Genomic DNA, 42,694 nt, shown 5'->3' with positions numbered 1-42,694 from the left:
TTGACCACCGTCTCATCATGCTGCACCAGCCAGTCAAGAACAAAGTTCCCACCAATAAAACCGGCACCGCCTGAGACCAATATCGTCATCGAAAACCCGTTCTTGCACCTAGCCGCATAATAAGATTGTCATCGGAGCGCCTGCCGAAACGCAACGGATGACGGTCAGTAAATGATGCCACGACAGCGACACCGGACAAATTCCGAAGGAGCCGTATCGATCCTCGCGGCGGATAATTATCGCAGTCGCTAATGGCCTTCAACCTTTTGAAACCAAATCACGCAACCTGCGATCACAAATGCGCAATAAATTCCACAACGAAAACAAAACTTGTACTCCAGCAAGCGTGAGCAGCTAGGGAATACTAGAATGAAGCCTCCGGGCTTCTGAATTACGACCGATTATCTACAAAATACCACTGCTCCGGATACAAACGCACCATTGGTTCCATCACGGCATTCAAATGGACTACGTCTTGAACAATAGGCCCCGCAGCTTCCCTCACTTCAGGCAATCTGAACGGCGTCAGACCCCTTAGCACAAAATTCGCCCTTTCCTCTCGAACAATATAGAGCGGCCATATCAGCGCATTCGTCTTGCGCGCCATGCGCGCCACAACCGCATAATTTCCTTCGAGATGCGCCGGTCGGCCAAAGAAGGGCGCGCGGATATGCCCGTTGAAACCCTCATCACAGAACATCAGTAGATTGCCACCGCTCTCCAGGATTCGTAGCGCTGGTCGTACAAAACTGCGACCGGGCTTCAGTATGCCAAGCCCTGCCCCCTTACGGAGCCGGTTGACAATGAAATGGCGGGAGCGGCGTTTGGGTGGGTCGTAATTCATGGTCACGTCAAGCCCCATATCGAGAAGGCAGTGCCAGAGCACTTCCCAGTTGCTGATATGGGGCGCGATGAAGATCACGGGCCCTTCGCTGCAGCGTTCGACTAGTCCTTCGGTGCCGATCTTGCGGACATGCCGACGGGCCAGTCTCGGCACGACGGAATATTCCGCCATCTGTCGGCCTTGGGAATCGGCGTAAGCCGTGAGAAGTTTCCCAAGCTCTGCATCGTTGAGCTCGGGCCTGATCATCTTGAGGTTGGCAGCTGCGCGCGCATAGGCGCCTTTGTGGAAACGCGGCGCCAGGAAGCGGCCAAGCCAGCCACCCAGGTCGGAACAGACTCTCGCCGGCAGCAGCATGAAGGCAAAGTATAGGAAGAGATCGATACCGTTATCGATGTTCTCGTAAAGCCAGTAGCGCAGAAATGCCTTGCGCCGATCACCGCCGGCGAGAAAATCGGCAAAAGGCGGAGCCTTTGGAGGTTCGTAGGTCCACGCCTTGCGCTTGGTTGCGGCGCCCCCTTTCTCTGTCTCGTCCCCGGTTGACATTCCTAGCGCCTGTGTAACGTCACGGGCATGCCGTCGCGGGGGCGGAGTGTCAGGCGGCATTGCGGCTGGACCTTGTGCCCTTCCTTGATGCGCACACGAAAACGCTGGGCAAGGATTGCCAGGCAGAGGATCGCTTCGGTCAGACCGAACTGCAGCCCGGGGCATACGCGCGGGCCGGCGGCAAAGGGAATATAGCTGTAAGGCGCCGGGCGCGCATCACCGAGGAAGCGCTCAGGGTGAAACCTGTGCGGCTCGGGAAAAAGCGAATCCGTGCGATGCAGTATCCACGGCACGATCATCACCAGCGCCGCCTTGCGCACCTTGATATCACCGATCTGATCCGCCTCGGCCGCTTGCCGTGCGAGGATCGGCACTGGCGGATAGAGACGCAGCGTCTCCTCGATGACCGCTCGGCACCAGTTGAGGTTCGCAACATCGTCGATTGACGGGACACGATCACCACAGACAGCGTCGATCTCCGCATGAACGGCCTCTTCCACCCATGGGGCGCCCGCAAGCAGGTACCAGGCCCAAGTCAAAGTCGCAGCGGTGGTTTCGTGGCCGGCCATGAAGATCGTGGCGGCCTCATTTCTGAGCGCCACGACGTCAAGCTTCAGCTCGGGATTGCGCTGTTGCCGACGGATCAGGAGCTCGACCATGGAACTGTTGTCGCCCTTGCCGGCGAGGTGGTCTTCGATCACCTGATCGATGATCCGGTGAATGCGTTTGACCGATCTGCGCAGGCTTGGCGTCTTGATGATCGGCAAGCCCTCGTCGAAGCCGAGGAAATAGCCGAGATTGATGGAATCGACCAGCGACTGGTAGCTCGCGAAACCTTCCGTGACGGCATTGGCGCTTTCTTCGCCGAGATCATTGCCGAAGATGCTGCGGGAGATGATCTCCGCTGTCAGCCCTGCCATCTCGAACAGAGCATTGACCTCCGCACCCTCCCCTAGGCTCTGCCAGCGCTCGGCAAGCTCGCTCGAGGTGTTTTGCATAATTGCGCCGAAGGCCGGAACACGGTTCTTGTGGACGATATCCGAGACTAGCGGCCGTCGCTGTTTCCAGGTTTCCTTGTCGGAGATGAACAATCCGTCGCCCAGCAGATATTCCAAAGCGCGTCGCATCTGCGGCGTCTTGCGCTCGAAGTTCTCGTGACGCTTGGCAACCACGTAGCGGATGGCATCGGGCGAATTGACGATGATGAGCTGGCGGCCGAGAAGCTTGAACTCCGCCACATGCTCGCGGTAATCGGCGCGACGCCAGATCGACAGGAAATCGCTGCGCGCCTGCAGCATCAGCTTCAGCGGCTGGCCGGGCTTGCCGCTGTAATAAGCGGCATGAGCCGGCTCGAAATATCGCGACGACTGGTCGGCGCGTTCGACGATTTCGGTTTTCTGATCAAGCCAGGCCAGCATAGCGGTGCAGAACTTTCGCGCCTTGCGGCCGGTAACGATGTGACGACGACCGGACATTCACTGCTCGGTCGCGCCCACTATATTCATTTCGCAACTGCAGAAAAGCCCCCTGCTCCATCGAAGCAGAGACCCTTCCCTTTCGTCGAAATCAGATCGCTACGGCTCGAGATCTTCCAGCATGAACAGCTCATCCAACGTCTGGCGGCGGCGGATCAAGCGATGGTCTTCGCCATCGATCAGGATCTCGGGCGCGTAAAGGCGGCTGTTATAGTTCGACGACATCGTCGCCCCGTAGGCACCGGCGCCATGGAAGACGAGATAGTCGCCGACATGGGCCTCCGGCAGATCGCGCGTCTCCACCGTGCCATTATCCGTCTGCGTGAAAACATCGCCGGATTCGCAGAGCGGGCCGGCGACAACCGTGGGCAAAATTGCCCCTGCGGCGGTGCGAGGCGTCTTGCCCGGGATCACGGAAATATGGTGATAGCTGCCATACATGGCCGGTCTGGCAAGATCGCTAAAACCGGCATCGACAAGCACGAAGCGGTTGCGACCCATCATCTTGACGGCCCTGACTTCGGCAAGCAGCACGCCGGAATCGGCCGTCAGGAAGCGGCCTGGCTCGATTTCCAGCCGGATCGGGTGGCCGAAATGCGCCTCGATTTCGCGCCGGGCCTTATCCCAGAGCGAAAAATAATGAGCGGGATCGATCTCCTCTTCGCCTTCCCGGTACGGAACGGAAAGACCGCCACCGGCGGAGATGGCCTCGATATCGACATTCAATTCACGGCAAAACCCGATCATCGCACCGCAAACGCGCTGCAGGTGCCCATAATCGACGCCGGAGCCTATGTGCATGTGCAGTCCGACGAGCTTCAGCGAATATTGCCGCGTCAGCGCCACGGCCTCCTGCAGTTGCTCGAACCAGATGCCGTGCTTGCTGGTCTCGCCGCCGGTATTGGTCTTCTTGCTGTGGCCATGCCCGAAGCCGGGATTGATGCGCAGCCACACCCGATGGCCCGGTGAACGCTCTCCCAGCTGATGCAGCATATCGATGGAGCCGATGTTCACCTCGACCTTGTCGGCGATAACGCGTTCCAACGTCGGCCGGTCGAAGACATCGGCCGTGAACACGAGCTCCGCCTCCCCTTGCGCGCCGCCGGCAGAAAACCCCGCCCGCATCGCGCGATCGATCTCTCCAAGCGAGACTGCGTCGACCCGCACGCCTGCGTCACGCATTTCCCTCAGTATATGAATGTTCGAACAGGCCTTTTGCGCATAGCGAATGACATCGAAAGCTGCGAGTTGCGCGATGCGGCGACGGATCGAGGCGGCATCGTAGATCCAGAGCGGCGTTCCATATTCGGCGGCAAGCGCGCTCAGCGTTTCATTGGAGGGGGTGGTCATCTTGTCTCAATCGGTCAGGGCGGGAATAGATCAACAATAAAAATAGTATGGGCGGAGCGGCAGTACCACTCCGCCCGCGTTGCTTTGTCAAGCGATCGGTACTGACCTAGCGTTTCGACGCCACAAGCGCCTGCTCGATATCGGCAATGATATCCCTGGCCGAATGCAATCCGACATTCAGCCTGATCGTGCGGTCGCTGACGCCGAAACGGGCGAAGACGTTGGTCTCCGGCGAGATACTGAGCGCTGCCTTTGCCGGCACGACAAGGCTCTCCGGGCCGCCCCAGCTCACGCCAATGCGGATAAGACGCAATGCGTCGACGAAATCGGCGATATCGATACGGTCTGAAACCTCGAAGGAAAACAGGCCGCCGAAACCGCTGAAGGTGCGCTTGCCGGCGTGGTCGCCAAGTGCCGGATGCATGACATTGGTCACATCTTCATGGGCCTTGAGCCAGGACGCCACCTCCAGCCCGGCTTCATGGTGATGGCGCATGCGGAATGGCAGGGTTTCCAGATTACGCAGGACCAGCCATGCCTCGAAAGGTGCGAGCTTCGCACCCGTATAGGGATAGATTTCGCTATTGATCCGGTCGATATGCGCCTTGGAGCCGGTGACCAGACCGGCAACGGTGTCGCTCTGGCCGCCGAGATACTTCGAAGCCGCGTGGATGACGATATCGATGCCGACGGAAAGAGGCTTCTGATAGAGCGGCGTTGCCCAGGAATTATCGACCATCGTGACGACACCGTGACGCCGGGCAGCTTCGGCGATTGCGGTCAGATCCTGCAACTCGAAAACCATGGAGGTCGGATTTTCGAGATAGGCGAGCTTGGCGCCGGGAAGGGCAGCAAGCATCGCCTCGGTGTCCGTGCCGTCGATGTAATCGACGACGATACCGAAGCGCTTCAGCACCTTTTCGAAGAAGCGGAAGGCATCGCTGTAGACGTGCCGCACGGTGACGATACGATCACCCGGTCCGACGAAAGCGAGAACCGCGGCGGCGATCGCACCCATGCCGCTCGAAAAGGCGCGCGCCTCTTCCGCACCCTCCATTTCGGCGATCCTGCGTTCCAGAAGCCGTACGGTCGGATTGTCGCCGCGAGAGTAGATCGGCTTTTTCGAACGGCCGGCGAAGACGTCCTCAAGCTCCTTGTAGTTGTCGAACAGGAAGAGCGACGTCTGGTAGATCGGCGGCACGGCGGCATCGAACGGATCGTCGCGTGGCGGCATCAGCGCATCCGGAACGGCGTGGCGGTAGGCATCGAATCTCGGCGTCTCGTTCATGACGTTCCTCTTGGGTCAGGGGTGAAGTGTCGATTGGCCCGCAAGGCGGGCTGGCGCGTCGGTTGGCAAAATGGCGAGCCATTCGCGCCATCCGACGAAGCCGCCGAGGATGGCGGCAAGGATGGCGGCGCTGGCGGCGGCAATGGAGACGCCGGCAAAACCCATCCAAAGCGGCAGCAAGAGCAGAAGCGGGATCAACAAATAGCCCTGCGGCGCAAGCCCCACGAGGGCGGAGAGCCCGGCTTTGCCCCGCGATTGCAGCATGACGAGCAGCACGGATTGAAAGGCGGCAAGCGGAAAGATCGGAAAGAGTGCCCGCAGCCACGCGACTGCCTCGTCGACCACCTCGGCGCTATCCGTGAACAGGCGCGCGATCGGCTCGGCGGCCAAAAACAGCAGGATGGAATAGAGCAGCGCGACGGGTATTGTCACGGCCAGCATGAACCGGACGGCCGCCTTCAATCGCTCCGCATCGCCGGCGCCGAAGGCATGGCTGACGACGCTTTGCGCCCCAAGGCAAAAGCCGAACAACGGAAGCTGACCCAATGTCATCAAGCGAATGGCGATCGCCGTTGCGGCAACACCCGCGTCGCCGCCGTGGACCGCGGCCTGCCGCATCAGGACCAGAAAGCCAAGCCCGGTGACGATGCTCGTCGCCGCCGCGGGAATGCCGATCCGGGCGATCGGCCGAAGCAATTGCCAGCATACCGCCCCGCGGGCCACGTTGACGGCCCCCCAGTGGCGCAGGAAGTAAGCGGCATAGCATGCAAGGGCTGCAATCGACGAAACGATGGTCGCCAAAGCCGCTCCGGACGCGCCGAGCTTGAAAAGAAAGATGAAGACGGGATCGAGAACCGCATTCAGCGCAAAACTCGCGATCAGCACGATCATCGAGAAACGTGAATTGCCTTCAGCGATTGCGATGAAATCGCAGATCGCCTGCAGAAGGCCGAGCGTCACCCCGAATGCCAGCAGCCGGCCGTAATCGAGCCCCGGAGCAAGGAGGCTGTCGCTCGCGCCGAGTGCCCCGACAAAATCCGGCAGGCCGAGATAGATCAGGATCGACAGGAGGATGCCAAGCGGCATCGTCGCGGCAAGCGCTGTCGTCGCAACCGACGACGCAGCTTTAAGATCTCGTTCGCCGAGATGGCGCGCCAGCAGCGTGGCAAGCCCGATACCCAGCCCCTGGCCGGCCGCAGCGACAAGCAGAAACAGCGGCATGACCAGACTGATGCCGGCCAGCACGTCTGGCCCGAGTGCGCCAAGAAAGACCGCATTGATCGCATGATGTCCGGCGCTGGCGGCCAATCCCGCCACGGCCGGGAGCGCGACAGCCAGAACGAGCCGCGGGATGCGCGGATCGTTCATATCCACGACCGTCGTCATCACACGGCTCGCGGCAGCGAACCAAGAACAGGCTGCCCATCCTCCATGGAAAGACCCGTGAGGTCCGGCATCAGCAGCCGATCCATGAAGAAGCGTTCGCGAAGGAGCATGACCAGCAGCGCCTTTTTGTGCGGAAACTGAATGTGCTTGACCTTGGCAAAGCCGGAGCGATCGAGGTTGCGGATCTGCTGGGCATGATGATGGATGGGCTCGCCGACGATGCGGCGGGTGCGTGGATCAGCCAGAAACATGTAGTGCATCAGGGACGGCAACCAGGCACTGACGAAGGCCTTTCCGCGGAAGTCGTCCTCACCGATCGCCACATGCCAGCCGCGATCATAGCCATCCGCATCGTAATGCGGGCCGATCCGGTCTTCCTTCGCCCAATAAAGCTCGAAGTAACCGAAGGGCACACCGCCGAAGGTCCCGATCAGCGGCAGCGTGCGCGGATCGGCAAGACGGCCGGCGATGAAATCGCGATGGTAGGAAAGATCGCCAGCGTCCTCCCATATGGCGGCGACCCTTTGATCGTTCATCCAGCGATGGAAATGCGGGAGATCAGCGTCGACGTCGGCGACATGGAAGCCGAGCTGCGTGTTCAGCCAGGGAATGAAGCGGCTGTAGACGCGACCGGCAGGCTTCGGCGGCCGTTGCGGATGAAGGACGCCGCTTGTCAGCACCGGGACTTCCGGATAGGCATTTGGCGTAGCTCCCAGCCAGGCTCTTGCCTGCTGGAAGAAGGACTCAGGCCGCACGATCAGGCGATCACCGCTGCGCTCGATTGCGCCGCATTCAAGCAGCCGCCTTGCAAGATCATTGTCCGCAAGCTCGATCTCGAAGCAGGTCAATTGTGGATTGCATGCCAGAACGGCCTCCGACACAGCGTTGACGATATCCTCGCCGGAAATTGCCGGAACTGCGACGGACATTCTATCGAATGTCAGGAGATTATTGGCTGGACCCGACAGATAGCCGGATGCCACCTGCGCCCCATGATGCTCGACACGGAAGCTTTGCGGCGCAGGTCCAGCCGAGACGGTCAGCGGCTGGCCGCAGATGAGCGCGCCGCTCGCAAAACCTGATGCCGGCAGGCGCAGATCAAAAGATTTCTTCACCATCCTATCGTCCCTGATCGCCAGAGAAGCGTCCATATTTCATCTCCACATGTCCAGAACCACGCCGGCTGAAATCGGCAAGCCGAGCACAACGCTAATTCCGCAGTGACGAACGACATCACCAAAAATTCAAAATATTTTCCGGAAAATATTTTTTGAAAATCGCCTGAATTTTTCAAAACTCCGTTCGTCATGCAGCTACGTCGACGTAATTTTCGGAGTATCTGAGTTTATCGACGCCAGAAAGTCAGAGAAATCAATCGATTAAACTTAATATCTTCAATGGATATTGAGGTGTGTACATTATTGTATTTCGATTGATCAGATATGTATTTCAGTACATTCAGGGAGAATGGCGAAGAAATGACTGCCCATGATCGGAATGCCACGGCAGCAAACGACTCGGATTACATCGCCAAATGCTCGCTATCGCCAGCACAGTCACGCATCTGGCTCTTGTCGGAGACGGGTAACGAAGTCGTCTACGGGCGACAAATACTCGCCATCACCTTTCCTTCCGTCGCTCTTGCTGCAGCACGTAGGGCACTCTCAAGGCTTTCGCAGCAGCATCCCCTCATCACCTCGGAATTCGAAGCGCGTGCAGGCGGCGCCGTCCAGCAGATCCTGAAAAACGACCGCTTCGTCGAGATCGTTGAGACAGAGTTGGTCGCTGGCGACGATCTGAGCGAGGCTTTGGCGAGGGCCACTTCGGCGGAACGAGCCCGCGCGATCGATCTCGCCGATGGCAATCCGGCCCGCTTCATCATTCTAACGCAAAACGGAGAGGCGTTCGGCGCCGTGTTCTCCCTTCACGCGATCCTCGCCGATGCCGTAACGCTCGATCTGCTTGCGACGGATTTCCTTCGCGACATCGACGGTCATGACGCGGCGGATATCGCGGAGGAGGCTCTGCCGGACGCCTTATCGTGGATGATTGCGAACGGCTCTCCGCGCAATCCGACACCGGAGCTAGTCGATTTCTGGTTCCAACGGCTGACGGCTCAGGAGAACATCGCATCGCTCCCGCCGCAGACATCGGCGGCGAAGGGCATTGTCGACGAGGCCTGGTTCGAACAGGTGATCGAAGTGCCGGTAGGGGCGGCTGCGGATACCTCCCGCGACATGCTTGCCGCGCTTGGGATCACGCTGCGGCGTCATTCCGGATACAGTACGCAAAGGATCGGCCTGGTCACCCGGCCGCAAAGGCAGAAGCTTGCTGCCCGCAGCGAGGATGTACTGATCCTGACGACCGATCTCAATGGCGCGATGACTCTTGGCGATGCCCGCGCGACCTTCCTTGAGGAGATCGAGGCGGCCACCCGCCAATCCCTGCCCTTCGAGGCCCTTGCAGACGCTTTGATCAAACGGGACGAACTCTTCGATACGACCGGTCTCGTCAAGACGCTTCTCGATGTGCGCCCATCCCTCCGCGTTGCGGAAGCCACTTCCAACGGGGCGACGGTCCGAGGCTTGGTCGAGCCACCGGCACGTCGCGATGCCGATCTGGTCGTCACCGTTTCGCCGGCAACTGCCGGCAAGTTGCGCATCGGCATCGGCTTCGATCCGCAAAAGCATGATCGAAAGCAAGTGGGCCGCTTCGCAGACGATCTCGCCATCGCACTTGCGCAGCTTGACGCCGATCCTGGCACGCAGATCAAGCACATTCCCTTCGTCTCCGCGGAAGAGCTGGACAGGCTTTCCGCGCCCTATCCCGATGCGCCGGAACCGGATGATGGCACGCCGATCCACGAGGTCATTTCCGCGCAGGCGCGCCGGCGGCCGAATGCATTTGCCGTGGCGCAGGGCGAGAAATCGGTGACCCATGGCGAGCTTGAACTCGCCGCCAATCGGCTGGCGCATCATCTGATCGCGCTCGGCATAGGGCCGGAGAAACGCGTTGCCATCGCGCTCGAAAAATCGATCGACGCGATCGTCGCCATTCTGGCGGTCCTGAAGGCGGGCGGCGCGTTCACGCCTGTCGAACCGGATCACCCCGAAGCACGCAATCGGCACATCCTGACGGCGCCGGGGCTCTCGCTCGTCATCTCCCGGACGAAACACATCGCCAACCTGCCGGGCGATATCGCAACGCCCTACCTCGATCTCGATAAGACCGACCTATCCTCCGAGAGAGTCGACGCACTGGCAACGTCGATTGCCCCGCAACAGCTCGCCTATGTGATCTACACCTCCGGTTCGACAGGCGTGCCGAAGGGTGTTGCGGTCGAGCACGGACCTTTGGCGCATCATTGCAAGGCGACCTTGCGCATCTACGAGATGAGCGAGGAATCCTGCGAATACCCCGTTCTTCCGTTTACGTCCGACGGCGGTCATGAACGCTGGATGGTGCCGCTGATGGCAGGCGGTGGCGTGGTGCTGACACAGGACAAGCTCGCGACACCGGAAGACGCTTTTGCAATGATGAAGCGCCACGGCGTCAACAATGCCAGCCTGCCCACCAGCTATGTGCGCGGCCTTGCCGAATATGCCGGCGAAAATAGCGAAATACCGCGGCTACGGCTCTATTCCTTCGGCGGCGAGGCCTTGTCACAGGCGGTGTTCGACATGATCACCGAAAACCTGAAGGCGCAGTTGCTGATCAACGGCTACGGCCCGACCGAAACGATCATGACGCCGATGATCTGGAAGATCCCGGCGGGAACCCGCTTCGAGGGGACGGTCGCGCCGATCGGCCGCGGCGTGGGCGATCGGCGCATCTATGTGCTCGATGCCGACCTTGCGCCCGTTCCGGTCGGCGTGATCGGCGAAATCTACATCGGCGGCAGCGGCCTTGCGCGCGGCTATCTCGGCCAGCCCGAGTTGACCGCGGACCGCTTCATTCCCGACCCCTTCTCGCAAGGCGGCAGGCTCTACAAGTCGGGCGATCTCGGCCGCTGGCGGGAAGACGGCATCGTCGAGTTCGCCGGCCGTGTCGATCACCAGATCAAGTTGCGCGGCTTCCGCATCGAGCCCGGCGAGATCGAAGCCGTGCTGCGCTCGGATCAGCGGGTCGCGGAAGCCGTCATCCTACTGCACAATGACGGCGGCCGTAGCTCTCTCGTCGCCTATGTGGTGCCGCGCGAGGGCGCAATATTGAGCGTGACCGAGTTGCGCCGCGCCGCCATGACGGCGCTGCCCGACTACATGGTGCCGCAGACCATCATGCTGATCGACAAGCTGCCGATGGGGCCGAACAGCAAGCTCGATCGCGCCGCCCTGCCCGCACCGCGCATCGAGCGCGACATGGCGGCTCCCGCCAACGACAAGGAAAAGGCGATCCTCGACGTCTGGAAGGACATACTGGATATCGGCGATATCGGCGTCACGGAGAATTTCTTCGATATTGGCGGGCAGTCGCTCATGGCCGTGCGCATCGTCTCGCGCCTGAAGATGCGCCATCCCGAATGGCCGCTGTCGATCGCTGACATGTTCAACCATCCGACAGTGCGCGACCTCGCGCTGGCGATCGACGGAACTCCTGACGAGGCGGGCGTCGACGTCGTCTATCTCCGACGCAACGGCGACCGGCCGGTGCTCTATTGCTTCCCTGGCCTTCTCGTCAGCACGCGCGAATATATGCGCCTCGTCGACTATCTCGGCCCGGAACAGCCGGCGACCGGCTTCATCTGCTATTCGCTGACCGAGACCAAGACGCTGAGCACCCGCGTCGAAGATATCACCGCTCGTTACGCCGAGGCCGTCCGCAAAAAGGCCAACGGCCGCCCTTGCGCCTTCCTCGGCTGGTCGTGGGGCGGGCTGCTCGCCTATGAGGCCGCCCGACAGCTCGGCAACGATATCGATCTGCGGATGATCGGCATGGTCGACGTCTGCGACATGGACGAGGAATTCACGGTCGGCATCATGCCGCGCTTCGAGGACGGTATCCGGGAGCGCACTCATGCCGCCGTGCAGAGCTGGCTTGCAACCACACCGATGCGCGAGGATTGGAAGAGGCTTTTTGCCGCCATGAACGAGGAGGTCTACGAACAGTTCCTCCACCATGTCGTCAAGCACAACGTCAAACTGCCGACAGATGGTCCGGATATCGGCTCGGAAGAACACACCTTCTGGATTCTCATCGACAATGCGATGATCTTCCGCAACTACCGCTTGGAGCAGTCCGATTTCCGCATCCACGCCTTTGCGGCCGAGGATTCCCTGACACGCGCCCTCAACGTCATCGATTGGCGGCGCTATTCGCCAAACGCCACGGCATCGGAGATCGTCACCGGCACCAACCATCTGACGATCATCGGCAAGACGCCCTTCCACCAGCGCTTCGCCCGACGGCTCGATCATGCCTTTGCGCCGGGACCGCTGTCCATCGGCACCGTCAAGTAACCCCCTCTTCGACATCATTCTGGAGCTGCATCATGACATCGCACGTGCTCGACCTCGCCGGGGCCGGAATTGGACCGTTCAACCTCAGCCTTGCTGCTCAACTCGATTCCATACCGCAACTTTCGGTGCGCTTCTTCGAACGGCGCCCGTCCTTCGCATGGCATCCGGGAATGATGCTGCCGGGCGCGGAAATGCAGACATCGATCCTCAAGGATCTGGTGACGGCCACCAACCCGACAAGCCCCTGGAGTTTCCTCTCCTATCTTGTTGCCCATAAACGCTTTTATCAGTTTCTGAACGCGGAATATGAGGCAGTACCGCGCAAGGAATTTGCCGATTATCTCGGATGGGTCGCCCGCGGACTGACTTCGCTTCGCTTCGGCGCCAGCGTTCGTGAGGTCCACGCCAATGACGGCTTCTTCTCGATTGCCAGCGATGACGGCGCGATCAGCGCCCGCAATCTTTCCGTCGGTGTCGGCAAAATACCGGCCCGGCCCGCCTGGGCCGAACAACTGCCGAAATCCATGACCTTTCATAGCAGCGAGGCGACGCAGCGGCTCGTGGGCGTCAAGGCTCCGCGCGTTGCCGTCATCGGTGGCGGCCAAAGCGGTGCCGAGATCGTCGATGCGCTTCTGGATCTGGATACCGTTTCGAGCATCCATTGGATCAGCCGCAGGCCGAATTTCGAACCGCTCGATGCCACACCATTTACCAACGAGCTCTTCACACCGAGCTATATGGAGCGCTTCCACGGGCTGCCCGAAGAACTGCGCCTCACCCATACGCGCCGGCAGGTGCTGGCAAGCGACGGCGTTTCCGCCTCGACCTTGAAGAAGCTCTATCGCCGGCTCTACGAGCGCAAGCTTGAAGCGCGGGGTGCTCCCGATCACGGCATATCGCTTCGCCCCTTCCGTAACGTCATTGCCGCCGAGCAGGATGGCCCGGAAATCACGCTGACGATGCGCAACGGTTTTGACGACAGCATCGAGACGCTGACCGTCGACATGATCGTGCTTGCCACCGGCTATCGCTTCGTGCTTCCTGACTTCCTGCATTCGCTCGAAAACCGTATCGAGCTCAGCTCCATCGGCGAGCCGGTGCTGGAAACCGACTTCTCGCTCGCATGGGACGGCCCGAGGGAGAACCGCATTTTCGTCCTCAACGCCGGGCGCCACAGCCACGGCATTGCCGAACCGCAGCTCAGCCTTGCCGCATGGCGCAGCGCTGTGATTGCCAACGCCCTGCTCGGTCACCAGCATTTCGATCTCGATCAACTCGATCCCATCGTACAATGGGAAACGCACGCACCGTCCTCGGAACTTGCCTCCCACCTGGGACAGGCGGCGGAATAGAGTGGATTTTCTCCGAACAGGGGAAGACGTCGCGCAGGTCGAGCTTCATTGCCTGTACCTGCACGACGGATTTGATCTCCCGGACCGGCTGTTAAGCGAAGCGGAAAGACACCGTGCGTCGGCCTTTCGATCGGCCGACGCACGGTGTCTTTTCGTTGCCGGGCGTATCCTGTGTCGAAGCATCATCGCCAATCTGCTTGGCTGTACGCCGCAAGCACTTTCTCTGGCAATTACCCCCTCCGGCAGGCCTTACCTACGCGATTATCCCGATATCGACTTCAATCTCTCGCATACGAAAGACCGCGTGGCGCTCGCAATCTGTCGCGGCGGCCGCATCGGTATCGATATCGAACGCATAGATGCCTTTTCGGAGGAAGAGACCCGCGAGATCATGCCCATGATCCTTTCCGAACAAGAGCTCAACCAAGTCCATCGATTTGACACGAGACATCGCCACGATGTCTTTCTCGCCTGCTGGGTTCAGAAAGAGGCTGCACTGAAGTGCCTTAGCCAAGGTTTTCTAGCCGACCCGCAAAGCGTGATGCTGGCACCTGGAAATGCAACCTTTAGCGGCACATGGCAGCTTTCAGGTGAGCCGATCTTCATCCGCTCCGGCCGAATTGGCGGCGGTGAAAGCGCGGATTTTCAATGGGCCGTCGCGACATCGAAGGCAGCGACAACGCCATTGTGGCGGCATCACAAAAACGGGATTTTCTACTAGATCCTCTGGGAAATTTAAATAAAATCAGGTGGATAATCCGTGATTTAGAAGTTGCTTCACTTTTCCCTTCTTCTATCTTGACTATTATTATCATGTTTTATAGGGTCCCTTTCAAAAAGAGGGGCACATCGAAATGCAACTTTGGATTTCAGCGAGAGCCCGACATGATTGCCAACCATTCGCAGTCGACTTCCAATGAGCAACTCCAAACAGCACTTCACGCCTATCCGAAGCTCCTCTCCGTCGCGCGCAGGATTACAGGCTGCATGAGCCTGGCCGAGGACGTCGTGCAGGAAGTTCTCCTGCAGCTGGTCTCCAAGCCGCTCAAGGAAGATATAGCGGCGCCAGCGCCCTATGTGATGCGCATGGTTCGCAATCTGGCGACGGATTATATGCGCCGCCTGCAATATGAGCGCGGCCTATTCGTCGAAGAGGAAATCGGCGGCAACACCTCGACCTACGGAAGCCCCGAGGAACATCTTCACGAGGCTGAGGCCTACAAGGCATTTCGCTGCACAGTCGAAGCCATGCCCGCCAGAACCCGAAAGTTCTACGAGGAGCATTATTTCGACGACGTTCCCCAGAAAATCATCGCCAGGGAGGCGGGCGTATCCTGCGCCCTGGTTTGCGGCCTTTTGAGAGAGGCGCATTCGCGCTGCCTCGCCGCAATCTCACTCGAAAGCGACCGTGAATGCGCTGCTCGCGGCGATCACAGACGGAACCGATCGACACGGGTACGGGAGATAAGGGCGGGATGATGGGCAACAGCCATCATCCGCGCGACCATCGCCGGAAAGAGGAAGAACAGATGCAGGAAGCCGTCGAGATAACCCAAGCAAAGGGTAGGATCTGTCGCGACATCATGTCCGAACTGTCGGATTGGTTCACCGATCGCGATGTCATCGAGGCCTGTGCGAAGGCCGTCGAGACCCTCCCCATGTTCGCCTGTGTTGAGGCCGATACCATTGCCGGCTTCGTGGCGCTGCGTGCGCATCCGCCGGCGGCGATGGAGATCCTGGTCATTGCGACCCGCCGCCGATACCATCGTAGCGGCATCGGCAAAAGCTTGCTGTCCGCGGCCGAGGCATTTGCACGATCTTCCGATTGCAAGCTCCTGACGGTAAAGACGCTCGCGCCGCGCGGCAGGAACGAACCGCAATATGAAAAGACGCGCGCCTTCTACGACAGAAACGGCTTCATCCGCGCCGAAACATTCCCGACGCTCTGGCGGGAAAGCGATCCATGTCTCTTCTTCGTCAAGCCATTGACCTCGATCAACTAACCCGGCCGCTCCACCGGCAACAAGCATCTCAGGAAGCCGTATGCTTCAGCAGGAACCATGATGAAAGACGATAGGACTATTCGAAACGGCCAGCATCACACCACGGTCTTCGCAACGGAGGGCCTGCGTTTCGAGGTCGACGGCAAAACCATCCTCCATCCTCTCGATATCAGCTTCAATGCGGGGGAGATTTCCGGTCTGATCGGTCATAACGGCTCCGGCAAATCCACGCTGATCAAGTTGCTTGCCCGACAGATTCAGCCGACAGGCGGCCGCATCCTCTATGATGGGGTTGCCGCCGGTTCCTATGATATGCGCGCCTTTGCGCGTGCAGTCGCCTACCTGCCGCAGGACACCAGCTCAGCCGCGGGAATGACGGTCGAGGAACTCGTTGCCTGCGGGCGCTACCCCTGGCACGGCGCACTCGGCCGCTTTACCGATCTCGACCGGGAAAAGGTGGAGACCGCGATGAAGCTGACCCATGTCGATACCCTGGCGGGCCGCATGGTGGACACGCTGTCAGGCGGCGAGCGCCAGCGTGTCTGGATCGCCATGCTGGTCGCCCAGGACAGCCGCTGCCTGTTGCTCGACGAGCCGACCTCGGCGCTCGATATCGCCCATCAGATGGAAATCCTCGGGCTCGTGCGGGAGCTTTGCCGGACGAAGGACCTGAGCGTCATTCTCGTCCTGCACGACATCAATGTCGCCGCGCATTTCTGCGACCATCTGCATGCGCTGAAGCAGGGCCGCCTCATTGCTGCGGGTCCCTCGCCGAGCCTGATGAAGGCAGAGACGCTCCACATGATCTACGGCACCAATATGGGCGTCACCGCTCATCCCGTGCATGGAACGCCGCTTGCCTATGTCATCTGAACGCGGCCTTGAAAACCTCACGCTATCGCGCCGCACGCTGCTTGCCGCGGCGGCGCTTCTTGCCGTTCCACGAGTAGGAATGGCCGCCGAAACCATATCCGGGCCGATCGTTTCCCTCGATTACGGCCTGGCATCGACGCTGCTTGCGCTTGGCGTCACGCCCGCCGCCATCGCCTCTCTTGCCGATTGGAACACCTGGGTCGTCGAACCGAAGATGCCGGCCGGCGTCATCGACCTCGGCACCACCAGCGAGATCAATCTCGAGGTCCTGGCAAGCGTCAAGCCGGCGCTGATCTTGACAACGCCTTATCTCGCCCCGTTGAAACCGCAGCTCGAAGCAATTTCGCCCGTCATGGAGCTGACGATCTATGCAGAGGGCGGCGAGGCGCTGCAGCGCTCCATTGCAGCCACACGGCTGCTCGCCGACGCAATCGGCCGGCGCCCCCAGGCGGAGGATTTCCTTGCCCGGTCGGAACGATTCTTCGATGATTGTGCGAGCCGGATAAAGAAGCTCGATCCGCCGCCATTGGCCCTCATCAACTTCGTCGATACGCGCCACGCCCGCATCTACTGCGGGGCGGGCCTCTACCAGAATGTCATGACCAGGATCGGCCTCAAAAACGCCTGGACCGGAACCGGCGATTATTGGGGCTTCGAAACGATCGGGTTGGAGCAATTGGCAACCCTCGATCAAAACCTGCGCCTGATCGCATTCGAGCCTCTGCTACCGCCCAACGTGCTCGACACTCTGCAGGACAGTCCATTGTGGACCAGCCTTCCTTTCGTGAGGGCCGGACGCGTATCCGTGCTGCCGGGCACCTTGATGTTCGGCATGGTGCAGGAGGCAGAGCGCTTCGCGCGCACCCTGCTCGATCATCTGGAAAAATTCGCATGAACCGCATCGAAACAAACAACGCCCTCGGCGCCCCGGCCGTGGCTCTGACGCTGTTCGCGCTTGCCGGCCTACTTGCCTGGCACCAACTGGCTCCGGACTTTTCCCGTCTGTTCCAGCAGGAGGCGGGCTACGATCCGCAGCGCCTGCTTCTGCTCTATTCGACCCTGCCACGAATTGCCACCGCGTTGCTGGCGGGTGCCGCCCTGTCGCTGTCGGGAAGCCTGTTGCAGCAGGTGCTGCGCAATCCGTTGGCCTCGCCCTCGACGCTCGGCATCTCTGCGGGAGCCAACCTCGCACTCGTCGCCGTCATGCTGGCTTTCCCCGCACTTCAGGGCCTCAGCCGCGATGCCGTTGCCCTGTTCGGCAGCGCCGCGGCCGCTGCGGTCGTCTTCCTGATCGGCGCAAGACGCGGCTTTTCGCCTCTGGCTCTCGTGCTTGCCGGCCTGATCGTCGGCGTCTGGAGCGGCGCGCTTGCCGCCATTCTCGTCCTGATGAACGATCGTTACCTCTCCGGTCTGTTTATCTGGGGGGCAGGATCGCTCGCACAGCAAAGCTGGACCATTCCGCTTTCCCTTCTCCCGAAAATCGCCATGCTCTCCGTCGCCGCCTTGCTGATGGCCCGGCCGCTGTCGCTGATGGAGCTCGGCGACAGCGGCGCGAGCGGCCTGGGCCTTTCGGTAAGACGCACCCGCATTGCCGCGGTCTGCGTTGCGATCGCGCTTGCCGCCATCGTCACCAGCGCCGTCGGCGTGATCGGCTTTATCGGCCTCATCGCACCGCGCGTCGCCCAGCTCGCTGGCGCCCGGCACATGAAAAGCCAACTAGTCTGGTCTCCCCTCATCGGCGCGGGATTGCTGCTATTGACCGATGAGGCCCTTGTGCTGCTTTCCGGAGCCTCTTCGACCTTCCTGCCGACGGGCGCCATTACCGCACTGCTCGGCGCTCCGTTGCTGCTTCTGATGCTGCCGCGTCTGAAGGCCGTTCAACGCAGCGCACCAGCTCCATCACCGAACGCAATCCGCGCTCCTCGCTCAACCCGATCCCTCTTGTTTGCATCAATCCCTATGCTCGTCCTGCTGCTGGCTGCGGCGTCCTTCTTCGGGCGCGCACCGGATGGGACCTGGAGCTTGCTTGCCTATCTTCAATGGTCCGACGTGCTGCCCTACCGCCTGCCGCGCATCGCCGGCGCCTTTACCGCCGGCGCAATGCTCGGCGTCGTCGGCGCGATCCTGCAACGGCTCAGCGGTAATGAGATGGCAAGCCCGGAGGTTCTCGGCATCTCCGCAGGCGCCACGCTTGGCGTCACCGCCGCGCTCTTTCTGCTACCCGCCCCCGGCATGGCCGCTCAATTGGGCTTTGGAGGTCTCGGCGCTTTCGCCGTTCTCATCGCCATCTTCCTGTTCGGCATCCGCTCCGGTTTCGCGCCCGAGCGGGTGCTTTTGACCGGCATTGCGCTCGGCGCCATGCTGGACGCTTTCATCAGCGTACTTGCCGCCAGCGGCGACCCGCGCGCGATGATCGTGATGCAATGGATGAGCGGATCAACCTATCTTGTTGATACATCGAAGGCAGTTTCTTCGACCGTCGCTGCGGCAATAGGCCTTGCACTCGCGTTTCTGGCCTATCGTTGGCTCGACCTGCTGCCGCTCGGCCCGCAGGCAGCCCAGGCAATCGGCATTCGCGTCAATTACGCCCGAGGCTGCCTCTTTGCCCTGGCTGCCGCGATGACGACTGCCGCCACCCTCGTCGTCGGTCCCTTGAGCTTCATCGGCCTGATGGGGCCGCATCTGGCGCGCGAACTTGGCTTGCGGCGCGCGGCTCCGCAGCTTGCCGGCGCGGCGCTTGCAGGCGGCAGCCTCATGGTGCTCGCGGATTGGTTCGGTAGAATGATTGCCTTTCCCTACCAGATGCCCGCTGGTCTGGTTTCGGCCCTCGTCGGTGCCCCGCTGCTGCTTGTATTGCTGATGAAACGACGCAGAACCGCATGACCGCGAGCCACGGCAGTTCATTGTCCGAAGCACTCCTTGGGAACCGCGGATCAATCAGGGGAAGCGCTTTCCTCTTTGAGCCGGACGATTGCTTCGGCAGCCAGAGCACCTCCGTTCTAAACGGAGTTGCGGAAATGCCCTATCTCTTTGTTATCTAGCAATTCCGGACGCAAAACCGCTTCGCACTTTTGCAGGAATTGTTTGCCAAGGCGAACCGGGCGGATATCGGATGAAGCGAGCGGGTTCTTCCAAGTTCCGCATAGGCAAATTCGGATTCGTGTACGCGTGCTCGGTCTTGGCGGAGCCGGGAACTCGATGGGAAAGCACGAAGGAAGAGGAATGAGGCCCTCGATGGGCGACCTTTGGGACGAGAACGGGCGCCGCAGGGAAGACGGCGCCCGCAGAAAGCTTACCAGCGATACTTCAATGACGCCGTGATGTTGCGGCCCTGTCCAAGGTAGCAATAGCCAGCGTTGCAGACCGTGTCGCGGCGGTTGGCGATGTTGCGGACGTCGAAGGATGCTGTCAGACCTTTGTATTTCTTGTCGATCGCACCAAAATCGTAAGAGACCGCCGCGTCCAGATAGGTGCTTGCGGCATTCTTGGCGGTGTTGTCCGTGCTGGTATAGTTTTCGCCGCTATAACGGATGCCGGCGCCGACCCTCAGGCCGTTCGCAGCCGAATCCTCCTGGAATGTATAGTTCGTCCACAGGCTGGCGATGTTCTGCGGTGTAACAGCAGGTGCGTTGCCAGCATTGTCGCCCCGGGTGATTTCGGAGTGATTGTAGGAATAGGCTGCAATCACGTCCCAGCCATCGGTGATATTCGCCCTGGCTTCCAGCTCGATACCCTTGTTGGTGACTTCACCAAGTGAAGCATAGACCGATGTCAGAGGGTCGACCAGAACAGGCTGGTTCTTTTCGACGAGATGATAGGCAACGGCCGACAGCAGAATATCAGTGCCGGGCGGCTGGTATTTTACACCAAGTTCATATTGTTCGCCCTTCTTCGGATCCAGGATACTGCCCGATGCCGATCGCTGGGTGACCGGATTGAAGGAGGTCGAATAGCTGGCGAAGGGCGCTATGCCGTTGTCGAAGAGATAAAGCACGCCGGTCTGGACGGAAAATGCGCTTTTATCGAGCTTGTCGCTCGTCGCTGTTCCGTCGGAGAGCGATGTCGTCTCGCTCGACTGCTTGACCCAGGTCTGGCGACCGCCGAGCGTAAAGCGCCACTTGTCGAGCTCGATCTGATCGAGGGCATAGGCGCCGATCTGCTGGAGGCTGGAGTTGGTCGCGCTGGTATAGGCAGGCGTCGGACCGGACACCCCGTAGGTCGGGTTGTCGATATCGAAATCATAGGCGGGATCGACCGATCCCATACCCAGCTTGAAGCTGTCGTTTACATGGGTGTAGTCCAGGCCGAACAGCATGGTATGGGCGGCCGGGCCGGTATCGAACTTGGCTTCCAGCTGGTTGTCGATCTGGAACACATTCATCGAGTCCCCGATCGCTGTCGGGTAGCGTTGGGCGACGTCCCCCACCCAGTCCAAGGTGCTGAGATAGCGCGCCTTCAGATCCAGATGGGAGTAGCGAAGGTTCTGGCGGAAGGTAAAGCCGCCATCGAACTCGTGCTCGAATTGATAGCCGACCTGCTGCTGCTTGGTCCTTTGATAATCGTAGTCCGGATCGCTGTCGCGGAAATCGAGGATGTTGCCGTCGGGGCCGATCATCGCACCGACATTCGCATCGGTCTCCGTCGATTGCGCCGAGCCATAGACCGTAAATTTGGTCGCCTCATCGGGTTTCCAGGTGAAGGACGGCTGGATGAGATAGCGGTCGTCGGCAATATCGAAATTGGTGTCGCCCTTTCGCGCCAGACCGACGATACGATACAGCATGCTGTCATCGTCCTGATTGACCCGGCCACCGAAGTCGAACATTGCCTGGGCGCGGTCCGATGTTCCATAGAGGGCGCCGACCTCCCTGATGGTCTCATCCGTCGGCAGCTTTGATATCATGTTGACGATGCCGCCCGGAGAGCCTGCGCCGTAAAGCACCGATACAGGCCCCTTGATGATCTCCACCCGCTCAAGCGCGTAGGGATCGGTGCGGAACATGGCATAGTTCATGTAGGGCAGCCGCAACCCGTCAAGATAGCTGCCATCGGTCGTGATGTCATTGCCGCGGATGATGATCTGATCGAAGCGCGGGTCGAAACCATATGCGCCAGTCTGGACGCCGGCAGAATAACGCACCGCCTCGGTGATATCCTGCGCGCCGCGCTCATCCAGCTCTTTCCTGGTCACCACCGAAACGGATCGTGGGGTCTCGACCAAGGGTGTATTGATCTTGGTGGCACCCTGGCTCCGCTTCGCCGTTATGGTCGCATTGTCACCTTCCGAGCTTGACTGGCCGCTGACGATGATCGGTGCAAGCTGCGTCGCATTACCACCGTTGGCGTCGGTCGAAGAATCCTGCGCATAGGCGTTTCCGCTCAAGGCAAACACCGTGGCAAGTGCCGTCGCACTGCTTGCAATGCGGATTCGGCTACGTGTCAAATTATTGATATAATTATACGATCCTTGCTTCATCAGCCCTTTTCGCCTACCCGTTTCTGAAAAAGATGGCGCAAATTAGTTCGCAGGTGCACTCGACGTCAAGAATACATGATTAAAAGAGTCATATTTTACGCTGATTTCTATTCCGCTGTTGCAGAACGGCCTTCCGGTCGAGCGGCGAGGCGTGAGGCACAACTGACAATTAGGTTCAGCGGCGCGTCTTGACTGCTTGTCAGATCATGTTCTTCATAATATGAGAAATTTTGTCATATTTCTTCAAAAGCGGTGCCCTTCGCTCTGGCATCCCACATCATCGGTCAGCCGGAGAGGCCATGTCCCACATCCCGTCACATCATGCGGCCGCCGCGCCGACGCCGGTCACGCTTGCCGGCTGCACGTTTGCAGATCTGAAGTTCGATAGTGCCGATCGGCCGCACAGGATCTTTGTCTACCGCCCGGACATGCCGGCCCCGCCTGAAGGGTGGCCCGTTCTCTATTTGACCGATGGCAATGCCTGTTTTGCAACAGCCGTCGATGCACTGAAGGTACAGGCAAGCTATCCAAACGGGACAGACGTGGCGGAAGGCGTGATCGTCGCCATCGGATATCCGACGGATGAACCCTATGACCCGCTTCGCCGCTCCTGGGATCTAAGTCCGCCGCCCGGACGGACCTATCCGCCGTTTTACCCCGACACACCGGATGTACTGACCGGCGGCGCGGAGCGCTTCCTCACGCTGATCGAAACGGAGCTCAAGCCCTGGATAGCGCAGCAGGCGCCGATCGACCGCTCGCGCCAGTCGCTTTTCGGCCACTCGTTCGGCGGCCTATTCACGCTCTATGCGCTGTTCAGGAAACCGGACGCCTTTGCTCGTTGGATTTCGGCAAGTCCGGCGATCTACTGGGAGGACGCCGCAATCCTATCAATGGAAAGCGAATTCCTTGATAGACACAAGGCGCCTTTCGATGTGGAGCTGCATCTTTCCGCCGGTCAATATGAAGGCGAGACGCTCGCGCCCTTCCACAAGGGCACTGCCGAAGAACAGAAACGACAGGAGCGCGCGCGGGAAACGCGCACGATAGAGCTTGCCCGCGATATGGCCGGGAGATGGGCCAAACTGGCGTCATCAGCAGAAACGATCACCTTCGAGGAATACCCCGGAGAAAACCACATGTCGGTCCTCCCGGTCGCGCTGAACAGGGCCGTACAGATCGCTTTTCGTAGAATGAAATAGATCTAAAATTCATAGGCTTGCCGCCTGGAGTTGCGGCAAGCTCTTCGGCTATGTGTCATCGGTCGTGCAATCGATGCGGCGCGGCGCGTTGGCCAAGTATTTCCTGCCATTTCCGGACAGCCAATCGGCCAAAGTTAACCCTTGGTTAACCATAATCACCTTTATTTGCTAAAGTGAATACAAGGGCTTGATTCCAAAGAGCATCGCGCAATTTGCCGATGAATGCGAACACACACGATTGACGCGATCCCATAAGATGCATGTTTCAAAAACGATAGCGTTGATAAGTTTGGCCTGCCTCGGCGCTGGTTGCACGACAACCGGACCGGTTCGTCAATCGATCGGCGTGGAAACGGTAGCGAGCGACAAGGCGCTGGCCTTTCCGCCACCCGGCGGGCCGGCGATCGTCAATGTGGTCGAGCGCAGGCATGCCAAGGACGTCGAGCAGACGATTGCGCTCTCCACCTCCTCTTCCGTTTCCGGCCAGAACTTCCTCAAGGTCCAGTTCCTCGGCATCACAGGTTCCAATCCGGGGCTCGGGAGCAGACCGTACAACACGATCAACGATCGGGCGATTGCGCGGGAAATGGCAGCGGCCGTTCCCGGCGTGCGGCTTGCCCGCTCCGCGACCTTCGTCCAAAACAATTACGGACCTTTCGGCTACGCCTCCGGCCAGAGCCGAGCCGGCGATACCTGCCTTTATGCCTGGCAGCAGGTGAAAGCCGGCTTTGCGCCACCGCAGGAGCAGCGCAATTTCGGCATGGTGCAAGTACGCATCCGGCTCTGCGATGCTCGCGCGACGGAACGCCAGCTGTTGAGCACGGTCTACGGCTATACGATCGCCGGGCATTTTGCCGGCGCGGCGCTCAATCCTTTCGGCGCGCCACGCGGCGCCGATGCCGTTCTCGGCAAGCCCGGAGAGATCGTCTATCCCGACGCCGCGCCCTATCGCACCGCGCCGATCAGCATCGGTTATCAGAACCGGCCTGTTGTGACGCGTCCCGCCATCATACGCCGTCCGATCATCACGCAGCCGCCACCTCAGGCAGCGCCTGCCCTGCCCCCGATGATCGGCCCGCGTGTGCCACTGCCGGACGGGCAGAATGACCCATCGCAGACGAATGGCGCAAACGGCCCGAGTTCGATGGTCGTGCAGCCGCGCGTAAATACTGCGAGCAATATTGTCGTGCCTTTACCGGACTGTAACGGAGCGACTGGCATATCTCAGGCGTGCCGCTAGCAAACGGCGCCGCTTGGGGGCGCCAGGATGGCGTCTGGCAATACCTTTGAAGGGACACCGATGCAGAAAGCTCGCAGCATCTTGATATGGGCCGTGATAGCGCTTTGCGGGATCGTGCTGATCACGCTGCCGGTCAACCTTCAAACCCAGCTGATCGCCAGCACCGTGGTCGTCACCCTGATGGCGGTCATCAAGATCCTCAAGCGCCAGGGAACCTGGCGGCTGGTAGCGCTCGCCTTCGGTACAGCGATCGTACTGCGCTATGTCTACTGGCGTACCTCATATACGATACCGCCCGTCAACCAGCTGGAAAACTTCATCCCCGGTCTGCTGCTCTACCTCGCCGAAATGTACAACGTCGCGATGCTGATGCTCAGCCTCTTCATCGTCGCAACTCCGCTGCCCTCGCGCACGACGCGTGCCGCCGAGACGAAGCATTTCCCGACCGTCGACGTCTTCGTGCCCTCCTACAACGAAGATACCAATCTTCTGGCCAATACGCTTGCCTCCGCCAAGGCGATGGATTATCCCGCCGACAAGCTCAAGGTCTGGCTGCTCGACGACGGCGGTACCGCGCAAAAGCGCAACTCGACCAAGATCCTGGAATCGCAGGCCGCAATCGCTCGTCATGACGAACTCAAGCGGCTTTGTGTCGATCTGGACGTTGAATATCTGACGCGCGAGCGCAACGAACATGCCAAGGCCGGCAACCTCAACAATGGGCTGGAGCATTCGAGCGGCGAACTGATCGCCGTTTTCGATGCCGACCACGCGCCGGCGCGTGACTTCCTGCGCGAAACCGTCGGCTACTTCGAGGACGACCCGAAGCTCTTTCTCGTCCAGACGCCGCACTTCTTCATCAATCCCGATCCGCTGGAGCGCAACCTGCGCACCTTCGACAGCATGCCGAGCGAGAACGAAATGTTCTACGGCATCATCCAGCGTGGCCTCGACAAATGGAACGCCGCCTTCTTCTGCGGTTCGGCCGCGGTCCTCAGCCGCAAGGCGTTGCAATCGCAGAGCGGCTTCAGCGGTATCAGCATCACGGAAGACTGCGAAACCGCGCTCGCGCTTCACGGTGCCGGCTGGAACAGCATCTATGTCGACAAGCCGCTGATTGCCGGCCTGCAGCCGGCGACCTTTGCGAGCTTCATCGGCCAGCGCAGCCGCTGGGCGCAGGGCATGATGCAGATCCTGCGCTTCCGCTTCCCGCTGCTGAAGCGCGGCCTGACGCTGCCGCAGCGGCTCTGCTACATGTCGTCGACGCTGTTCTGGCTGTTTCCGTTTCCGCGCGTCATCTTCCTGTTTGCGCCGCTCTTCTATCTCTTCTTCGATCTCGAAATTTTCACGGCTTCGGGCAGCGAGTTCCTCGCCTACACGCTTGCCTACATGCTCGTGAACCTGATGATGCAGAACTATCTCTACGGATCGTTCCGTTGGCCGTGGATTTCCGAGCTCTATGAATATGTCCAGACGGTGCATCTCCTACCGGCCGTCGTCTCGGTCATGCTCAATCCACGCAAGCCGACCTTTAAGGTCACGGCCAAGGACGAGTCGATCGCCGTCAGCCGGCTTTCAGAGATCAGCCGCCCGTTCTTCGTCATCTTTGCCGTGCAGATCATCGCGCTGGCAGTCACCATCTACCGTATCTATGCCGAGCCATATAAGGCCGACGTCACGCTCGTCGTCGGTGGCTGGAACATCATCAACCTCATCCTTTCCGGTTGCGCGCTCGGCGTCGTCTCCGAACGCGGCGAGCGTGCCTCTTCGCGGCGCGTCAGGGTCGATCGCCGCAGCGAGTTCGGGGTCGACGGACGGTGGAATTCCGCATCGATCGAGGATGTCTCCGTTCATGGCGCCAGACTGAACGTCTTCAACAAGGATCTGGAACCGGTCAAGATCGGCTCGGAAGGCATCATACGCTTTCAGCCCTATAGCGGCGCCGACATGGTGACCTTGTCGGTCGTGGTCCGCAACGTCGAGCAGATGGGGGATCTCACGGCCATCGGCTGTCAGTATATTCCAAGGGGCGCAGCCGACCACCGTCTGATTGCCGACCTCGTCTTCGCCAATTCCGATCAATGGACGAAATTCCAGCAGGCACGCAGGCGCAATCCCGGCATCATTCGCGGAACTTTCTGGTTCCTGAGCATGTCGCTCTACCAGACCAGCCGCGGTTTGATCTACCTTTTCAGGGGGGTAGGCTCGGATCGCTCACAGCAACGGTCTGATGCGAAGGCGAAAAGCTGATGAACCGCGTGCTCCCCGCCATCCTGCTGCTTTTTGGCGCCGCTGCCGCGCAAGCGCAGACGCCGTTCGACATGTCCGGCGAGCGTCCGCAAGGCTCCTCACCGCCCGTGCCCCAGATTGTCGTGCCGCAAACCGCAGAGCCGCCCAAAGCGATCGTGCCTGCGATCACGCCTCCGCAGACAGTTGCGCCACAGAACGCGGCTCCTCAGGCTAACCCGCCACTGGTCATTGCACCGCCGGCAGTCACGCCGCAGACCTCTGCGCCGCAGCCTCAGCCCGCAACGCCTGTCACCCCCGTTCAGACGACGCCTCAGGCGATACCGAAAGTAAAACAGGCGGACGCCGAAACCGCAGCGCCCGGCTTCCGCCGTTACGTCGTTCCCTTCGCGAAATTGCGCTTGGAAGGTGAAACCGATCGCAGATCCTGGTCGATCTATCTGACGCCCGAACAGGCGGCCGCGCCGGCAAAGTTCAATTTTGCCTATCAGAATGCTGTCGTCGTCGCACCCGAGGCATCGCAGCTTACCGTCTTCCTGAACGATCGCGCCGTGCATCAGCAGCAGATCAGTTCCTCGGACAACGAATCGGATATCAGCTTCGACGTCCCGCGCGGTCTCCTGCAACCCGGAGCCAATCTGCTGACCTTCGAGGCGTCGCAGCGGCACCGTGTCGACTGCGATATTCCATCGACGTACGAACTCTGGTCGGATATCGATCCCGCAAGAACTTATCTGAGCTTTGCCGGCCGCGAGGCGGAAAAACTCTCGACCACCGATGCGATCCGCGCGATCGGCGTCGACAGCAGCGGCAAGACGCAGTTCAATCTGGTCGTGCCGGCGCTCGCCCAACCGGGAACGACCAAACCCGTCCTGCGTCTGGCGCAAGGACTGGCGCTTCTCAGCGGAATGCCGAACGAAACCTTCTCGTTCGGCACGGATGCGCTGCCCGCGTCAGGTCCCGGCAAAATGACCGTCGTCGTCGGCACGCCTGCGGAACTGCAGCCCGTCTTCAATGTTCCGGCTTCCGCGCAAAATGGCGCCCTGGCGACTTTTGCAACGGACCCGCGCAGCGGCCAGCAGCTTCTGCTGATCAGCGGCCCATCCTGGCAAGCAATCTCGTCTGCGATCGACATGGTCGTTTCACCGACCGACCGCGATCCCGATAGCCGCCGCGATTTGCTCGTAACCCAGCGTTGGTCGGCGCCGGATGCACCGCTGATCTACTCGGGCACCAGCCTTTCCTTTGAACAGCTGGGTGTCCGGACCACGGAGTTCTCCGGACGACGGTTCCATACCAGCTTCAACGTCGCAATCCCGTCCGACTTCTATGCAAATGCCTATGGCGAGGCCACCATCCTGCTCGACGCGGCCTACGCCAAGGATGTGCGTCCCGGCAGCCATATCGACATCTACGTCAATGGCAGCATCGCAACGACCAAGCCGATTACGGCAACCGGGGGCGGAATCTTCCGGCAATTGCCCATCCGCATCACCATGCGCCATTTCAAGCCGGGGCTGAACACCATCACGCTTGAAGCCATGCTGCTGGCGGAGGAGGATACAGCCTGCGCTCCCGCCGCGACATCGAGCACGACGCCTCGCTTTGCCCTCTTCAACACCAGCCAGTTTACCGTCCCCGATTTCGCAAGGGTTGCACAACGGCCCAATCTCGCCGCTCTTGCCGGTACCGGCTATCCCTACAATCGCGAAACCGAATCGACCTCACTCTTCATCGATCGCGCAGATGTGGACACGCTGTCGGCAACGGCAACGCTGCTCGGTCAGATGGCACTCGTCGCCGGCCATCCGATCACGCTGGAGCCGACCGCCTCGCCGAGCACAGTTGGCACGCGCAATGCGCTGTTTATCGGTTCTGTCGCCCAGTTACCGTCGACGATTCTCACGCAAATGAATATCTCCGCCTCAAGTCAGGTGGCCTGGCGTCCTCCCGCCCCTGGCCAGGGCGGCGCGCCCGAGGCTTCGGTAACGATTGCCGATTGGAACTCCCGCATCAGTGGCGGGTTGCTGCAGGGACAGATGGAGGGCTTCCAGCAATGGATGCACCGCAATTTCGATATCACCCTGAGTTCGCTTCGCTTCATTCCCAGTTCGGAGCAGGTGTTTACGCCGTCGAATGCCAACACCTTCCTGATAGCTCAGGAGGCAAATCCGACCAATGATGCGGCCTGGACCGTCGTCACCGCACCCAGTGCCGGGGACCTGCGCGCTGGCGTCGAGGCCATGACAGCGCAAAACACCTGGTCACAGATCAGCGGCCGCATCACGGTCTATTCCGGCAAGACGGGGAAAATCGATACGGTGCCCATCAGCCGCTTCAGCTTCGTCGTCTCCCAGCCCTGGTCGCTGACGAACTACCGGCTGATTGCGGCAAACTGGCTTTCCAGCAACATATTGTCCTATGCCTTCTTGTTCGTGGTCGGCTGCTTCCTGCTCGGTGTCAGCACGGCGAGCCTTCTTTCCAGGATAGGCAGGCGCGAATGAAACTCCGACGTCTTGTTCTTGCGATCTGCAGCGCTGCCGTTCTGGCGACGGCGCAACCGGTGGCGGCCCAACGCACGGCGATCGATCCACAGGCCTGGATCGCCTACAAGGCGAAGTTCCTCGATACCAACGGGCGCATCATCGATAACGGCAATGGCGGCATCAGCCATAGCGAGGGACAAGGCTATGGTATGCTGCTTGCCTATCTCGCCAACAATCCGGCCGACTTCGAGCAGATCTGGTACTTTACCCGCACCGAACTCCTGTTGCGCGACGATGGTCTTGCCGTCTGGAAATGGGACCCGACCGTTACCCCGCATGTCGCAGACACGAATAATGCCTCCGACGGCGATCTGTTGATTGCCTACGCGCTGGCAGTTGCCGGGTCGGCCTGGAACAACAAGGACTATCTGCGGGCGGCCGCAAGCATGGCCAAGGCCATTCTTTCGCACGTTGTCATCACATCAGGCGGACGGACGCTGCTTATTCCAGGCGTTGACGGATACAGGGCGCCGGGTCGCACGGATGGCCCTATCATCAATCCGTCCTATTGGGTCTTCGAGGCGATTCCCGTCATGGCGCTTCTCGTCCCCTCCGAACGCTGGCAGAAACTCAGCGACGACGGCCTTGCCTTGTTGCGCTCGATACAATTTGGACCACGCAAGCTTCCGGCCGATTGGGTGAGCCTGCGAGCCAAGCCGGTGCCGGCTGACGGCTTTGAAGCTGAATTCGGCTATAATGCCGTCAGAATCCCGCTTTATCTCGCCCGCGCCGGCATAAACGACAAGGCGCTGCTGATGCGCCTTCAGCAGGGAATGACCGTCGAGGGCGATGAGCCGGCGACGATTGACCTCGCCTCGGGCAAGCCGAAGGACCTGCTTCCCGACCCAGGTTATAGAATTGTTAACGATGTTGTGGCGTGTGTGGTGAGCGGAACGAAACTGCCTGCTTCGGTTCGGCAGTTCTCACCATCGCTTTACTATCCGGCCACCTTGCAGCTGTTGAGCCTGGCTTTCGTCACGGAGAAACATCCGGAGTGTTTATAAAATCGACCCTGATCATGGCTTTCCTGGCCGTCGCCGTGGCGGGGTTCACGCTTGCGACGAAGGATAACGATTCACCGGAAGACAAGATCAAGCTGGCAAAGTCGGCACGCCTCGAGCCGCAGATCAACTTGGCCGCCGATACCAGTTTGGGCGGTTCCGGACAGCCGGTCGACCTCAAGGCACTCTCCGACAATATACAGGCGACCGCGCCGTCGTCAGTCCTCGCCGACGCGGCCGATACGCCGCCAGCAAATGCGGCAGCGCCGGGTTCGGTAGCGCAGGCCGCTCCGCAGCAGGCACAACCGCAATCAGCACAACCACCTTCGACGCAGCCGGCAACCGCGGCGCAGCCCGCCAATAGCCAGCCGCAGGTGGATGAAAGTGCATTGCGCTATTTCGCAAGCCGTGGCGACAAGGCACGGCTCCAGGCGGAAATCTCGCGCCTGCAGACGCTCTATCCGAATTGGACGCCGCCGGCGGATCCTCTGGCCATTCCGCAAAATAGCGACAAACAGCTGGAAGCCATGTGGCAACTCTACTCGGAAGGCCGCTATGCCGAGGTGCGCAAGGCGATCGCCGATCGCCAGACAGCCGAATCCGGCTGGCAGCCGCCGGCCGATCTGCTGGAACGCCTGAATATCGCCGAGGCACGCACGCGGCTCGTCAACGCCTCCGACCTGAAGCAGTATCAGACCGTGATCGACATCGGCGCGAGAACGCCGAGCCTGCTGACCTGCAGCGACATCGACGTTCTCTGGCGCGTGGCGGAAGCCTTCATCCGCACCGATCGCGCCGCCCGTGGGCAAGACGCCTATAAATACGTTCTGAAGACCTGCACCAATCCGCAGGAAAGGCTGGCCACCGTCCAGAAAGCAGCGGCTCTGCTGCCCTATCAGCCGATGCAGGATCTTCTGGCGCTCGAAAAGCCCGACGGCAATGGCGGACGTGAATTCGACAGCATAAGGACCGATCTGGCTCGCCGTTTCGTGGCTCAGGGCAATGACGACCCGAAGCTGACGGTCTCGCAGGATTATCTGTCTCAGGTCGAACGCGTCGCCCGCAGCGAAGGCCTTGCATCCGACGATTCGCTCCTCGGCTGGTACTATCTGCGCCGCAGTGATTACGCCGATGCCGAGCAATGGTTCAAGGCCGCGCATGAGAAGGAAGATTCGGCGACGATCTCGCAGGGCCTGGCTCTAGTGCTCATCGCCGACCGCAAGCCGCAAGAAGCTGAAGACATCATGTACAAATGGCGCAACGAGTCCAAGGACGCGATGGCGACCTACCTTGCGGCGACCGCCAACCTGATGGCGCTGCAACCGCCGGCCAGCCTCAGCGAAGACGTTCTCGGCCGTATCGCCAGCGAGATCGTAAAGCAGAAATATGTGCCGACCGCGCAGCAGTTCGGGTGGTTTGCGCGATCGATGAACCAGCCCCAGGCCGCTGCCCGCTGGTTCGAGACGGCGCTGCGCTGGAAGCCCGATGACGAACCCTCCGCCTATGGTCTCGCCATTACGCGCAATCAGCTGAACGACCGCGCAGGCGTTGCCGAAGTCCAACGACTCTGGGCCGGACGTTCACAGCGGATCGCCGTCCTCGGCGAACCGGCGCCGCGCACACCCGTATCGGAGCCGCTGCCATCGCCAAATCAGGCAGTACAGACGATGCCGCAGCAAGGCACGCCGCAGACTGTGGCGCCGCCGATGGTTTCGCAGGTCGCACCGGCAACGCAGACCCACGTCAGCGCGCAAACTCCCACACAGCCGATCGAGCCTGTGCGCCGTGGTCCGTCGCCGGAGTATATCGAGCCGGCGCCACGCGCCCGTCCGGTTATTCGTTCCGTACGGCAGCCGTCAGGATGCAACACCACCGCCAACGCCGAGCTGCTGACGCCCGGCAATGCTCTTGCCCGCGGCTGGTGCCTGATGAACCTCAACCGCCCGATGGAAGCGGTGGAAGCCTTTGGCGTTGCATTGAACAATACCGACGCCAAATCGCGCGAAGAAGCGGCCTATGGCCAGAGCCTTGCCTATCTGCGCGCCGGCCTTGCCAACAACGCAGCGGTGGCCGCCACCAAGGCGCCGATGAACCACCAGCGCGCGGCCGAACTTCAGGTGGCCATACTGAGCGATCGCGCACTTTCGGCCTTTGACGGCAAGCGCTATCGCGAGACGCTTCTCTATCTTGACCAGCGGGCGCAGCTGCAGCAGGAGCGCGTCGACCTCATGGTGCTGCGCGGCTATTGCTACCTCAATCTCAAAATGTACGACGACGCCGAGCGCATCTTCACCGCCGTCGCCGCCACCGGCAATCGCGACGGTAGCCGCGGCTTGCGGGACCTCCAGCTTGCGCTCCACCCGCCGCAGGGCGATTACTGACGTCAACTTTACACCTGCGATGCGTGGAAATCCGTGAGGAGCGACACGTGTTCCAGTGCTTTTCGGAAGCGTTGGGTGCGCAATCAGAGCCGGTGTATTTTGAGAATCGCCGAGATGCGTTTGCGCCAGATTTGCCCGCATCGGTCGGAACCAGCAACATGGCTAGTAGAGAGAACTTGCCTGGCGGCATCGATCGCGCTTGACGCGTCCTTCCTCGAATGATTGTCTATTGCTAGCAATAGACAATCATTCGACCATACGGAATTTTCCATGTCCGACGTTTCCCCCGTCATTCTCCTCAACTCCATCGACGACGTTGCGGTTGCGCGCGTGATGATCCGCGCCGGCAGTCCTACTGGCCTTCCCGGCTTGATCGCCGCGGACCAGATTCCGCGCGGCCACAAGGTTGCAGTTCGCGACATCCAGGCTGGCCAGGAAATCCGGAAGTTCGGCCAGCCGATTGGCGTGGCGACGCAGTTCATTCCAGCGGGTGGCCATGTCCATCTGCAGAATCTGGCGGTGATCGAATCCGATCACCCCTACCAGTTCAGCGTCGATATCGAAGAAGCGGGCATGCTGCCGCAAGAGGACTGTCGGACCTTCATGGGTTTCGACCGCGGCGCCGGCGGCGTCGGCACGCGCAATTTCATCGGCATCATCACCACGGTCAACTGTTCGGCGACCGTCTCCAAATATATTGCCGAGCATTTCAATCGCACCGGGGGTCTTGACGGCTTCGATAACGTCGATGGCGTAGTGGCCCTCACCCATGGCGGTGGCTGTGCGATCAACACGCAGTCCGAAGGCTATCGCTATCTGGCGAGAACTCTGCAGGGGTATGCCCGGCATCCCAACTTCGGCGGCATCCTGATGATCGGCCTCGGTTGTGAAACCAATCAGATCGCGCCCATCCTGGAGCACTACAAGCTCGAGGAGGGAAACCGGCTGCGCACCATGACGATCCAGGATCTCGGCGGCACGCGCAAGACGATCGCAGCCGCGTCGGAAATGATCAAGGACATGCTGCCTGAAGTGAATTCAGCCAAACGCACCGTCCAGCCGCTCTCCGGCATCAAGCTCGCGCTGGAATGCGGCGGGTCCGATGGTTATTCGGGAATCTCGGCCAATCCGGCGCTTGGTTATGCCTCCGATCTTCTCGTGCGCAATGGCGGTACGTCGGTTCTGGCTGAGACCCCTGAGATCTATGGCGCCGAACATTTGCTGACGCGCCGCGCCGTAACCCCTGCAGTTGCTGAAAAGCTGCTGTCGAGAATCGACTGGTGGCGCGACTACACTCGCCGCAACGGCGCCGAACTCAACAACAATCCGTCCTATGGCAATAAGCTCGGCGGATTGACGACAATCCTCGAAAAGTCGCTCGGCGCAGTCGCCAAGGGCGGCTCCATGCCGCTGAAGGCCGTCTACGAGTATTCGGAGATCGTCGACGAGCCCGGCTTCGTCTTTATGGATACGCCCGGCTACGATCCCGTTGCCGTCACCGGCCAGGTCGCCGGCGGATGCAATGTCATCTGCTTCACGACGGGCAGAGGCTCGGTCTCCGGTTTCAAGCCGGCACCTTGCGTGAAGATCGCCACCAACACCGAGATGTACAACCATATGCGTGAGGATATGGACATCAACTGCGGCGACATCGTCAGCGGCGACGACACGATCGAAGCAGCGGGCGAGCGCATCTTCGAGGAAATCATCGCCGTCGCCTCCGGCAAGAAAACGTTGAGCGAGACCTTCGATTACGGCGACAACGAATTCGTTCCCTGGCAGGTCGGCGCGATTACCTGATACCGTTTCACACTATGTGATGAAGCTGTACTCGTCCGGCTGATAATGGTCGCGCATATAGGCGGCGCGCGCCTGCACATTCGGCTGCGAATTGCGGATGTGATCGCGCATCGCCTTTTGCAGTCCCTCTTCATCGCGTTTCCGCATCATCGTGAAGACGCCGATATGTTCGGCAAGGAAAGGCTCATATTCCGGCATCTTGATGCGGCTGCCGACAACATGCTTGCTGAGCGTCAGGATGCAGTGCGTGCGCTTCAGGATGCTTAGAAATTCCTTGTTGGGGCAGGCTTGCAGGCTGCGTTGATGAAGATCGAGCTCGAGCTCATACATCGTCGAGGCGGAGACATCGGGGTAATCCGCAAGCGCTTGCGACAGGCGCAGGAGCATCACATCGACATGTTCAACGGAAATGCCGCCGAGAGCGCTGGATAGCGCCACCGGCTCGATCTGCTCGCGCACTTCATAGAGATCGCGGATACGCTGCGCATCCAGCGGCACGATGGACCAGCGGAAATTGTCATCCTTTTCCGTGATGCCGAGCGTTTCGAGCCTCAGCAGTACATCCCGCGCCACGCCGCGTCCCACGCCGAAATGGCGCGCCAGTTCGTTTTCATTGATGCGATAGCGACCGAAAAAGGAGCGGTAGACGACGATGCGCTCGACATCTTCATAGAGTGCCTGCCAGGCAAACACCGGCCTGTCGCCGCCTTCCTCTAGCAAGCTGCCGAGATAATCGGCGAGCCTGACCCGCTTTGGCAATATCCCCGACTTGCCAACGATGAATCCGCGGCCGTCGAACCGGGCGATCAGCCCGTCCTCGAGAAGCAACTGCAATGCCTGGCGAGCCGGCGCCCGGCTGCTGCCACAGAGATCGGCAAGGGCGGCCTCCGTCAGCACAAGCCCTTCAGGCAGGGCTCCTCCGGCGATTTCCGCTCTCAGCCGGCCGTAAAGCTCTTCATAAAGGCTGACCTTGCGCGAACCGCCGCTTTCCAACCGTGAAACACTCATGCCACCTTGTTTTCCGCCGTGAAAATCGATTGCTCAACGACAACATCGCATAAGCGGCAGAGATGCAACAATTACCCGACAGAATATGGCAATTGATGACGACGTCGTAAGTCCGGATTGATCGGCCGCACCTACGATCGCGTTACTGCCTTACGAAGGAGCGTCAGCCCCCAAGGCCGGCGGCTTGAGAAGCTGGCATCACGGATAGTCCGTGATGCCGCGAAGCACCAGGCTAGCGCTGGAACGTAAGGTGGATGGTGCCGCTCGGCGCGGTTTCTGACTTGACCGCGTAGCCAGCCTCCAGACCACGCAGATCGTCCCACAGGCGTATGCCTCGCCCAAGCAGGATCGGCGTGATTGCAACATGGAGGCGATCGACCAGACCTGCCCTCAGAAAGTCGCGAACAACCGTCGGGCCACCGCCGACGCGCACATCTTTCCCCTTCGCCACGCTGACGGCCTTCCGCAGCACATCGGCTGGAGTGGCATCCAGGAAGTGGAACGTGGTGCCGCCGGCCATCTCCAGGGAGGGGCGAGCACTATGGGTGAGAACGAAGACCGGAACCTGGAACGGCGGCTCTTCGCCCCACCAGCCACGCCAGTTCGGATCGTCCGGAAAATTGTGGAGCCCGAACATGCCGGCACCCATGATTTCGGCCCCGACATTGGTGAAATAGTCTTTCGCATAATCGTCATCGACACCGGTGGTTCCGGCCCCGCTGCTATCCTTGAATACACGCTCGCGGAACGTTCGCGTTGCGGTATAGGCGCCGACCAGACGCGGCCAGTCCTCGCCGAACGGGACCTCGGGCGTCTGATCCGTCGTTGTTGCGAAACCGTCGAGCGAGATCATGAGATCGACACGAACTGCCATTGGAGCTCTCCTTGCGAGTGGATGAGGCAGGCCTGCCCTAAGACAGACCCAAACACTAAGGCATTTACCTTTATATTGGACCAAACACTAAGGCAAGTACCTAATTGTTGTTGACTGGCATCCAAACTCGTTCTACCAATTCACATGCCGTACCATTCGACCCCTCTCGACCTCGCCTTCCATGCCCTCAGCGACCCGACCCGCCGCGCGGTAATATCGCGGCTGGCTGGGGGCGAAGTGCCGGTCAGCGTCCTGGCCGAACCCTTCGACATGGCGCTGCCCTCCTTTGCCCAGCATCTCAAGGTGCTCGAGGATTGCGGGCTCATCGCCAGCGAGAAGCGCGGGCGCAGCCGCTGGTGCCGGCTTGTGCAGGCGCGGTTCGACGAGGCGGCGGACTGGATGATAGCCGAGCGCCGAAGCTGGACCGAACGGCTGGATCGGCTGGAAGCGTATCTGGACAGAACAGCAGAGGACGACGAAGGTCATGGCAAGTCAGTTTGACACTTGGGCGCTCGATCGGGAAATCGTGCTGGTGAAGCTGCTCAACCACCCAAGAGAGAAGGTTTTCGCCGCCTGGATGGACCCTCGAGCGCTGGCCGAATGGTATGGTCCAACCAGCCTTGAAATCGAAAGCCACGAGGCCGATATCCGCGAGGGCGGGATCTGGCGGTTCGACATGGTGGGCATGTTCGAGGGCCAGGCGCGGCGCTTCCCGAACCTTGTGCGCTTTCTGGAGATCGTACCGAACGAGCGAATCGTGATGGACCATGGCACGCCCGATCCGAACGATCCGGACCGCTTCCGCACCACGGTGACGTTCGATGAACAGTCCGACGGCAAGACGGTGCTGACCCTGCGCCAGCTCCACCCGAGTGCGGAGCGGCGTCGCGTCGTCATCGGCTTCGGCGCCGTCGAATACGGGCTGCAGACGCTGGATGGCCTTGCGGCCTGGTTGGACGGATGAGCGCTTGATATCGCCGACTGAGCGGCAAACCCTCACAGCCCTTTGAATTGGGCTTCGATCACGACAGATAGCCACGCCGCTGCGGCTGCGCCGAAGCGGCTCGTGGTTGTCGCATCAAGCACGTGAACTACCGAAGTTTCGCTTGTGTCCAAAGCCAAATACTGCTGCTGACGTCCGCCCGGGCAAGCCTGGCGGGCTGGGCAAATGCAAACCACGCATAGGGTCTGCGAAAAACGGAATTAGGCGCTAGCAAGAGGCGCTGTTAAAGAACCCGGCGAAAATGTGATAGCGGCAGAGCCGTGCCAAGCCTTGGCTGCCTGGCACAGGACTTGGTTGCACGAGTGAAAAAGGGGATTTCACATGGTTTCCAGACGCCAGTTTCTCATCGGCAGCGGCACGCTGCCCTTCCTGTCCTACCTCGATCTTGCGCAGACGGCATTTGCCGCGACACCGAAAGACGTGCTGGTCGTTGCCCAGCAGCTCGACAACATGACGAGCCTCGACCCGCATGAAAGCTTCGAAGCCGTCGGCGGCGAAGTGATCAGCAACATGTACCAGAAGCTGGTGCGCCCCAACACCGATGATCCCTCCAAGGTCGATCCGGTTCTGGCAGCATCCTGGCAGGCCGATGCCGACGACAAGGTCTTTACCTTCAAGCTTGCCAAGGCATCCTTCGCAAGTGGCTCGCCGGTCACGGCAGAAGACGTCGCCTTCTCGCTGCATCGCGCGATCAAGATGAACAAGGGCGCGGCCTTCATCATCAATCAGTTCGGCTTCACGCCGGAGAATGTCGAAAGCCGCATCGTCGCCACCGACGCCGAAACGCTGATGCTGACGACCGAGAAGCCGACCGCCATCGCCTTCCTGCTCTATTGCCTCTCGGCCAACATCGCTGCCGTCGTCGAAAAGAAGGTCGTGCTCGCCAACGAGACGAATGGCGATATGGGCAATGCCTGGCTGCAGAAGAACAGCGCCGGCTCCGGCAGCTTCCAGCTGCAGTCCTGGAAGGCGAGCGAAGCCATATCGCTGACCCTCAACCCGCACGGCCCCTACAAGGGCAATCTGAAGCGCGTCATCCTGCGCCACGTCACCGATCCGGCCTCGCAGCTCCTGATGCTGAAGAAGGGCGATGTCGATATCGCCCGCGACCTGACCTCCGAGCAGCTTCGCACCATCCAGAACGATGCCGAGTTCACGCTGGTGACCAAGAGCATCGCTTCGCTGGTTCTGATCTCGCTCAACCAAGGCGTCGCCAACCTCGCAAAGCCGCAGGTCTGGCAGGCGGTCAAGTGGGCGCTCGACTACAAGGGCATGCAGGAAAATATCGTACCGCTGACCCACAAGATCCACCAGAGCTTCGAGCCGGAAGGTTTCCCGGCCGCAATCAGCGACACGCCGTTCCAGAAGGATATCGCAAAGGCCAAGGCACTAATGGCCGAAGCCGGACTGGCGGATGGTTTCGACGTGACGATGGACCACTATGCCGCTCAGCCCTATCCGGACCTCGCTCAGGCCATCCAGGCCAATCTCGCCGAAATCGGTATTCGCGTGAAGCTGCAGTCCGCCGAGAACCGGCAGGTGCTGACCAAGATGCGCGCCCGCCAGCACGAGATGGCACTTTCCGCATGGGGAACGGACTATTTCGATCCGAACTCCAACGGCGAAGTCTTCACCATCAACAAGGACAATTCCGACGACGCCAAGAGCAAGCCGTTCCTGTGGCGTTCGCGCTACAAGAACGACGATTTTGCCGCCAAGGCGGAAGCTGCTCGAGACGAGAAGGACCCGGCCAAGCGCATCGCCCTTTATGAAGAGCTGCAGCGCGAGCATATGCAGAACAGCCCCTTTGTCTTCATGTTCCAGACAGTAAGGACCGCGGCCTGCCGCAAGGGTGTGTCCGGCTTCCAGCTCGGCGCTCTTTCGGAAGCCAATTCCTATCAGGAGACCAGCAAGGCTTGACCCGACGGATCAAATCCTTCACCGCCATTCTAAGCAGCGTCGTCCTGACGCTGCTTGGTCTGACGATTGTCACCTTCCTCATCGGCCGCGTCATGCCGGTCGATCCGGTCATTGCGGCCGTCGGCGACAATGCGCCCGAGGCGGTGGTCGTACGCGTGCGCGCGGAAATGGGCCTCGATCAGCCCCTTCCCGTGCAGTTCCTGCACTATCTGAACCAGCTTGTGCATGGCGATCTCGGCATGTCGGTGCTGACGAAAAATCCGGTATCGCAGGATATCGCCCGCTTCTTCCCGGCAACCTTCGAGCTCGCGACTGCTGCCCTTATCCTTGCCGCCATCATCGGCATTCCGCTCGGCGTCTGGGCAGCCGTGAAAAAAGGCACGATTACGGATCAGGCGATCCGCGTCGTCTGCCTTGCCGGCCATTCCATCCCGGTTTTCATGCTCTCGCTCATCTCGCTGCTGGTCTTCTATTCGGCACTCGGGATCGCGCCCGGCCCGGGACGGCAGGACATCATTTATGACGGAATGATCACTCCGGTTACCGGACTGCTTTCCGTCGACACGCTCCTTGCCGGCGATCTCGACGCCTTCTGGGATGCGCTCGCGCATATGGCACAGCCGGTCTGCATTCTTGCCTATTTCAGTATGGCCTACATCGCCCGCATGACGCGCGCCTTCATGATCGACGCGCTAAAAGGCGAATTTGTCATAACTGCGCGCGCCAAGGGTCTGTCGCTGAGCCGGGTCATCTGGGGACATGCCTTCCCGACCGTCGCGGTGCAGTTGGTGACTGTGCTCGCACTCACCTATGCGGGATTGCTGGAAGGCGCCGTCGTGACCGAAACTGTCTTTTCCTGGCCCGGTATCGGTCAGTATCTGACCGCATCGCTCATGAATGGCGACATGAATCCCGTCATCGGCACAACTCTCCTGATCGGTATCATCTATGTGGGGCTGAACCTCATCGCCGATCTCTTCTATCGTCTGCTCGACCCAAGGGTGCGCTGATGCTTGCAACCTTTCGCAATTGGGCACTCGACGAGTCCCCCACATCCCGACGCCAGGCAGCCTGGGGCGATCGCTATCGCATCTGGCTGGGCCTGAAGGGCAATGCCCTCGGCATGATCGGCCTTTCGATCATCGTGCTATTCATCCTGCTTGCGGTTTTCGCGCCGTGGCTCGCCACGCATGATCCCGCAGCCCAGGATTTGGCAAACAGGCTCGCGCGACCGAGCGCTGCCCATTGGCTCGGCACGGACGAACTCGGCCGCGATATCTATTCCCGTCTTCTTTATGGCGGTCGCGTCACGCTCGGCATGGTCATTGCCGTCGTGGTTCTCGTTGCGCCGATCGGCCTCGCCATCGGCTGCATCGCCGGCTATTTCGGCGGCATAGTCGATACCGCGCTGATGCGCCTCACCGACATCTTTCTTGCTTTTCCCCGGCTCGTGCTGGCGCTTGCCTTCGTGGCGGCGCTGAAACCGGGTGTCGAAAGTGCCGTGCTTGCGATCGCGCTCACCGCCTGGCCGCCTTACGCCCGGCTGGCGCGCGCCGAAACACTCACCGTGCGCGGCGCCGATTTCATCGCCGCATACCGCCTGACGGGCGCGTCCTCCTGGCGCATCATCATGCGCCATATCGCGCCGCTCTGCGTGCCGAGCCTCATCGTTCGCGTCACGCTCGACATGAGCTCCATCATCATCACCGCGGCAAGCCTCGGCTTCCTCGGCATGGGCGCACAGCCGCCCTCGCCGGAATGGGGTGCGATGATCGCAACAGCCAAGCGTTTCATCTTCGAGCAATGGTGGGTCGCGACGATCCCCGGTATCGCCATCTTCCTCGTCTCGCTCGCCTTCAATTTCCTGGGCGACGCGCTGCGCGACGTGCTCGATCCGAAGGGAGACTGATCCATGTTGGTCGAGATCGACAATCTGCGCATCGGCTTCAAGACGCGCACCGGCTTCGCACCGGCCGTCAAGGGCATCTCGCTTCGCCTTGGTGCCGAGAAGCTCGGGATCGTCGGCGAGAGCGGCTCCGGCAAGAGCCTGACGGCGCGCGCGCTGATGAAATTGCTGCCAAAACAGACCCGCATCGAGGCGGACAAGCTTGCATTCGACGGCATCGATATCCTGTCGGCCAGCGAAAGACAGATGCGCACCATCCGCGGCAAGCGGGCGGGTTTCATCCTGCAGGATCCGAAATATTCGCTCAACCCCGTCAAGACCATCGGCAATCAGGTTGCCGAGGCATGGCGGACACATAAGGGCGGCAGCCGCCGGGAAGCTGCGGACGCGGCCGCCAATCTGCTCGAACAGGTCAAGATCCGCAATCCGAAAGCCGTTGCCGCCTCTTATCCGCATGAGGTCTCCGGCGGCATGGGCCAGCGCGTGATGATCGCGATGATGCTGGCGCCGGACCCCGAATTGCTCATCGCGGACGAGCCGACAAGCGCTCTCGACGCGTCGGTACAGGCGGAAATCCTGCGGCTGATCGAAGAGCTCGTCTCAGAGCGCTCGATGGGACTATTGCTCATCAGCCATGATCTGCCGCTCGTCTCGCACTTCTGCGACCGGGTCGCTGTCATGTATTCCGGGCGTGTCATGGAGGAACTCAAGGCTTCGGAGCTGCTTTCCGCCGCCCATCCCTATACGCGCGGCCTGCTGAACTGCATTCCTTCGCTGACCCATCCGAAGGAACGGCTGCCCATTCTCGAGCGTGACCCGGAGTGGCTGAAATGACGATAGAGATCGATAATCTGCGGATACGCTTCGGCGAGCGCGAAGTCGTCAAGGGCGTCTCCTTCCAGGTGGAGGAAGGCGGCAGTTTCGGCATCGTCGGCGAAAGCGGCTCGGGCAAATCGACCGTGTTGCGCGCCATGGCCGGCCTGAACACCAGCTGGCTCGGCCGTATCGCCTTCAATGGAGAGGATGCACCGCAGCATCGCACGCCCGATTTCTTTCGCAAGGTGCAGATGGTCTTTCAAGACCCTTATGGCTCACTGCATCCGCGCCAGACAATAGACCGTATCCTGAGCGAGCTGCCGCTCGTTCACCGCATGGGCGACATCGACCGGCGCATCGCGTCAGCGCTCTCCGATGTCGCCCTGCCCCAAAGCGCCCGCTTCCGCTATCCGCACCAGCTCTCGGGCGGCCAGCGGCAGCGCGTCGCCATCGCGCGTGCCTTGATCGCAGAACCGAAAATCCTGCTGCTCGATGAGCCGACGAGCGCGCTCGATGTCTCCGTCCAGGCCGAGATCCTCAATCTGCTCTCCGACCTGCGCGCGGAAAGGAAGCTTACCTATGTGATGGTCAGCCACAATCTCGGCGTCATCGCCCATCTATGCACGCGGGTCGGCGTGATGATCGACGGCCAGATGGTCGAACAGCTTACGGCTGACGATTTGCGGCATGGCAATGTCAGCCAC

31 protein-coding genes (1 of these 31 only partly in view) are annotated in these 42,694 nt (G+C 60.5%); 22 read left to right on the top strand and 9 right to left on the bottom strand.

Annotated elements, in window-relative coordinates; all coding sequences use genetic code 11:
- Positions 1 to 391: 391 nt before the first annotated feature.
- The 6 genes from BJ928_RS24255 to BJ928_RS24230 all read right to left on the bottom strand — a co-directional run bounded on the left by BJ928_RS24255 (position 392) and on the right by BJ928_RS24230 (position 8,037).
- Positions 392 to 1,387, bottom strand: coding sequence for a lipid A biosynthesis lauroyl acyltransferase (locus BJ928_RS24255; RefSeq protein ID WP_047632797.1), 996 nt, complete (start codon positions 1,385 to 1,387; stop codon positions 392 to 394).
- A gap of 2 nt (positions 1,388 to 1,389) precedes the next feature.
- On the bottom strand, positions 1,390 to 2,862 hold the full coding sequence (locus tag BJ928_RS24250; RefSeq protein WP_245432515.1) for a cytochrome P450: 1,473 nt from the start codon (positions 2,860 to 2,862) through the stop codon (positions 1,390 to 1,392).
- A 99-nt stretch (positions 2,863 to 2,961) separates the two neighbouring features.
- Entirely contained in the window at positions 2,962 to 4,212 is a 1,251-nt protein-coding gene (gene lysA, locus BJ928_RS24245; protein WP_047632795.1) for a diaminopimelate decarboxylase, read from the bottom strand.
- Positions 4,213 to 4,318: 106 nt separating this feature from the next.
- Positions 4,319 to 5,500, bottom strand: a complete 1,182-nt coding sequence (locus BJ928_RS24240; protein ID WP_047632793.1) for a PLP-dependent transferase — start codon at positions 5,498 to 5,500, stop codon at positions 4,319 to 4,321.
- A gap of 15 nt (positions 5,501 to 5,515) precedes the next feature.
- Positions 5,516 to 6,886, bottom strand: coding sequence for an MATE family efflux transporter (locus tag BJ928_RS24235; RefSeq protein WP_047632790.1), 1,371 nt, complete (start codon positions 6,884 to 6,886; stop codon positions 5,516 to 5,518).
- A complete protein-coding gene (locus tag BJ928_RS24230) occupies positions 6,886 to 8,037 on the bottom strand; it encodes a GNAT family N-acetyltransferase (RefSeq protein WP_047632787.1) in 1,152 nt (383 codons plus the stop codon). Before BJ928_RS24230 ends, BJ928_RS24235 begins: the two co-directional genes overlap by 1 nt.
- Before the next feature lie 327 nt (positions 8,038 to 8,364).
- Here BJ928_RS24230 and BJ928_RS24225 point away from each other — a divergent pair, with 327 nt between their 5' ends.
- The 8 genes from BJ928_RS24225 to fhuB all read left to right on the top strand — a co-directional run bounded on the left by BJ928_RS24225 (position 8,365) and on the right by fhuB (position 19,453).
- Positions 8,365 to 12,342: a non-ribosomal peptide synthetase gene (locus BJ928_RS24225; RefSeq protein WP_052227761.1), complete on the top strand. Its 3,978-nt coding sequence runs from the start codon at positions 8,365 to 8,367 to the stop codon at positions 12,340 to 12,342.
- A 32-nt stretch (positions 12,343 to 12,374) separates the two neighbouring features.
- Positions 12,375 to 13,694, top strand: a complete 1,320-nt coding sequence (locus tag BJ928_RS24220) for a lysine N(6)-hydroxylase/L-ornithine N(5)-oxygenase family protein (protein ID WP_047632783.1) — start codon at positions 12,375 to 12,377, stop codon at positions 13,692 to 13,694.
- Entirely contained in the window at positions 13,663 to 14,415 is a 753-nt protein-coding gene (locus BJ928_RS24215) for a 4'-phosphopantetheinyl transferase superfamily protein (protein WP_245432514.1), read from the top strand. The genes BJ928_RS24220 and BJ928_RS24215 overlap by 32 nt, the downstream gene beginning before the upstream one ends.
- A gap of 164 nt (positions 14,416 to 14,579) precedes the next feature.
- Positions 14,580 to 15,173 (top strand): sigma-70 family RNA polymerase sigma factor, encoded by a 594-nt coding sequence (locus tag BJ928_RS24210; protein ID WP_047632782.1) that lies wholly within the window; start codon positions 14,580 to 14,582, stop codon positions 15,171 to 15,173.
- Between the two features lie 50 nt (positions 15,174 to 15,223).
- Positions 15,224 to 15,697 (top strand): GNAT family N-acetyltransferase, encoded by a 474-nt coding sequence (locus BJ928_RS24205; protein ID WP_047632851.1) that lies wholly within the window; start codon positions 15,224 to 15,226, stop codon positions 15,695 to 15,697.
- 60 nt (positions 15,698 to 15,757) lie between these two features.
- Positions 15,758 to 16,570, top strand: coding sequence for an ATP-binding cassette domain-containing protein (locus BJ928_RS24200; RefSeq protein ID WP_052227766.1), 813 nt, complete (start codon positions 15,758 to 15,760; stop codon positions 16,568 to 16,570).
- Positions 16,560 to 17,465, top strand: coding sequence for an iron-siderophore ABC transporter substrate-binding protein (locus tag BJ928_RS24195; protein WP_047632780.1), 906 nt, complete (start codon positions 16,560 to 16,562; stop codon positions 17,463 to 17,465). The genes BJ928_RS24200 and BJ928_RS24195 overlap by 11 nt, the downstream gene beginning before the upstream one ends.
- Positions 17,462 to 19,453, top strand: coding sequence for a Fe(3+)-hydroxamate ABC transporter permease FhuB (fhuB, locus tag BJ928_RS24190; RefSeq protein WP_047632779.1), 1,992 nt, complete (start codon positions 17,462 to 17,464; stop codon positions 19,451 to 19,453). The genes BJ928_RS24195 and fhuB overlap by 4 nt, the downstream gene beginning before the upstream one ends.
- A gap of 409 nt (positions 19,454 to 19,862) precedes the next feature.
- Here the strand turns inward: fhuB and BJ928_RS24185 are convergent, their stop codons facing one another.
- Positions 19,863 to 22,046, bottom strand: a complete 2,184-nt coding sequence (locus BJ928_RS24185; protein WP_047632778.1) for a TonB-dependent siderophore receptor — start codon at positions 22,044 to 22,046, stop codon at positions 19,863 to 19,865.
- 299 nt (positions 22,047 to 22,345) lie between these two features.
- Here BJ928_RS24185 and BJ928_RS24180 point away from each other — a divergent pair, with 299 nt between their 5' ends.
- The 7 genes from BJ928_RS24180 (at position 22,346) to BJ928_RS24150 (ending at position 34,463) form a co-directional block, all read left to right on the top strand.
- A complete protein-coding gene (locus BJ928_RS24180) occupies positions 22,346 to 23,248 on the top strand; it encodes an alpha/beta hydrolase-fold protein (RefSeq protein WP_047632776.1) in 903 nt (300 codons plus the stop codon).
- A gap of 256 nt (positions 23,249 to 23,504) precedes the next feature.
- Entirely contained in the window at positions 23,505 to 24,488 is a 984-nt protein-coding gene (gene bcsN / locus BJ928_RS24175; protein ID WP_047632847.1) for a cellulose biosynthesis protein BcsN, read from the top strand.
- Positions 24,489 to 24,548: 60 nt separating this feature from the next.
- Entirely contained in the window at positions 24,549 to 26,738 is a 2,190-nt protein-coding gene (gene bcsA, locus BJ928_RS24170; protein WP_047632773.1) for a UDP-forming cellulose synthase catalytic subunit, read from the top strand.
- Entirely contained in the window at positions 26,738 to 29,239 is a 2,502-nt protein-coding gene (locus BJ928_RS24165; RefSeq protein WP_047632771.1) for a cellulose synthase BcsB subunit, read from the top strand. Before bcsA ends, BJ928_RS24165 begins: the two co-directional genes overlap by 1 nt.
- Positions 29,236 to 30,285, top strand: a complete 1,050-nt coding sequence (locus tag BJ928_RS24160; RefSeq protein ID WP_047632770.1) for a glycosyl hydrolase family 8 — start codon at positions 29,236 to 29,238, stop codon at positions 30,283 to 30,285. The genes BJ928_RS24165 and BJ928_RS24160 overlap by 4 nt, the downstream gene beginning before the upstream one ends.
- Positions 30,282 to 32,663 carry a cellulose synthase gene (locus tag BJ928_RS24155; protein ID WP_047632845.1) on the top strand — a complete coding sequence of 794 codons (2,382 nt, stop codon included), beginning with the start codon at positions 30,282 to 30,284 and terminating at the stop codon, positions 32,661 to 32,663. Before BJ928_RS24160 ends, BJ928_RS24155 begins: the two co-directional genes overlap by 4 nt.
- A gap of 270 nt (positions 32,664 to 32,933) precedes the next feature.
- Positions 32,934 to 34,463: an altronate dehydratase family protein gene (locus BJ928_RS24150; RefSeq protein ID WP_047632768.1), complete on the top strand. Its 1,530-nt coding sequence runs from the start codon at positions 32,934 to 32,936 to the stop codon at positions 34,461 to 34,463.
- 12 nt (positions 34,464 to 34,475) lie between these two features.
- Here BJ928_RS24150 and BJ928_RS24145 read toward each other — a convergent pair whose 3' ends face one another.
- Both BJ928_RS24145 and BJ928_RS24140 read right to left on the bottom strand, forming a co-directional pair.
- Positions 34,476 to 35,471 (bottom strand): GntR family transcriptional regulator, encoded by a 996-nt coding sequence (locus tag BJ928_RS24145; protein ID WP_047632766.1) that lies wholly within the window; start codon positions 35,469 to 35,471, stop codon positions 34,476 to 34,478.
- A gap of 232 nt (positions 35,472 to 35,703) precedes the next feature.
- Complete coding sequence (locus BJ928_RS24140) at positions 35,704 to 36,345, bottom strand: dihydrofolate reductase family protein (RefSeq protein WP_047632764.1); 642 nt, start codon at positions 36,343 to 36,345, stop codon at positions 35,704 to 35,706.
- A 144-nt stretch (positions 36,346 to 36,489) separates the two neighbouring features.
- On the opposite strand from BJ928_RS24140, the gene BJ928_RS24135 reads away from it, so the two are divergent.
- From BJ928_RS24135 to BJ928_RS24105, 7 genes are all read left to right on the top strand, one after another.
- Entirely contained in the window at positions 36,490 to 36,846 is a 357-nt protein-coding gene (locus BJ928_RS24135; RefSeq protein WP_047632762.1) for a metalloregulator ArsR/SmtB family transcription factor, read from the top strand.
- The gene (locus tag BJ928_RS24130; protein WP_047632761.1) at positions 36,830 to 37,309 is read left to right on the top strand and encodes an SRPBCC family protein; all 480 of its coding nucleotides are present in this window, start codon (positions 36,830 to 36,832) and stop codon (positions 37,307 to 37,309) included. The genes BJ928_RS24135 and BJ928_RS24130 overlap by 17 nt, the downstream gene beginning before the upstream one ends.
- Before the next feature lie 360 nt (positions 37,310 to 37,669).
- The gene (locus BJ928_RS24125) at positions 37,670 to 39,268 is read left to right on the top strand and encodes an ABC transporter substrate-binding protein (protein WP_047632760.1); all 1,599 of its coding nucleotides are present in this window, start codon (positions 37,670 to 37,672) and stop codon (positions 39,266 to 39,268) included.
- Positions 39,265 to 40,278 carry an ABC transporter permease gene (locus tag BJ928_RS24120; RefSeq protein ID WP_047632758.1) on the top strand — a complete coding sequence of 338 codons (1,014 nt, stop codon included), beginning with the start codon at positions 39,265 to 39,267 and terminating at the stop codon, positions 40,276 to 40,278. Before BJ928_RS24125 ends, BJ928_RS24120 begins: the two co-directional genes overlap by 4 nt.
- On the top strand, positions 40,275 to 41,177 hold the full coding sequence (gene nikC, locus BJ928_RS24115; RefSeq protein ID WP_120296668.1) for a nickel transporter permease: 903 nt from the start codon (positions 40,275 to 40,277) through the stop codon (positions 41,175 to 41,177). The genes BJ928_RS24120 and nikC overlap by 4 nt, the downstream gene beginning before the upstream one ends.
- Before the next feature lie 3 nt (positions 41,178 to 41,180).
- Positions 41,181 to 42,008 carry an ABC transporter ATP-binding protein gene (locus BJ928_RS24110; protein WP_047632753.1) on the top strand — a complete coding sequence of 276 codons (828 nt, stop codon included), beginning with the start codon at positions 41,181 to 41,183 and terminating at the stop codon, positions 42,006 to 42,008.
- Positions 42,005 to 42,694, top strand: partial view of an ABC transporter ATP-binding protein gene (locus BJ928_RS24105; RefSeq protein WP_047632751.1) — the 5' portion only. Its footprint extends 60 nt past the window's final position; 690 of the gene's 750 nt are visible here — the first part of the coding sequence; it begins with the start codon at positions 42,005 to 42,007; the stop codon falls past the right edge of the window. The genes BJ928_RS24110 and BJ928_RS24105 overlap by 4 nt, the downstream gene beginning before the upstream one ends.

Origin of the sequence: Rhizobium sp. WW_1 (assembly GCF_003610155.1) — a bacterium.
Lineage (GTDB): Bacteria > Pseudomonadota > Alphaproteobacteria > Rhizobiales > Rhizobiaceae > Rhizobium > Rhizobium tropici_A.
The sequence above is the reverse complement of the archived record's forward strand: the minus strand, read 5'-3'. Positions and strand labels throughout refer to the sequence as shown.

Coding starts and splice junctions, on each gene's coding strand:
- BJ928_RS24255 (WP_047632797.1), bottom strand. CDS start 1,387: ATGTCAACCGGGGACGAGACAGAGAAAGGGGGCGCCGCAACCAAGCGC.
- BJ928_RS24250 (WP_245432515.1), bottom strand. CDS start 2,862: ATGTCCGGTCGTCGTCACATCGTTACCGGCCGCAAGGCGCGAAAGTTC.
- lysA (WP_047632795.1), bottom strand. CDS start 4,212: ATGACCACCCCCTCCAATGAAACGCTGAGCGCGCTTGCCGCCGAATAT.
- BJ928_RS24240 (WP_047632793.1), bottom strand. CDS start 5,500: ATGAACGAGACGCCGAGATTCGATGCCTACCGCCACGCCGTTCCGGAT.
- BJ928_RS24235 (WP_047632790.1), bottom strand. CDS start 6,886: ATGACGACGGTCGTGGATATGAACGATCCGCGCATCCCGCGGCTCGTT.
- BJ928_RS24230 (WP_047632787.1), bottom strand. CDS start 8,037: ATGGACGCTTCTCTGGCGATCAGGGACGATAGGATGGTGAAGAAATCT.
- BJ928_RS24225 (WP_052227761.1), top strand. CDS start 8,365: ATGACTGCCCATGATCGGAATGCCACGGCAGCAAACGACTCGGATTAC.
- BJ928_RS24220 (WP_047632783.1), top strand. CDS start 12,375: ATGACATCGCACGTGCTCGACCTCGCCGGGGCCGGAATTGGACCGTTC.
- BJ928_RS24210 (WP_047632782.1), top strand. CDS start 14,580: ATGATTGCCAACCATTCGCAGTCGACTTCCAATGAGCAACTCCAAACA.
- BJ928_RS24205 (WP_047632851.1), top strand. CDS start 15,224: ATGCAGGAAGCCGTCGAGATAACCCAAGCAAAGGGTAGGATCTGTCGC.
- BJ928_RS24200 (WP_052227766.1), top strand. CDS start 15,758: ATGAAAGACGATAGGACTATTCGAAACGGCCAGCATCACACCACGGTC.
- BJ928_RS24195 (WP_047632780.1), top strand. CDS start 16,560: ATGTCATCTGAACGCGGCCTTGAAAACCTCACGCTATCGCGCCGCACG.
- fhuB (WP_047632779.1), top strand. CDS start 17,462: ATGAACCGCATCGAAACAAACAACGCCCTCGGCGCCCCGGCCGTGGCT.
- BJ928_RS24185 (WP_047632778.1), bottom strand. CDS start 22,046: ATGAAGCAAGGATCGTATAATTATATCAATAATTTGACACGTAGCCGA.
- BJ928_RS24180 (WP_047632776.1), top strand. CDS start 22,346: ATGTCCCACATCCCGTCACATCATGCGGCCGCCGCGCCGACGCCGGTC.
- bcsN (WP_047632847.1), top strand. CDS start 23,505: ATGCATGTTTCAAAAACGATAGCGTTGATAAGTTTGGCCTGCCTCGGC.
- bcsA (WP_047632773.1), top strand. CDS start 24,549: ATGCAGAAAGCTCGCAGCATCTTGATATGGGCCGTGATAGCGCTTTGC.
- BJ928_RS24165 (WP_047632771.1), top strand. CDS start 26,738: ATGAACCGCGTGCTCCCCGCCATCCTGCTGCTTTTTGGCGCCGCTGCC.
- BJ928_RS24160 (WP_047632770.1), top strand. CDS start 29,236: ATGAAACTCCGACGTCTTGTTCTTGCGATCTGCAGCGCTGCCGTTCTG.
- BJ928_RS24150 (WP_047632768.1), top strand. CDS start 32,934: ATGTCCGACGTTTCCCCCGTCATTCTCCTCAACTCCATCGACGACGTT.
- BJ928_RS24145 (WP_047632766.1), bottom strand. CDS start 35,471: ATGAGTGTTTCACGGTTGGAAAGCGGCGGTTCGCGCAAGGTCAGCCTT.
- BJ928_RS24140 (WP_047632764.1), bottom strand. CDS start 36,345: ATGGCAGTTCGTGTCGATCTCATGATCTCGCTCGACGGTTTCGCAACA.
- BJ928_RS24135 (WP_047632762.1), top strand. CDS start 36,490: ATGCCGTACCATTCGACCCCTCTCGACCTCGCCTTCCATGCCCTCAGC.
- BJ928_RS24130 (WP_047632761.1), top strand. CDS start 36,830: ATGGCAAGTCAGTTTGACACTTGGGCGCTCGATCGGGAAATCGTGCTG.
- BJ928_RS24125 (WP_047632760.1), top strand. CDS start 37,670: ATGGTTTCCAGACGCCAGTTTCTCATCGGCAGCGGCACGCTGCCCTTC.
- BJ928_RS24110 (WP_047632753.1), top strand. CDS start 41,181: ATGTTGGTCGAGATCGACAATCTGCGCATCGGCTTCAAGACGCGCACC.